The organism is Sulfitobacter sp. PR48, assembly GCF_028807335.1.
In the GTDB taxonomy this organism is placed as follows: Bacteria; Pseudomonadota; Alphaproteobacteria; order Rhodobacterales; family Rhodobacteraceae; genus Sulfitobacter.
Map to the genome: position 1 here is coordinate 1 of NZ_JARAMM010000021.1, position 57,671 is coordinate 57,671.

39 protein-coding genes and 1 tRNA gene (1 of these 40 running past the window's edge) are annotated in these 57,671 nt (G+C 62.9%); 11 read left to right on the forward strand and 29 right to left on the reverse strand.

What is annotated here, in order from left to right; all coding sequences use genetic code 11:
• Positions 1-242: 242 nt before the first annotated feature.
• From PVW51_RS20945 to PVW51_RS20960, 4 genes are all read right to left on the reverse strand, one after another.
• Positions 243-1,433 carry an HlyD family type I secretion periplasmic adaptor subunit gene (locus PVW51_RS20945; RefSeq protein WP_274577255.1) on the reverse strand — a complete coding sequence of 397 codons (1,191 nt, stop codon included), beginning with the start codon at positions 1,431-1,433 and terminating at the stop codon, positions 243-245.
• Complete coding sequence (locus tag PVW51_RS20950) at positions 1,430-3,661, reverse strand: ATP-binding cassette domain-containing protein (RefSeq protein WP_274577256.1); 2,232 nt, start codon at positions 3,659-3,661, stop codon at positions 1,430-1,432. Before PVW51_RS20950 ends, PVW51_RS20945 begins: the two co-directional genes overlap by 4 nt.
• Complete coding sequence (locus tag PVW51_RS20955) at positions 3,658-4,980, reverse strand: TolC family protein (RefSeq protein WP_274577257.1); 1,323 nt, start codon at positions 4,978-4,980, stop codon at positions 3,658-3,660. The genes PVW51_RS20950 and PVW51_RS20955 overlap by 4 nt, the downstream gene beginning before the upstream one ends.
• Before the next feature lie 76 nt (positions 4,981-5,056).
• Positions 5,057-8,863, reverse strand: a complete 3,807-nt coding sequence (locus tag PVW51_RS20960) for an Ig-like domain-containing protein (protein WP_274577258.1) — start codon at positions 8,861-8,863, stop codon at positions 5,057-5,059.
• Positions 8,864-9,170: 307 nt separating this feature from the next.
• Between PVW51_RS20960 and PVW51_RS20965 the strand changes: the two genes are divergently transcribed.
• The 5 genes from PVW51_RS20965 (at position 9,171) to PVW51_RS20985 (ending at position 16,435) form a co-directional block, all read left to right on the forward strand.
• Positions 9,171-11,165 (forward strand): CocE/NonD family hydrolase, encoded by a 1,995-nt coding sequence (locus tag PVW51_RS20965; RefSeq protein ID WP_274577260.1) that lies wholly within the window; start codon positions 9,171-9,173, stop codon positions 11,163-11,165.
• A gap of 121 nt (positions 11,166-11,286) precedes the next feature.
• A complete protein-coding gene (locus PVW51_RS20970; protein WP_269366721.1) occupies positions 11,287-12,885 on the forward strand; it encodes an ABC transporter substrate-binding protein in 1,599 nt (532 codons plus the stop codon).
• A gap of 16 nt (positions 12,886-12,901) precedes the next feature.
• Positions 12,902-13,858: an ABC transporter permease gene (locus tag PVW51_RS20975; protein WP_274577263.1), complete on the forward strand. Its 957-nt coding sequence runs from the start codon at positions 12,902-12,904 to the stop codon at positions 13,856-13,858.
• 127 nt (positions 13,859-13,985) lie between these two features.
• Positions 13,986-14,801, forward strand: coding sequence for an ABC transporter permease (locus PVW51_RS20980; RefSeq protein ID WP_269366725.1), 816 nt, complete (start codon positions 13,986-13,988; stop codon positions 14,799-14,801).
• Entirely contained in the window at positions 14,798-16,435 is a 1,638-nt protein-coding gene (locus tag PVW51_RS20985; protein WP_274577266.1) for an ABC transporter ATP-binding protein, read from the forward strand. The genes PVW51_RS20980 and PVW51_RS20985 overlap by 4 nt, the downstream gene beginning before the upstream one ends.
• A gap of 794 nt (positions 16,436-17,229) precedes the next feature.
• On the opposite strand, the gene PVW51_RS20990 is transcribed toward PVW51_RS20985, so the two are convergent.
• The gene (locus PVW51_RS20990) at positions 17,230-18,063 is read right to left on the reverse strand and encodes a hypothetical protein (RefSeq protein WP_274577268.1); all 834 of its coding nucleotides are present in this window, start codon (positions 18,061-18,063) and stop codon (positions 17,230-17,232) included.
• Between the two features lie 6 nt (positions 18,064-18,069).
• Positions 18,070-18,261: a hypothetical protein gene (locus tag PVW51_RS20995; RefSeq protein ID WP_114275911.1), complete on the reverse strand. Its 192-nt coding sequence runs from the start codon at positions 18,259-18,261 to the stop codon at positions 18,070-18,072.
• A gap of 193 nt (positions 18,262-18,454) precedes the next feature.
• Between PVW51_RS20995 and PVW51_RS21000 the strand changes: the two genes are divergently transcribed.
• Positions 18,455-19,291, forward strand: coding sequence for an alkaline phosphatase family protein (locus PVW51_RS21000; protein WP_269366731.1), 837 nt, complete (start codon positions 18,455-18,457; stop codon positions 19,289-19,291).
• A 146-nt stretch (positions 19,292-19,437) separates the two neighbouring features.
• Here the strand turns inward: PVW51_RS21000 and PVW51_RS21005 are convergent, their stop codons facing one another.
• The 15 genes from PVW51_RS21005 to PVW51_RS21075 form a co-directional block, all read right to left on the reverse strand.
• The gene (locus PVW51_RS21005) at positions 19,438-20,400 is read right to left on the reverse strand and encodes an alpha/beta hydrolase (protein WP_443288565.1); all 963 of its coding nucleotides are present in this window, start codon (positions 20,398-20,400) and stop codon (positions 19,438-19,440) included.
• A complete protein-coding gene (locus tag PVW51_RS21010) occupies positions 20,385-22,250 on the reverse strand; it encodes an acyl-CoA synthetase (RefSeq protein WP_269366735.1) in 1,866 nt (621 codons plus the stop codon). Before PVW51_RS21010 ends, PVW51_RS21005 begins: the two co-directional genes overlap by 16 nt.
• A gap of 146 nt (positions 22,251-22,396) precedes the next feature.
• Positions 22,397-24,199: an ABC transporter transmembrane domain-containing protein gene (locus PVW51_RS21015; protein WP_274577271.1), complete on the reverse strand. Its 1,803-nt coding sequence runs from the start codon at positions 24,197-24,199 to the stop codon at positions 22,397-22,399.
• Positions 24,200-24,288: 89 nt separating this feature from the next.
• Positions 24,289-24,362: transfer RNA gene (locus tag PVW51_RS21020), tRNA-Gly, on the reverse strand.
• Between the two features lie 105 nt (positions 24,363-24,467).
• Entirely contained in the window at positions 24,468-25,502 is a 1,035-nt protein-coding gene (locus PVW51_RS21025; RefSeq protein WP_274577273.1) for a pyridoxal-phosphate dependent enzyme, read from the reverse strand.
• 160 nt (positions 25,503-25,662) lie between these two features.
• Positions 25,663-26,229: a hypothetical protein gene (locus PVW51_RS21030; RefSeq protein ID WP_114275917.1), complete on the reverse strand. Its 567-nt coding sequence runs from the start codon at positions 26,227-26,229 to the stop codon at positions 25,663-25,665.
• Positions 26,229-28,469, reverse strand: coding sequence for a xanthine dehydrogenase family protein molybdopterin-binding subunit (locus PVW51_RS21035; RefSeq protein WP_274577274.1), 2,241 nt, complete (start codon positions 28,467-28,469; stop codon positions 26,229-26,231). The genes PVW51_RS21030 and PVW51_RS21035 overlap by 1 nt, the downstream gene beginning before the upstream one ends.
• Before the next feature lie 2 nt (positions 28,470-28,471).
• Positions 28,472-28,930, reverse strand: a complete 459-nt coding sequence (locus tag PVW51_RS21040; protein WP_274577277.1) for a (2Fe-2S)-binding protein — start codon at positions 28,928-28,930, stop codon at positions 28,472-28,474.
• Positions 28,931-29,048: 118 nt separating this feature from the next.
• Positions 29,049-30,329 carry a hypothetical protein gene (locus tag PVW51_RS21045; RefSeq protein ID WP_274577278.1) on the reverse strand — a complete coding sequence of 427 codons (1,281 nt, stop codon included), beginning with the start codon at positions 30,327-30,329 and terminating at the stop codon, positions 29,049-29,051.
• Positions 30,330-30,473: 144 nt separating this feature from the next.
• Positions 30,474-31,700 carry a hypothetical protein gene (locus PVW51_RS21050; protein ID WP_269366747.1) on the reverse strand — a complete coding sequence of 409 codons (1,227 nt, stop codon included), beginning with the start codon at positions 31,698-31,700 and terminating at the stop codon, positions 30,474-30,476.
• A 196-nt stretch (positions 31,701-31,896) separates the two neighbouring features.
• Positions 31,897-33,114, reverse strand: a complete 1,218-nt coding sequence (locus PVW51_RS21055) for a hypothetical protein (protein WP_274577279.1) — start codon at positions 33,112-33,114, stop codon at positions 31,897-31,899.
• 139 nt (positions 33,115-33,253) lie between these two features.
• Positions 33,254-34,507, reverse strand: a complete 1,254-nt coding sequence (locus tag PVW51_RS21060) for a hypothetical protein (protein ID WP_274577281.1) — start codon at positions 34,505-34,507, stop codon at positions 33,254-33,256.
• 544 nt (positions 34,508-35,051) lie between these two features.
• Entirely contained in the window at positions 35,052-36,260 is a 1,209-nt protein-coding gene (locus tag PVW51_RS21065; protein WP_274577283.1) for a hypothetical protein, read from the reverse strand.
• A 400-nt stretch (positions 36,261-36,660) separates the two neighbouring features.
• A complete protein-coding gene (locus tag PVW51_RS21070) occupies positions 36,661-37,773 on the reverse strand; it encodes an S-(hydroxymethyl)glutathione dehydrogenase/class III alcohol dehydrogenase (protein WP_114275969.1) in 1,113 nt (370 codons plus the stop codon).
• A gap of 106 nt (positions 37,774-37,879) precedes the next feature.
• On the reverse strand, positions 37,880-38,332 hold the full coding sequence (locus PVW51_RS21075) for an Lrp/AsnC family transcriptional regulator (RefSeq protein ID WP_114275926.1): 453 nt from the start codon (positions 38,330-38,332) through the stop codon (positions 37,880-37,882).
• A gap of 136 nt (positions 38,333-38,468) precedes the next feature.
• Between PVW51_RS21075 and PVW51_RS21080 the strand changes: the two genes are divergently transcribed.
• A complete protein-coding gene (locus PVW51_RS21080; RefSeq protein ID WP_274577284.1) occupies positions 38,469-41,867 on the forward strand; it encodes an indolepyruvate ferredoxin oxidoreductase family protein in 3,399 nt (1,132 codons plus the stop codon).
• A 473-nt stretch (positions 41,868-42,340) separates the two neighbouring features.
• On the opposite strand, the gene xylB is transcribed toward PVW51_RS21080, so the two are convergent.
• From xylB to xylF, 4 genes are all read right to left on the reverse strand, one after another.
• A complete protein-coding gene (xylB, locus tag PVW51_RS21085; protein WP_274577285.1) occupies positions 42,341-43,777 on the reverse strand; it encodes a xylulokinase in 1,437 nt (478 codons plus the stop codon).
• A complete protein-coding gene (locus PVW51_RS21090; RefSeq protein WP_269366761.1) occupies positions 43,777-44,526 on the reverse strand; it encodes an ATP-binding cassette domain-containing protein in 750 nt (249 codons plus the stop codon). Before PVW51_RS21090 ends, xylB begins: the two co-directional genes overlap by 1 nt.
• Positions 44,527-45,828, reverse strand: coding sequence for a sugar ABC transporter permease (locus tag PVW51_RS21095; RefSeq protein ID WP_269366763.1), 1,302 nt, complete (start codon positions 45,826-45,828; stop codon positions 44,527-44,529).
• Positions 45,829-45,967: 139 nt separating this feature from the next.
• A complete protein-coding gene (gene xylF, locus PVW51_RS21100; protein ID WP_114275931.1) occupies positions 45,968-46,999 on the reverse strand; it encodes a D-xylose ABC transporter substrate-binding protein in 1,032 nt (343 codons plus the stop codon).
• Between the two features lie 208 nt (positions 47,000-47,207).
• On the opposite strand from xylF, the gene PVW51_RS21105 reads away from it, so the two are divergent.
• On the forward strand, positions 47,208-48,473 hold the full coding sequence (locus tag PVW51_RS21105; protein WP_274577286.1) for an ROK family protein: 1,266 nt from the start codon (positions 47,208-47,210) through the stop codon (positions 48,471-48,473).
• Positions 48,470-49,954: a CRTAC1 family protein gene (locus PVW51_RS21110; RefSeq protein ID WP_274577287.1), complete on the forward strand. Its 1,485-nt coding sequence runs from the start codon at positions 48,470-48,472 to the stop codon at positions 49,952-49,954. Before PVW51_RS21105 ends, PVW51_RS21110 begins: the two co-directional genes overlap by 4 nt.
• Positions 49,955-50,068: 114 nt before the next feature.
• Here PVW51_RS21110 and PVW51_RS21115 read toward each other — a convergent pair whose 3' ends face one another.
• The 4 genes from PVW51_RS21115 to PVW51_RS21130 form a co-directional block, all read right to left on the reverse strand.
• The gene (locus tag PVW51_RS21115) at positions 50,069-51,400 is read right to left on the reverse strand and encodes a cytochrome-c peroxidase (RefSeq protein WP_443288572.1); all 1,332 of its coding nucleotides are present in this window, start codon (positions 51,398-51,400) and stop codon (positions 50,069-50,071) included.
• Positions 51,401-51,906: 506 nt separating this feature from the next.
• Positions 51,907-53,394, reverse strand: coding sequence for a glucosylglycerol-phosphate synthase (gene ggpS / locus PVW51_RS21120; protein ID WP_274577288.1), 1,488 nt, complete (start codon positions 53,392-53,394; stop codon positions 51,907-51,909).
• Complete coding sequence (locus PVW51_RS21125) at positions 53,384-54,148, reverse strand: HAD-IIB family hydrolase (RefSeq protein WP_269366772.1); 765 nt, start codon at positions 54,146-54,148, stop codon at positions 53,384-53,386. The genes ggpS and PVW51_RS21125 overlap by 11 nt, the downstream gene beginning before the upstream one ends.
• On the reverse strand, positions 54,148-55,278 hold the full coding sequence (locus PVW51_RS21130; RefSeq protein ID WP_274577289.1) for an NAD(P)H-dependent glycerol-3-phosphate dehydrogenase: 1,131 nt from the start codon (positions 55,276-55,278) through the stop codon (positions 54,148-54,150). The genes PVW51_RS21125 and PVW51_RS21130 overlap by 1 nt, the downstream gene beginning before the upstream one ends.
• 419 nt (positions 55,279-55,697) lie before the next feature.
• Here PVW51_RS21130 and PVW51_RS21135 point away from each other — a divergent pair, with 419 nt between their 5' ends.
• Both PVW51_RS21135 and PVW51_RS21140 read left to right on the forward strand, forming a co-directional pair.
• Positions 55,698-56,591 (forward strand): UTP--glucose-1-phosphate uridylyltransferase, encoded by an 894-nt coding sequence (locus PVW51_RS21135; protein ID WP_269366778.1) that lies wholly within the window; start codon positions 55,698-55,700, stop codon positions 56,589-56,591.
• A 34-nt stretch (positions 56,592-56,625) separates the two neighbouring features.
• A protein-coding gene (locus tag PVW51_RS21140) for an alpha-amylase family glycosyl hydrolase (protein ID WP_274577290.1) crosses the window boundary here: on the forward strand, positions 56,626-57,671 show its 5' portion. The gene runs 613 nt beyond the window's last position; only the first 1,046 of its 1,659 coding nucleotides appear in the window; the start codon lies at positions 56,626-56,628; the stop codon falls past the right edge of the window.

Below are 57,671 nucleotides of genomic sequence, written 5' to 3' on the forward strand. Positions count from 1 at the left end.
GCTCCGAATGCGCGTCTCAATGCGCCCTCCCAGGCTCGGGCGCGGCCCTTCGTTCGACAACGTAACGCAGAGCGCAGAAGAACGATTTACCTCCGGCGGCAGCCGCTTCCGGGTTTGTCAGCAATCTGACATGTCAAAAATGACATGTCATCATTTGTTGGCTGTGTCGAAACGGCAAAGCGAGGTGTCCCGCAATCCGCTGTCGCAGCACAGATCGTCTGCCGTACAGATGCGGCCCAATCCTACGGCTCGCGGAAAGCCTCGCGCGACTTGTACAAAGGTTTCAGCAGATATTGCAGCACGGTCTTTTCGCCGGTGTGCAATTCCACGCTGGCCTGCATCCCCGGCCTGATCTGCAAGGACGCCTGCCGTTCCGTCAGATGCGCGGTATCGACCTCGACCGTGACCTTGTAATGCGGGTTACCGTCGGGATCGCGGGAGCGTTCATCCTTGAAGGTATCGGCCGAAATCAGCTTCACCCGCCCCTTCAGCGTGCCGTAAATCGTGTAATCATAGGCGCTCAGCTTGACCGTCGCCTCCTGCCCCGGACGCACGCCAGCGATGTTCTCTGGCTTCACCCGCGCCTCGACAAACAATTCCTCATCCAGCGGGATGATCTGCAATATCTCCTCGCCGGGGCGCACCACGCCGCCGATGGTGGTCACGCTGAGGTTGTTGACGATCCCGCGCATCGGGCTGACCAGAATGGTGCGGTTCAACTGGTCCGTGCTGGCCTTGAGGTTCTGGCGCAGGGTGCTGAGTTCCTTGAGCACATCGGAATATTCCTGCGCCCGGTCCAGCTCCGATTGGGTCACGATCTCATCATATTTGATGCGGGCGTCCGCATGGACCTTGCGGGCACGGGTGGCCTCGATCATCGATACGATCTTGCGCTCCAGCAGATCATCCATCAACTGCCGTTCCTTGGTGGCTTCGGCCAGAACCCGCTTTGCCCCCTCGGTCCGGGAAACAAAGTCGGATTGCCGCGCCTGCAAGAGCGCGCGTTCAGAGGCCACGATATCCGGCGTGCGCGCGGCCAGTGCCTCCGGCACGGTGAAATCGAACTGGCCCGCCAGTTCCGCCTCCAGCCGCAGGCGGCGGATCTCGAAGGCCGAGATCTGGTCGCGCAGATCATCGACGGAGGATTTGAACTGTGTCCCATGCAGGCGCGCCAGCACATCGCCCTTTTCCACCACGTCCCCCTCTCCCACTGCCAGTTCGGCCAGGATGCCGCCCTCAAGGTTCTGGATGATCTGGGGGCGCGAAGAAGAAATCATCGACCCTTCCGCGCGCACGATCTCATCGACCCAGGCAAAGGCCGCCCAGATCACGAACAGCAGCACCGCCGCACCACACAGCCAGATCACCGCAGAAGGTCCGCGCATCTCGCGGCCCAGCTGCGCCTCAAGCTGGGTGGGGTTCACCAAGGTCATGCGGCATGCCCCTTACTCTTGCTGGCGATATGGTGCAGCACCTTGTCCTTGGGGCCGTCGATGGTCATCCGCCCCGCCTGAAGCACCATGGTGCGGTTGGTCAGCGCCAGGATCGGCGCGCGGTGTGTCGCGATGATGGCCGTGCGACCCGCCATCCAGCCCTGCAACCGGGCCACCAGCGTGGCCTCAAGGGTCTGGTCCAGGGCCGCGGTCGGCTCGTCCAGCAGGCATATTTTCGGATCCTGCAGCCACAGCCGCGCCCATCCGATGGACTGGCGCTGCCCGATGCTCAGCCCCGCGCCATTGTCCTTGATTTCAAGGTCCAGCCCCTTGGGATGCGCCTGCACGAAGGGGCCAAGCCCCGCAAATTCCAGCGCCTTCATCAGGCGGGTATCGTCACGTTCCAGCATGGTCAGGTTCAGGTTGTCGCGCAGGCTGCCTGCGAACAGCCGCACATCCTGCCCCAGATAGCCGATCAGACGCCGCAGATCGCGCGGTTCGATCTGGTTCATTTCCGTGCCGTCGATCATCACACGCCCGGTTGTCGGCGCATAAAGCCCGCTCATCAGTTTCAGCAAGGAGGACTTGCCGGAGCCATTGGCCCCCAGCACGGCCACCTTCTGCCCCGGCAGGATCGCCAGACCTTTTATGTCAACGATCGGCGCGCCGTCGTCCTCGTAGCGGAAGGTCACATCGCGAAATTCGAAATGCCCTTTCAGCGTCTCACGCCGCAGATAGCTGCGGGTCTCATCGGCATCCTGCGGCGCCTGGGCCACCGCCTCCAGCCCGTCGAGGGCGGATTTCACATTGCCCCAGCGCGCCATCGTTCCGGCAAGCTGGGTCAGCGGCGCCAGCGTGCGCCCGGTGAGGATGCCCACGGCAATGATCGAACCCACGGTGAATTCACCGGCAAAGACCAGATAGGTCCCCATGATCACCGCCGTGACATAGGTGGCCTGCTGCACCCCCTGGCTCCAGAAGGTCAGCATCGAGGCCAGCTTGCGCTGCTCGGAGGATTTCATCGCCGACAGCGTGTTCAGCTCGGACCACAGCCGCATCACACGATCCTCGCCGCGCTGGGTCTTGAGCGTATCCAGCTCGAATATCGTCTCATGCAGCAGGCGCGAGGATTTCGCCGATGCGCCCTGGGTTTCCTGGGTCAGCCGGATCATCCGCTTTTGCAGGAAGAACCCCGGCACCACCATCAGGATGCCCCCCAGCACCAGCACCCAGACGACATTGCCCGCGATGCTGGCCACGAGGAACAGGAACACAAAGATGAACGGCAGATCCGCCAGCGTGCCCACGGTCGAGGCGGTGAAGAATTCCCGCACCGATCCGAATTCGCGCATGGCCGAGAAGACCTGGTTCGGGGCCTGCCCCCGGTTGTCCGACCGCATGCCCAGGATGCGCCCCATCAGGATCTGCAGCACCCCCAGTTCGATCTGGCGTCCCGCCCCGTCCATCAGCCGGGCGCGGGCGATCTTGATGAAAGCCTCCATCAGCAGGGCAAGGCCCGCGCCTGCGGCCAGCACCCAGAGCGTCGCTTCGGATTGATGCGGGATCACCCGGTCATAGACCTGCAGGGAAAACAGGGCCACCGCCACCGCGAGCAGGTTCGCCACGAAGGAACCCACCGCGACCTCCGCCATCTGGCGGCGAAAGCGTTCGAACTGGCCCCAGAACCAATGGGCGGGTTTTGCATCCGTCCTGTGGGTCTCGGCCACTTTTTTCAGCGGCGCTTCGGCGCGCACGATCATGCCCGCAAAGAAGGGCTGGAATTCGGCAATGGGCACCTGTGCGCGGTTGTCCGTGCAGGTCTGGTCAAAGACGATCAGATCGCCGCGCGACTGCCCCAGCACCAGCAGAACCTGTCCCGATGTCATATAGGCCAGCGCGGGCCAGAGTGCGGGCGTCACGTTTTCCACCTTGGCGACCTGTGCCAGCAGGCCCAGAGATTTCAGCCCATGGCTGATCGCCGCGGCCTCTGCCGCCGGCCCCGCGCCTTCGCGTGTCACGCTGCCGATGCTCTCGAAGAGGTCCCGCGCAACGGCGTCGACCCCCAGCAATCCGGCATAGGTCGTGGCCAGCCGCGCACGGGCCGCGATACGGTCCTCGAACCGGTTGGCATTCTGGGCGCGGGCCACGGCAGCAACGGGATTTGCCGGGGCAATGCGACCCTGATTTCCATTGGTGATGGTCAGGGTAAAGGCGCGCTTGTCGGTCAAATCTGATCCCCGTCTGCCAGCACGCCCAGAAGTCTGGCCATATCCAGCCGCAGCCGCACCACCTCGTATTTCAGGCTGACCTCGGCCTGCTGCTGGCGGGCAAAGGTCTCGTAGACGCCCACCACATCCATGACCTGCCGCTGGCCCGCATCATATTGCTGTTGAAAGAGATCAAGGTTCCCCCTGGCCTGCGCCGTGAGGCGGGCAGCCTCCGTGGCCTGGCGCGATTTCGCGGCAATCTGGCTTTCCAGTTTTCGCAAGCTGCGGGCGGAATCCTCCTGCGCCTGGGCGACCCGGCGGGCGGCGGTTTCCTTGGCGGCCTCGATGGCCTTGAGCGTGGCACCGGTGCCAAAACCGATCAGGCTGTCGCTGGTCACCCGCAGGCCGACATTGGTGCTGTCCCCGACGGTGCCCCCGGCAGAAAGCCCCGGCAGCTGGCCCGCGCGTTCCACCTTGGCCCTTGCGATGCTGCGGGTTTTCTCCGCCTCGGCCAGCACCACAGGCAGCGGCTGGGCCGTACCGGCACTGACTGCAAGCTCCGGGACGCCGCGCAGGTCGGAAACCGGCTGGATCGCCATTGCGTTCAATTCCGCCAGGGATGTCCGCGCCAGTTCCGCATTGGCGGTCTGGGTGGCGCGGATCTCGGCCAGTTTCTGGCGCAGGATATTGAGGTCGGACATGTCCGATACGCCGCCGCGCACCCGCTCGCCCATCACATATTCGAAATGCCCCATATCGCGCAGCGCCGCCTCTGACAGCACCGCTTTCTCGCGCGCTTCGGCGGCGGTGACATAAAGCGTCAGCCCGGTGTGAACGCGGTCGTTGGTATCCACCGCAAGGCTCACGGCCGCAACCTCGACATCGGCAATGGCAAATTCGCGCTCGCCCTTCTTGCGGCCATTGTCGAACAGGACCTGATCCACCACCAGGTTGGCCACCACCGACCCCAGCGAGGTCAGGCTGATGTCGGGCCCGATGCGCGGCAGCCAGTTCTTGCTTGCCGCCTCGGAGCGCAGGCGCGCGGCGCGCAGCTCCGCTTCCGCCGTGCGGGAATTGGCGGCCAGAACCGCCTTTGCCACCTGGTCGAAACTGCTGCCCGGCGGCAGGGCAGAGCGGCGCGCGGCCAAGCCCTGAATGATCTGGCTTTCGGCGTTCACGTCCTCGCTGTGGGTCTTCCGGCCCGGCGCCAGCGGATCGGCGAACCTGGTGCGCGAAACGATGTTGTCCGCCACCCAGCCATTTCCCATGTCGGAAAGACAGCCCGACAGGGTGACTGCAATCGCGCAGGCCCCGAAAGCCCCTTTTACACCGTATGTCATGCCCTGCCCTCAATAGCCGGTTCGTTCCGGGGGCGCGGATCATTTGCCGCCCGCGCCTCCCTGGTCGTGTGTCGGCTCAGATCACCACTGTCACATCGTCGTCGATGTAAAGCGTGCCCTCCTCGCCCAAGGTATAGATGTCATAGCTCTGACCGTCGCGGATGGTGGACCCGGTACGCACCGCACCGGTGACCGTCACCGTATCATCGGCACCGCCGTCGATCTGCAACTCGTTGGTGTTGGAGGACAGGTCCAGCAGCGTCGCCTCGTTGATCGTCAGATTGCCTTCCTCGGCAAAGCTCAGATCAATGGTTTCGATGTTGTAATCGCCCAGCACATCCGAATTCAGCGCAACCTCGGAGTTCACGGATTCGTCGTCCAGCACCACGTAGGTGCCGGATGTATTGCCCGCATCATCGGTGGCGGTGATCACCAGATGCGACCCGTCCGGGACCTGGGTGCCGAACTGGAAGTTGGTCTCGTTGATCTGCGGGATATCCACGGATGTGGCGTCGACCTCGGTCACCGTGCCGTTGTTGTTGACCTGGTGGACCTCGATCATGTCGTCATTGATCTCCGTCGAAATGCCCCGGATGCCGTCGCCGTCGCGGGTGTAGGAGGCGATGACCGGACCTTCGGGCGCATCGGTGTCGATGGCCAGGGTGTCCGACAGGGTTGCCACGTTGCCGACAGCATCGGTCGCGGTGACCACGATAGCCGCGTCATAGGTGCCCGGACGGATCGCGCCCGGCGGAATGGTCAGGGACCAGTTGCCAGCCGCATCGACGGTTGCGCTGTGGTTCGCCCCGTCGAAGTTGACCACGACGGTTGAACCCGCCTCGACCTGACCACCCAGGTCAATGCCGGTGGCGGCCTCGGCGGCAGAGGCCACGTTGTCGGCCCCGCCCCCGGTTTCGGTCATGTTCAGCGGGACAACTTCGGTGTCGACGCGGATGCTGTCGGTCACGGTGGCGGTATTGCCCGCGGCATCCGTGGCCTGGACCGAGACATCGGCGTCATAGGTGCCCTGGGCGATCTGGCTGGCGGCATAATCGGCGATCCAGTTGCCATTGGCATCGACCACCGCGTTCACCGCCACGCCGTTCAGGGTGACCACAACAGAGGTGGAGCCGACCTCGGTCGTGCCGGTGATCTGCACACCGCCCCCGTCGGTGCGTTCCAGCCCGTTGATCACCCCGTCCCCTTCGACGATCTCGGCATTGATGCTCAGGTTGTCCACCCGGGTGTCGACGGCCACGCTGTCCACGGCCTCCAGCACATTGCCCGCGCTGTCGGTGGTGGTGGCGTGGATATCGGCGATATAGTCGCCGGGCGCGACTTCACCTGCGGCAAAGTTCGCGGTCCAGTTGCCTGCCGCATCGGTGGTCACGGTATGGCTGACACCTGCCATGGTCACGGTCACCAGCGCGCCGGGGTTCGAGGTGCCGTTCAGCACGACGCCGTCGCTGGCCTCTGCCGCGTTCACCACATCGTCGCCTTCGACAGGTGCGGAAGAGATCGTGAGGATGCCTGCATCCCGGTCGATCTCCACGTCCTGCGTGATGTTCTCCACATTGCCCGCCGCATCGGTGGCGACGGCAGTCATGACCGCGGTTTGCGCGCCACCCGGAATTTCGGAGGAAGCGAAGGTGACTGTCCAGGTCCCGTCCGCCGCAACCGTCGCGGCATGGGTGGCAGAGCCAAGCGTGACAAGAACGGTCGAGCCCGGCTCAGTGGTGCCGGTCATGACAAGATCCTGCAAGGCTTCTTCGATGTTGATCACGCCATCCGCGCCGCCGGTTGTCCCGGTAAAGCCAAAGTCGCGCACCAGCGTGTCGATCTCGACCTCGCCGCTGGCGGTGGAGGTATTGCCGAAGCTGTCCGTCGCCACGGCGGTCACGGTCGCGCTTACCTCGCCGGTGGGGATTTCACCCGCCGCGAAATCGCAGGTCCAGTTGCCATCCGCATCGACGGTCGCCTGATGGGTGCCGGTGCCGAAGGTGACCATGACGGTCGATCCGGGCTGCGCCGTGCCGGTCAGGGTCACACCGTCCTGGCGTTCCTCGGCGTTGACAGTGCCGTCGCCTTCGACATTTTCGGTGTCGATGGTGACATCCGTCACGGTATCGACCACCAGAACATCCGAAACGCTGGTGCTGTTGCCATAGGCGTCGGTTGTGACGATCTGAACATCCGTGCTGTATTCACCGGACTGCAGCGTGCCTGCCGCCCAGGTGACCGACCATGTGCCATCTGCAGAGACCGTGGTGCTTTGCGCGATGCCCGCGATTGTCACCACGACGGAGGCGCCCGCCTCCCCCGTGCCGGTCAACGTGACGCCATCGGCAAAGCTGGTGGCGTTGAAGAAATCGTCAACCGACTGGGTGCCGCTGGTGACCGTGATGCCGGGGGCGATCGTGTCGATCTGCACCTCGCCCGTGGCAGAAGTCGCATTGCCATAGGTATCTGTCGCCACCGCCGTGATGGTCGCCATCAGCTCGCCCGTGGGCACCTCGCCCGCGACAAAGACCGCGCTCCAGGTGCCTTCGGCGGTGGCGGTCACCGTCTGGGTGCCGGTGCCGAATGTGACCACCACAGTGGCCCCTGCATCTGCGGTGCCGGTGACAGTCACACCGACGTCATGCTCTTCGGCGTTCACCACGCCGTCACCACCGATGATATCGGTGTCGATGGTGACGTTGACGACAGTATCCACGACCAGCACATCGGTGATGGTATTGGTGTTGCCGAATGCGTCAGAGGTCCAGACGGTCACATCGGTGGTATATTCGCCCGCCTCCAGCGTGCCGCTTTCCCAGGTGACGGACCAGGTGCCATCCTCGGCCACGGTCGTCGCCTGCTCAATGCCTGCGATGGTCACGACCACGGCCGCGCCAGCCTCGCCGGTGCCGGTTATGGTCACACCGTCATCAAAGCCTTCGGCGTTGAAATAATCATCCACCGACTGGGTGCCCGATGTCACCTCGATCTGCGGCGGGGTTGTGTCGATCACATATTCCGGCCCGTCCAGGACCGTGCTTTCGCCCTCGGTGGTGACGGTAACCTCGGCTTCATAGGTGCCGTCGGGCGGAAAATTCTCGTCTTCGAAGACCGCTTCGAAAACGCCGTCTTCGTCGATGACCGTTTCGACCTGCTGGTCCCCCAGGGTGACGATGACGGTACTGCCCGGTTCACCCCCGCCGGTGATCACCACCTGATGCGGCGCTGAATCGTCGCCGCCAATGTCGCTGGAACTGTCCGCGTCATCCACATAGGGCGCCGCCGGACCGGTGCCGCCGCCGGTGCCGCCTGTGCCGTCCGTACCTTCGCCCGCAGTGTTACCCCCGTTGGAGCTGCCGCCGCCAAGACCGCCAAGCACTGCCGCGCCGCCGACGGCTGCTGCCGCAGCGCCCGCGCCACCGCCCAGCAATCCGCCGCCCAGAAGCGGTGCCGCGAACATCGACACTTCATCGTCGGCTGCTGCCGCATTGGCCGCCACTTCGGTGCGGCCCAGATAGATCAGATCGTCAGAGGGGCTCCACTTGCCCCATTCTTCCGTCGGCCCGTATTGCGCGTAAAGTTCACCGCTGCCCGCGTCGACCAGCGAGACTTCGTTCAGATAGCCGTCTGCCGAGATGAACAACCGGTTCGCGGCACCCGATGCGTTGAAGTAATTCTCGATCATGATGACCCGGCCATCGGCCAGCGTCAGCACCAGATCATTGCCTGCGCGTTGCTGCCCGGCCAGATCGGTCTGTCTGAGATTTAGGGAAATTTCCTGACCTGCTCCGGCCTGGATGACATGACTTTTCGCCTCTGAGGCGACAACACCACGTTGCAATCCGCCCGCGTTATCGCGGACGACGAAATCTATCGTCTTCATAGCACCACCACTCTACCTCAAAGTCCTCGTTCTATGCGGGACTTCTGTAATTGATTTTATGCGTGCCAGCCGTTCTATCGCCCGTGCACGTTTTTGATGTCCCCGGGATACTCCGAAAACCCTTTTGAAACTAGTGCCTTTTTCTCGCCTTAGTTCATTTTCAACCACAAGGTGAGAGGCTTGTGGCACAATTCCGGTCGGTCAGAGGCGCGATTGCCAATAAGTCATAGGACATATCGCAGGTGCGAAAAATGATGGCATTCTCGCAACAGTTGACAATTTCCCGGGCGCGGCAAATGTCTGACGCATGGAGATTCCTCAAAACAGCCTGCGCGACATCACCGAAGACCCCGACCTTGGCATCACACTTTCCGACGGCTGCCGCCTCTCCGCCCGGATGTTGCGACCCGCAGATGCCGATGCCGCCCCGGTGCCGGTCATCCTGGAATATCTGCCCTACCGTAAACGCGATGGCACCTGCGCGCGCGATGCGCTGACGCATCCGTGGTTTGCGCAGCGCGGATATGCCTGCCTGCGCGTGGACATGCGCGGCAATGGCGACAGCCAGGGCGTGATGGAGGATGAATATACCGCCCAGGAACAGGCCGACGCGGTCGAGGTCATCAACTGGGTCGCGGCACAGCCCTGGTGCAACGGCAATGTCGGCATGATGGGCATCAGCTGGGGCGGTTTCAACGGATTGCAGGTGGCCGCCCTTGGCCCCGATCCGCTCAAGGCCGTGATCACCCTGTGCTCCACCGTGGACCGCTTTGCCGACGACATTCATTACAAGGGCGGCTGCCTGCTGAACGAAAACCTCGGCTGGGGGGCGACCATGTGGTCCTATTCCTCCCGCGCGCCGGACCCGGCGCTGCGCGCGGACTGGCGCGAGATGTGGCTGGAACGGCTTGAGGCGGAACCCTTCCTGCCGTCGGTCTGGCTGCGCCACCAGCGGCGTGACGCCTATTGGCGCCATGGTTCGGTGATCGAGGATTACCCCGCGATCAAGGCGAAGGTGCTGGCCATCGGCGGCTGGGGCGACGGCTACAAGAACGCCGTGCCGCAACTGGTGGAGGCCTTGCCGGGGGCCAAGGGTATCGTCGGCCCCTGGGTCCACAAATATCCGCATTTCGCGATCCCCGAACCGCGCATCGGTTTTCTGCAAGAGGCGCTGCGCTGGTGGGATCGCTGGCTCAAGGACATCGACACCGGGGTGGAAGACGACCCCGATTACCGCGCCTATCTGATGGACGGGGTGCGCCCCGCCACCTGGTATGAACACCGCCCCGGCCGCTGGATCGCGGAACCAACGGGTGCCACGTCTCATCTGCCCGCCACCACCCTGCATCTGACCGACGGCGGGCTGACGGACGCCGCCGCGCCGCTGGCGGCCACCGTGTCCTCACCGCCCCATTGCGGGGCGGATGCAGGTGAATACTGCGCCATCTGGCTGGGCCCGGAACTGCCCGGCGACCAGCGCGGCGACGATGCGCTTTCCACCACCTTCGACAGCGCCCCGCTGGAGGCGGATATGGATATCGTCGGCGCGCCCCGTGTCAGACTGACCCTGGCCAGCGACCAGCCGCAGGCGCAGATCGCGGTGCGGCTGAACCACATCCACCCGGATGGCGCGGCAACCCGTATCACCTATGGGGTGCTGAACCTCAGCCACCGCGACGATGCAGAGGCGGTCACCCCGATGACCCCCGGCACGCCGGTGGAGATCACCCTGGACCTCGACCACATCGCCTACCGCGTGCCGGCAGGTCACCGGCTGCGGCTGTCGATATCGGATGCCTACTGGCCGCTGATCTGGCCCAGCCCCGCCCCCACCCGTCTGAGCCTGAGCGCAGGCCGGATCGACCTGCCCCAGCGCCCTACAAAGGGCGGGGACGAACATCTGTTCGAACCCCCGGCCGCCGCCGACCCCTGGCAAACCGAAGAACTGCGCCCCGAAGCCCACATCAGGCGGCGCGAGGTCGATATGACGACGGGCGACATCACCCTGTTCATCGAGGATGACTTCGGTGCGGTGCGTGACGCGGACCATGGCCTGATCAACGGATCGGTTGCGCGTGAGGCCTGGACCATCAACCCCGATGACCCCCTGTCAGCCCGCGGCCAATGCCACTGGACCGATGAACTGGTGCGCGGTGACATTTCGCTGCGGACGGAAGCCACCTGCATGATGACCAGCAGCGCAACGGCATTTCATCTCAATGCCCGCATCGAAGCCTATGAAAACGACGAACTGATCTATGCAAGAGACATCGAAGACAACATCCCGCGCGATCACATGTAGCAAAGGCGTCACGAAAACCGCGCTATTAATCCTTGCGACATGCTGAGAAATGCGCAAACTTGACTCATCAATCAATAAAACGGGCGGACAAGCGCCCGATTCCAAAGGGGAGTATCAAATTATGAACGAACAACTGAAACATATGACCGGTCAGGTCGCCAAGGGCCTGATGACGCGCCGCGAATTCATCGGCCGCGCCGCGGCTCTCGGCGTGACCGCGGCTGTTGCCAACACGATGCTGGCTGAGCGTGCCCAGGCCCAGGAAACTCCCAAGCGCGGCGGCATGATCCGCATCGGTTCCTCAGGTGGTGAATCGACCAACACCCAGGACCCGGCCCTGACCGCTTCGGAAGTGCCGCTGAACAACCTCTATGCCTGGGGCGAAACCCTTGTCGAAGTCAGCCCCGACGGTACGCTTGAGCCGCGCCTGTCCGAAAGTTTCGAGGCCTCTGCCGACGCCAAGACCTGGACCTTCAAGATCCGCAAGGGCATCCCCTTCTCCAACGGCAAGGACATGACCCCCGACGACGTGCTGAAGACACTTCAGCGCCATTCGAACGAAGACAGCCAGTCCGGTGCCCTGGGCATCGTCAAGGGCATCGCCGACATGAAGGTCGATGGCGACTACGTGGTGCTGGAGCTGGAGGAAGCCAACGCCGACCTGCCGTACCTGATGTCCGACTATCACCTGATCATCCAGCCGAACGGCGGCATGGACGATCCCGGTGCCGCCATCGGGACAGGTGCCTATACGCTTGAAATCGACGAGCCGGGCGTGCGCCACGCCTTCAAGCGCCGCGATGACTATTGGGACAGCGAGAACCGTGGCTTTGCGGACGAATTCGAACAGCTTGTGCTGAACGATGCAACCGCACGCACCGCGGCGCTGCAATCGGGGCAGGTGCATCTGATCAACCGCGTCGATCCAAAGGTTGCCGCCCTTCTGGCACGCGCACCGAACCTTGAGGTGCGCAACGTCTCCGGCCCCGGCCATTACGTTTTCATCGCCCATATCGACACCCCGCCTTTCGACAACAATGACCTGCGGCTGGCGCTGAAATATGCCATCAACCGCGAGGAAATGGTGGACAAGATCCTGCGCGGCTACGGCACCGTGGGTAATGATATGCCGATCAACAAGGCCTATCCGCTGTTCGACGAAAGCATTCCGCAGCGCGAACATTCCATCGAGAAGGCCAAGGAACATTATGCGGCCTCCGGCCACGACGGCAGCCCGATCATCCTGCGGGTATCCGACGGGGCCTTCCCCGGTGCGGTCGACGCCGCAGCCCTGTTCCAGCAGTCGGCGCAGGCCGCTGGCATTCCGCTGGAAATCAAGCGCGAACCCAATGACGGCTACTGGTCCGAAGTCTGGAACGTGCAGCCCTTTTGCGCCTCCTACTGGGGCGGACGTCCGGTGCAGGACCAGATGTATTCCACCGCATATCTGTCCACCGCAGACTGGAACGACACGCGCTGGAAACGGCCCGAGTTCGACGCCATGCTGAAAGAGGCCAAGGCCGAGCTGGACACCGCCAAGCGTAAGGAACTCTATTCCAAGATGGGCCGGATGCTGCGCGATGAAGGCGGGTTGATCCTGCCGATGTTCAACGACTTCATCAACGGCGTCAGCAATGATGTCGGTGGCTGGATCGACGATCCCTACGGTGAGATGATGTCGAACCAGGCCGCAATCAAATGCTGGTTGAAGAACGCCTGATCGGGGCGTAGCGGAGATGCACCCGATCCTGAAACTCATTGCCCAGCGCCTTGCGCTGGGCATCCTGCTGCTTTTTGCGGCCTCAATCCTGATCTTCGCCGGCACGTCGATCCTGCCCGGCGATGTCGCCCAATCCATTCTGGGGCAATCGGCCACCCCCCAGGCGCTGGCCAACCTGCGCGAACAACTGGGCATGAACGATCCCGCCCTGACCCGCTATTTCTCCTGGCTTGGAGGGTTCCTGCAAGGCGATCTCGGCACCGCGCTGACCAATGGCCGCGACATCGCGGAAAGCCTTGGCGGACGCCTCAAGAATACGCTGTTCCTCGCCTTCTGGGCCGCTGTCATCTCGGTGCCGCTGGCGATTTTCCTGGGGCTGCTTGCCGTCCGCTACAAGGACCGCTGGCCGGACAAGCTGATCTCGGCGGTGACGCTGACCACCATTTCCATCCCGGAATTCATGATCGGCTATGTCCTGATCTACTGGATTTCGATCCGGCTGGGCTGGTTTTCCTCTGTCGCGATCATCAACGACGGCATGACGCTGGGCCAGAAACTGAACGCCATTGCGATCCCCGTCATGGTGCTGACCCTGGTGGTGCTGGCCCATATGATGCGCATGACCCGCGCCGCGATCCTGAACGTGATGCAATCGGCCTACATCGAAACCGCCGAGTTGAAGGGCATGCGGATGCTGACGATCATCCGAAAACACGCCTTCCCCAATGCCGTTGCGCCGATCGTGAACGTGGTGATGCTGAACCTCGCCTACCTGGTGGTTGGCGTTGTGGTGGTGGAGGTCGTCTTTGCCTATCCGGGCATGGGGCAATACCTCGTGGATCACGTCTCCAAACGTGACGTGCCAGTGGTGCAGGCCTGCGGGCTGATCTTTGCGGCTGTCTATATCGGGCTGAACCTGATTGCCGATATCGTGTCGATCCTGGCCAATCCAAGGCTGAGGCATCCAAAGTGAAAACGGCGCATTTTTCCCCGAAAAAATGCGCCGCGCGCGACCACGCGTTTTCCCGAAGGGAAAGCGCCGGGAGACGCCCGGCGCAGAAGAAGCGCCTGACGGCGCACCAAGCTACGGAACAGGCTATATGAAAAATATTCCCATATCCGCCATGATCGGCCTGTTCTTCACCGGCCTCTATTTCCTCATGGCCATCTTCGCCCCGCTGATCGCCCCCTACGGCATGGCCGAAACCGTCGGCGACGTCTGGGAAGCGCCCTCTTCGCAGTTCCTGCTGGGCACCGACAGCATCGGGCGCGACCTGCTGACGCGCCTGATCTACGGCGGGCGCACCACGATCTTCATCGCCACGATGGCCACCATCCTCAGCTTTGTCACCGGATCGGTCCTGGGATTCTTCGCCGCCGTCTCGGGCGGCTGGATTGACCAGACGATCTCGCGCCTTGTGGACCTGATCATGTCGATCCCCTCGCTGATCTTCGCGCTGGTGGTACTCTCGGTCATGCCGACCACCACCACGATCCTCATCGTGTTGATGGGGCTGCTTGATTCCACCCGCGTCTACCGGCTGGCCCGCGCCGTGGCGGTGGACATCACGGTGATGGATTATGTCGAGGCCGCCCGCCTGCGCGGCGAAAAAATCGGCTGGATCATCTTCCGCGAGACGCTGCCGAATGCCCTGTCGCCACTGGTGGCTGAAATGGGCCTGCGCTTCATCTTTGCGGTGCTCTTCATCTCGACCCTCAGCTTCCTCGGCCTTGGCGTACAGCCGCCGCTGGCGGACTGGGGCGGCATCGTGAAGGAAAACAAGGAAGGCATCAACTATGGCATCCAGGCGGCCCTCTATCCGGCCTATGCCATCGCCACCCTGTGCATTTCCATCAACCTGGTGGCGGACTGGATCCTGAACCGTACCACATCACTGAAAGGGGGCAGAGGATGAGCGATCCCCTCCTCAAGGTATGCGGCCTTAAAATCGGCGCGACCATCTATCCGCCCGGCGAGCGGCCCCGCGACATCGAAATCGTGCATGGCGTGGATTTCGAACTGGAGGCCGGCAAGGTCCTCGGCCTGATCGGTGAATCCGGGGCCGGCAAATCCACCATCGGCCTGGCCGCCATGGCCTATGGCCGGGGCGGTGTGGAGCTGACCGGTGGCGAAGTCTGGGTCAATGGCCGCGACATCCTGCAGACCGGTGTCGGCGACGTGCGCCGCCTGCGCGGCGGCGAGGTCACCTATGTCTCACAATCCGCCGCCGCCTCCTTCAACCCGGCCAAAAAGATCATGGAACAGGTGACAGAGGCCGCGATCCGCCAGGGCAAGTTTTCCCGCAAGGAGGCCGAAAGCCGCGCGGTGGAACTGTTCGGCAAGCTGGGCCTGCCCGACCCCGAAACCATCGGCAACCGCTATCCGCATCAGGTGTCAGGCGGTCAGCTGCAACGCTGCATGACAGCGCTTGCGCTTTGCCCCGAACCCGACCTCGTGGTGTTTGACGAACCCACCACCGCGCTGGATGTGACCACCCAGATCGACGTGCTGGCCGCCATCAAGGAAGCGATCCGCGACACCGGCGTTGCCGCGCTCTATATCACCCACGACCTTGCCGTCGTGGCGCAGGTCAGCGACCACATCATGGTGCTGCAACAGGGCGCGATGGTCGAATATGGCACCACGGACCAGATCATCAACAACCCGCAGGAAGAATACACCCAGGCGCTGGTCTCTGTCCGGTCGATCCAGCACGAGGAAAAGCAACCCACCGACAATCCACTGCTGCGGGTGGAGAACATCACCGCGCGCTACAGGGGCACCGATTTCGACGTGCTCAAGAACGTGAACGTGGAGCTGCACCCCGGCCAGACCCTTGCCATCGTCGGCGAAAGCGGTTCGGGCAAATCGACGCTCGCACGGGTGATCACCGGCCTGCTGCCGCCCAATGAGGGGCAGATCGTGTTTGACGGGCGCAACCTGTCGCCCGCGCTGGCGCAACGCAGCTACGAGGACCTGCGCGAGCTGCAGATGATCTACCAGATGGCCGACACCGCGATGAACCCCCGCCAGACCGTGGGCACGATCATCGGACGGCCGCTGGAGTTCTATTTCGGCCTCAAGGGCAAAGCCAGGCAGGAGCGCATCCAGGAACTGCTGGACGAGATCGAACTTGGCGACGGCTTTCAGGATCGCTATCCGGCAGAGCTTTCTGGCGGGCAGAAACAACGCGTCTGCATCGCCCGCGCACTGGCGGCCAAGCCCAAGCTGATCATCTGCGACGAAGTAACCTCGGCGCTCGACCCGCTGGTGGCCGACGGCATCCTGAAACTGCTGCTCAAACTGCAAAAGATCGAAGACGTTTCCTATCTCTTCATCACCCACGATCTGGCTACGGTAAAAGCCATCGCCGACAGCATCGCGGTGATGTACCAGGGCGCTGTCGTGCGCTACGGCCCGAAATCGCAGGTATTGGCCCCGCCTTTCGATGCCTATACCGAACTCCTGCTCAGCTCGGTGCCCGAGATGAAACTGGGCTGGCTGGAGCAGGTCATTGAAACCCGCCGCATGGAAAGCGCCGGGAACTAGGTCGCGTTTTTCCCCGAAAAAACGCGACCAGTGCGACCAAGCGTCTTTTCAAAGAAAAGGCGCGGGGAGGCACCCGGTCAAGTTCAACCCCAGCGCGGCCAAGCGTTTTTCCCCGAAAAAACGCGACCAGTGCGACCAAGCGTCTTTTCAAGGAAAAGGCGCGGGGAGGCACCCGGTCAAGTTCAACCCCAGCGCGGCCAAGCGTTTTTCCCCGAAAAAACGCGACCAGTGCGACCAAGCGTCTTTTCAAGGAAAAGGCGCGGGGAGGCACCCGGCAGGCCCGGGCCGCCTTGCTCCGCTTTGCCCTGCCCCAACCTGTCGCATGCCATCCGAAAGCGACACAAACCTACGGATTTTCTGATTCCTGTCGGAAGGCCGTGCCCAGCAATCCCGCCTCGAATGCCAAGCATTTCCGACCCAACCGGACCTTAGGTGAAGCGCACGCGAGGGTTCGTTATGCGAACTTTGCTGACATTGCCATTGGCGCGGTGCCTGCCCCCCCAACACCCCGCCCGGCGCAAGCCGGGCATCGCCCGACCTCCCCCCGGAGGGCGATTTTGCAACCTTTGCCATCACATGACCCGGCGTGGGGGCTGAAACGCTTCCCACCATACTGAGGTTTGGAACGCCCTCCAGGTCGGGCGACACCCGGCCTGCGCCTCATGATAAATGGGACTCTTTCCCGCCGTTCGCTGCAATTTCCGCGGATGACCGCTTCGCCCCTGCGCCTGACGTAGCACAGCGATCCGGGTCAGCAATGTGACGCAAAAGTCGGTTTTACTTGGCAACTGACATTACCCCGCGCAGCGCGCAGCGTAGGTCTCGATCAGCCGCCGCGCCGCCCGGTCCTGCGCATCCTCTGCCGGGGTGCCGTCCAGCGTCCAGACCTCCAGCGCCTCGACCAGCGGGCCGATCCCTTCACAGGGCTGCTCATAATAGAGTTCCATTTGCACCCGGTACTGCAGGATCGTGCGCCGCTGGGCCTGCGCGCGGGAGGAGACGGCGACCTCATCCGTCATCGCATAGGCCGCGCCCAGCTGTTTCCGCGCTGCCGCGAGGTCGAAGGCATCGCCCTCCGCCCCCAGGATACGGCCCTTGAACAGCGCAAGTTCAACCCGGTCGGATGCGCTGCGCGCGCTGCTTTCCAGCGTCTCCGCAATTTGCAAGGCATCCCTTGTGCGGCCCTGAAGCAACAGTTGATCGGCAAGGATCTGCGCCTCCGAGGGTTGAAAGAACTCCGGCTGCTGCTGCCAATATGCGAAAGTCTGACTGCCCAGCCGCTGCCGCAACCCTGCATTCGCCGCCTCGAAACTGCCGGCCCCCGAAATTCCATCTGCCTCGTTCAGCGCATAGGCCTTTTCGTTCAGCTTCTGGATTTCACGCAGATTGCTTTCGATTGCGCTGATCGTGGCGCGGTCCTGCCCCTTAAAGCGCAGGTAGACATCGTCGTAAAACGTGTAGCAGGCCAGCACGAAGGCCAGCGGCAGGCCGGAGAGTTTGACCCAATCCTGCCAGCTGTTGTCACTGTACCACCGTTTGTCGCGGCGGGCCTCATCTGCGGAACGCTCGAACGCGCTGAGCCGGGCGCGCAGCCGGTCGTTTTCTGCGCGCAGGTCATGATCCGGCACTGGCGCTTACCAATGTTCTGATTTTGCATGCCCGCAACGGGCACAGTCAAATCCACCGGGAGGATCGACATAGCTGGGGCACCCGCAGCCCGATGCGGTGCATTTGCCGGTGCCCATTGTCGGTGCATCCTCGCCGGTGCCGCCTGTCCGTTTCAGCGGCAGTGTTTCGGCATCTGTCTCCAAGGTCCAATGTTTCATGAAAAACCCCCTGATTCCAATCCCGCGATGCTATCACAGGTTGGATTTTCGCCAAAGCGGGCAAGCAAGGCATGCCGGGTCAGCAAAGCACCCCTATGCCGGGCACCGCGATCACGCGGCTGTTTGACCACGGGTTAGCCGTTGCACCGCACCCGCGCCTGCGATCATATGACCGCAACCAGGGAGGCCCGACATGGACAAGAAACTGCTGCTGATCATCCTTGACGGGGTGCCATACCGGAACTGGCGCCGCCTGTTCGGCAACCTCGAAGGGTGGGTGCAATCCGGCGATGCCCGGGTCTGGAAAATCCGGGCGGTGCTGCCCTCGATCTCGGCCTCCTGCTATGCTTCGATCCACACCGGCGTGGCACCGGCCGCGCATGGTTGCACCGGGAACGGCAATGTCTTCCGGCTGGGGCATAAAGACGTGTTCAGCCAGGTCCGCGCAGGCGGCGGCGTGACGGGCGCTGTGGCGCATTCCTTCTGGTCGGAGTTCTTCAACCGCCACCCCTTCGACTATGTGCGAGACATCGAATACGACGAGCCCGACAGCGACACGATCAACCACGGGCGGTTCCACACGATGACCGGCTATGGGCAGGTCAACCAGATGACCCCTTCCGACGTGGATCTCTTTGCCACGCTCACCAATCTGTGCCTGCGGTTCGGGCTGAACTACGGCATGCTGCACACCTGTACCCTGGACAGCATGGGGCACCGGTTCTTCCACGATTGCCAGGAGATGGACCACGCCTGCGCCGTGATGGACGAGATGCTGGCCCCCTTCATCTCCAAATGGATGGCGGCAGGATATGAGATCATCGTGACCGCAGATCACGGTCAGGACGAGCGCGGCCACCACGGCGGGCGGGGCGAGCTGCAACAGGATGCGGCGCTTTACTACTTCGGCCCCGCCGAAGGCCCCCGCGCGGATACCGTGATCGACCAGTTGCAACTGGCCCCCACGATCCTGCACCGCCTCGGCGCGCCGGTCGCGGATACGATGAAGGCGGCATCCTTTCTGAAGTGACACGCCGGGTCCCGGCGTTTTCAGAAACGCCGGTCCGCTTTCTTCAAAGAAAGCGATGCCAAGGGCTCAACGCCACGCGCCTTGCCACCCCCGGAGTTTTCAAAACTCCGACCCGTTCTTTTCAAATGGGACGGAATCCGAACACCTCACATCTGCGCGTCTGAATAAGGCCAGTCGCCCCGTCCCAAAGCCGCGATCCCCTCCACCACCTTGTCAAAGAATGCCGCCGCACGGGAGGACATGGCCCGGGCGCGCAGGCAGCCATGTACCATGCCGGGCTCATTGAACCAGACCGCCTGCCCGCCGGCGCCGCGTATCGCGTCGCGATATGCCCCGCCGTCGCTGGCAAGCGGATCACATTCCGCCGTGATCAGCACGCTTGGCGGCAGGCCGGTGAAATCCGTGTCACTCAGCGGGGCAAATCGGGGATCATCTGTCGGCGGCTCCCCTTCCCCGACACGGACCTTGAGGTAGAACGCCAGATCCGCGGCCGTAAGCTGTGGCGCATTTGCATGCTCCACATAAGACCCCTGCCCCCGGTCACCGCCCAACCCGGGATAGATCAGCAGCTGACCCCTGATCCGGCCCGGCAGGTCGTGGCGCGCCTGATGCGTCACCGCAGCGGCAAGGTTGCCGCCCGCGCTGTCACCCGCCATGACCAAAGGACCGGGGTGAACCTTCGCGATGGCTTCGAAAGCGGCACAGGCATCGTTGAAACAGCCCGGAAAGACCACCTCGGGCGCCAGCCCGTAATCGACCGAGATCACCCGGTATCCCGTGCGGTCACAGATCGCGGCGCAGATGTCGTCGTGGCTGTCCAGCCCGCCCACAACGAAACCGCCACCGTGGTAATAGACCACCGTGACATCCGTCGCCGTCTTCTCGTAGATCCGGCAGGGCACCGCGCCATAGGGGATGTCCCGCACAACGATCCTTGCGGGCCGTCCCTGATCAAAGAGGCGGCACATCCGGTCATAGACCTGCCGCTGTTCCCTGATCGTCATCTCGACGGCGTCCGGCGGATAGGCGGCATCAAGCCGCGCGATATAAGCCCAGGTCTCGGTGTCGATCAGCTGGTCATAATCCGGGGCGTTCACGCCTCCTCCCATGGCCGGGTAAAGCTGTCGAGCACGGCCCCGACGTCCTGCGGCGCGGCACCGTTCATGGAAATCCTGGCGACCAGGCCGCGTTTCTTGTCGTCGACCACATGATCCACCCGCGCGGCACTGCCCGCCGCCGTCAGCGCGGCATCATAGACACGGGTGATCGCATCCTTGCGCAGATCGGGTTTGAAAATCTTGCCCACCGCCGTTTTCGGCAGTTCCTTCATGATGGTGACATGTTTGGGCTGGGCCGCACGTTCGTGGACCTTCTCGCTGCAATAGACCAGCAATTCCTCTTCCGTGACCTCTGCCCCTTCGACCAGTTCCACATAGGCGCAGGGGATTTCACCCGCATGGGCATCCGGCTGTCCGATGGCCCCTGCAAAGGCGACGGCATCATGTCCCAGAAGCGCCTCTTCGATCTCGGCCGGGTCGATGTTGTGCCCGCCGCGAATGATCAGGTCCTTGGACCGGCCGGTGATCCACAGGTAGCCGTCCGCATCCATCCGGCCCAGATCACCGGTGCGCAGGAACTTGTCCTTGTAGTACAGATCCTTGTTCTTGTCCGCTTCGGTATAGGTATTGCCGACATAGACACCGGGGTTCGACACGCAGATTTCCCCCACCTCATCGATGCCCAGTTCCTTGCCGTTGCTGACGATCTTGATCTCGGTATAGGGGAAGGGAATCCCGATCGAGCCCACCTTTTTCAGCCCGTCCACCGGGTTGCCCGAAATCAGGCAGGTTGCCTCGGTCATGCCGTAACCTTCGACAATCGTCATGCCGGTTGTCTTCTCGAACCGGCGGAACAATTCCAGCGGCAGCGGGGCAGAGCCGGAGAACGCCGTCTTCACGCTGGAAATATCCGCATTGACCGGGCGCTGCATGGTGGCGGCAAGGGCCGTCGGAACAGAGACCACAAAGGTGACCTTCCAGCGTTCCACCAGCTTCCACAGGTTGTCGAACACGCCTTCGCCGCGATAGCCCTGCGGCGTCGGGAAAACGATATGCGCGCCCGACGAAAGCGCCCCCAGCAGCATCACCTGGCAGGCCATGACATGGAACAGTGGCAGCGGGCAGAGCATCACGTCTTCTGCGGTCAGCAGCAGTTCGGAGCCGATCCAGCCATTGTAGATGGTGCCGGAATAGAGGTGCTGCGCAACCTTCGGCATGCCGGTGGTGCCGCCGGTGTGGAAATAGAAGGCCACGCGGTCTTCCTGCACGTCCTCAAAGGTCAGCTCCTTGGGTTGCTTGCTGATCTCGGCGTTGAAGTTCAGGTACTTCGCCTGATTTCCCACCAGCCCCTTGGGCCGGATCAGCGGCACGATCCAGGATTTCGGCGGCGTCAGGTAGCGCACAAGGTCCACCTCAAGCACCGTATGAACGCCGGGGGCAAGCTTGACGGCTTCGGCTGTCTTTTCGGCCACGTCGGTCTTGGGGAAAGGCCGCAGGGTGACCACCACCGATGCCCCGGTCTCGCGCAGGATCGAGCCGATCTGTTCGGCGTCCAGCAGCGGGTTGATGGGGTTGGCGATGCCGGCCACGCCGCCCCCCAGCAGCGTCAGAACGGTTTCATTGCAATTGGGCAGGACATAGGCCACGACATCCTTCGGGCCGATGCCCAGAGACCGGAACAGGTTGGCAGTCTGGCTGACCTTGTCCTTGAGCTGGGTCCAGGTAAAGGTCTCGGCCTTGTCCTTGGGGCCGGAAAAGATCTGGTAACTGATGGCCTTGTGGTTCGGAAACTTTGCCGTTGTCCGGCTGATCAGACCATAAAGCGTTTTTGGCAGATCGCGCTCTGCCCAGGGCATTTCGCCTTCGATCTTCTTGCGGTCTTCGATACCACTGTATCCCATGAACAATCCTCCCCAAATGCCGGTTTCCGGCTGAATTTTTCCTGGGTCAAAGGATGCGATGAAACCGGGTAATTCGCAAGGCAATGTCCACCCGCACCACGGTCAAATGACGCAGCGGCAGGATTCCGGGCCGGAATTTCGCGCCCCTATTCGGCAGCGATGCCATCGGTGAATTGCAACCGTGCCAGCCGGGCATAGAGGCCCCCCCTGGCCACCAGGGCATCATGGGTGCCTGTCGCCACCACGCGCCCCGCTTCCAGAACGACAATGCGGTCCGCCTTTTTCACGGTCGCCAGACGGTGCGCCACGATCAATGTGGTACGGTCCCGGCTCAGGTGGTCCACCGCCTGTTGTACCGCACGCTCGCTTTCGGCATCCAATGCGCTGGTTGCCTCGTCCAGCAGCAGCACCGGCGCGTCGCGCAGGATCGCGCGGGCGATGGCAATGCGCTGCTTCTGCCCGCCGGACAGCATGACGCCACGCTCGCCCAGATAGCTGTCATAGCCATCTGGCAGCGCCGCGATGAAATCATGGGCGGCAGCGGCCCTTGCGGCGGCCTCCACTTCCGCATCGCTGGCTTCGGGCCTGCCAAAGCGAATGTTTTCCGAGGCCGAGGCGGCAAAGATCACCGGGTCCTGCGGCACCAGCGCGATGGCCTGGCGGAAGGCATCCCGCGCCACCTCGCGCAGGTCCACCCCATCCAGCGTGATGCGGCCGGACGAAGGATCATAGAACCGCAGGATCAACTGGATGATCGTAGTCTTTCCCGCTCCGGAGGGCCCGACGAAAGCCACCGTTTCGCCCGGCTGAATGTCCAGCGTCACCCCATCCAGCGCCGCAGTGCCGGGTCGCGCGGGGTATGAGAAATGCACATCCTCGAACAGGATCCGCCCGCGTACCGGGTCCGGCAAAACACCCGCTTCGACCGGGTCCTGCACACTGTCCTCGGCTTGCAGCAGTTCGACAAGCCGCTCCGTCGCGCCCGCCGCGCGCTGTAACTCGCCCCAGATTTCCGACAGCGCCGCAACCCCGCCCGCAACCATCACCGCATAGATCACGAATTGCACCAGTGCGCCGGGGGTCATATTGCCCTCGCGCACATCATTGGCACCGATCCACAGCACCCCGACCACGCCGGAGAAAACCAGGAAAATCACGATCACCGTCATCGCGGCGCGGGTCTTGATCCGGCGGCGGGCGGCGTCGAACGATCCTTCGGTCATGCGGGCAAAGGCATCGCGCGTCACGGTTTCATGGGTAAAGGCCTGTACCGTCTGCACCGCACCCAGGCTTTCCGACGCATTGCCGGAAGACGCCGCGATCCAGTCCTGGTTCTCCCGGCTGATGACGCGCAACCGGCGGCCCAGCACCAGGATCGGGATGACCACCGCAGGCACGATCAGCAGCACCAGCCCGGTCAGCTTGGCCGAGGTCAGCAGCATCAGCGCAAGCCCCCCCGTGAAGATCAGGATGTTGCGCAGGGCGATGGAAACGGAGGAGCCGATGACGCTGAGGATCAGGGTGGTATCGGTGGTGATCCGGCTCAGCACCTCGCCGGTCATGATCCGTTCGTAAAACGCAGGGCTCATGGAAATGACCCTGTCAAAGACCGCGCGCCGGATATCGGCGACTACACGTTCGCCCAGCCGCGTCACCAGCGCATAGCGCAGCCCGGTGCCGACAGCCAAGAGCGCCGCAATCCCCAGGGCAGCCAGAAAGTAACGGTCCAGCAGTTCGGTTTCGGCAGACCGGAAGTTGTCCACCACCCGGCGCACGGCCAGCGGCAGGGTCAGCGACACCATCGCCGTCAGCATCAGCGCCAGCACCGCCAGGGCCATCAGCCCGCGATAGGGCAGCATGAAAGGCAAAAGCGCCCGAAGCGCGCCGATCCGCCGCGACTTTTCACGTTCTTCGGTCTGGGTCGGTGCGGGAACGGGTGCGCGTGCCATGGTTCGTCCTTTTTAGTCGTGACGTGTCATGGCGCGGCAGCACGCAGGGGTCAAGCGCCACCGATGTCGCAGTTGAACTTTGGAAGGGCTGGAGCGGGCGGCGGGAATCGAACCCGCATCATCAGCTTGGAAGGCTGAGGTCTTACCATTACACAACGCCCGCGCAGGGATTGAGTTAAGTCATCCGATCCGGAGCGTCAAGAAGGGCAATGCCGGCTTTCGACCCGCAGGCAGATATATCCGCCCCGCGCGGCGCACCCTGTCCCGGTCAGCTTTCCGGGCCCTCGCTGAGGATACACAGCACATTTGCCTTTGGCGTGATGCCCAGCGCGCGCTTGCCCTCCGCCCCAAGGGCCAGCAGGGCGGCAATGCCCGCAGCCCCCGAAGGGGTCGAGGCCAGACCGGCGACCATCGCGGTTCCCGCGCCTACCTGCGCCTCCTGCTCGGTGATCAGCGCAAAGGCGTCCGCATCGCGCGCCAGCCCCTTCAGGGCGATCAGCGAGGGGCTCTTGCAATCCAGCCTGCCCATGTTGCTGGCGGGCCCCGTGCTGGTGACCGCCCTGCCCGCCGCAACCGAGCCATAAAGCGCCGCGGCCACTGCCGGTTCAACCACGACGATCCGCGGGCCATCCCCCCAATGTGCCCGTGCGCAGGCGGCACAGGCCCCCGCCAGCCCGCCAACCCCGGCCTGCAGAAAGATATGGCTGGGCACCCGGGGCATCTGGCGCACCGCCTCGGCCATCAGCGCAAGGTAGCCTTCCATCACCGCCAGCGGATCTTCGGTATATCCCGCCCAGGCCGTATCCGACAAAAGATGCCAGCCTTTCGCCGCCGCCTCCTGTTCCGCTGCGGCCATGGCCTCCTCATAGGTCGCCCCCTCGCGGCGCACCTCGGCCCCTTGCGCTTTCAGCCGCCCGGCAAAGGCATCCGCCACCGTTTCGGCAATATAGATGACCGAAGATGCACCGAATGCCGCCGCACCCGCCGCCACCGACAATCCGTGGTTGCCCGCACTTGCGGTGACATAGGTCCGGCCGCGCGCAGCCTTGCCGTGGCGGGCGATGACATGGGCGGCCCCCAGCGCCTTGAAGCTGCCAAGCCCCATGCGCCCGCGTTCATCCTTGACCCAGACCTGCGCCACACCCGCCTCCACCGCGATAGCCTCGGCCTCCACCAGCGGGGTTTCGGCGGCAACCGGACAGCGCGCCAGCAGCGCCTCTACCCCGGCCGCATCAGCAACGGGGAATGGGATGTCATCCAGACCGGAAACAGCGACCGGGCGTGCAACGTTCAAAATATCCATAAAGCGTCCGACCTTATATCTGAATCATCCCGTGACACGCATGTCCCGGGAGCGCCGCAGGCGCGGCAGGGTATTCGTGTTTCAAGTTCAAGGTCGGGCGCCTGGGTTACCGGATACGGCGACGCAGGCCACGTCAGGTGCTGCCCGGCAACTGCATATGTCAATCGCAGGGCGCACCCGCGGCCCCCCAGATCTCCACATCGGCGGCGATATCCTCGGGCGTGCCGTCAGGGGCAGAGCGGCCCGCGCCGGGGGCATAGCCCCAGGCCACGAAAGGCGAGCTTCGCAGGTGTTCGGCAAGCTCGGCAATATCGTTGCCGTCATTGGTCTCCGGATCGCGCATCTGCGCGCAGATCTCGGCGCTGGACCTGCCCAGCCAGGCCAGCTCGACCGGGGGCAGACGCCAGGCATCACTGATATGGGGCGGCGCATGGGGCACGGTATTGGCCCTGCCCGTGGTCACATGACAGGTCCGGCAGGGCGTGCTCAGCGCGCCGATCCGGGTCTCATCCGCCAGAACCCCCATGCCGTGAACGGTATCCGCCCCATAGCCCAAACCGTTCCACATCGGTTGACCGCTTTCGCCCACATGGCAATTGGTGCAGCGCGGATGCGAGACCTTTTCAAAGATCCGGTCCCAGGCGGCAAGGCCCGCTTCCCGGCTCTCCGTGGTTTCCTGTGCGGCCAGCGGGGCTGCCAGCAACAGCGCTGCAATCACGAGGCGCATCAGACAAAATCCACATGTTTGGCAAAGGGCAATTCGCGGATCCGCTTGCCGGTCGCAGCAAAGATCGCATTGCCCAGCGCGGGTGCGGCGGGTGGCACGCCCGGTTCACCGATGCCGCGGATCCTGTCGCCGTTTTCCAGACCGCGCACCATGATCTGAGGTGTCTGGTGCAGGCGCATCCCCTCGAACACATGGAAATTGTCCTGCTGGGCCACGCCCCCAACATAGGTCAGCTCGCAGTTCATCGCATGGCCCAGCCCCCAGATCACCCCGCCCGAAAGCTGCGCCTCGAAGTTCACCGGGTCCAGCACCCGGCCCACATCGGCGGCGACAAAAACCTTGTCAATGCGGATGCCGCGATCCGTCTCGGTGACTTCCACCACCTCGGCCACCGGCACCCCGAAGGACAGGGTAAAGGCGACCCCGCGCCCCCGCCCCGGGCCAAGGTCGCTGCCCCAGCCCGACATCTCGGCCACCGCTTCAAGCACCTTGCGCGAGGTGTCGTGCCAGCACAGGCGCAGCCGTTCCTCCAGCGGGTCGGCCCCGGCGGCGTGGCACAGCTCATCCAGAAAGCTCTCATGCAGGAAGCCATTGCCGGAGGCGCCGACGGACCGCCAGGAGCTGACCGGCACCATCGGCGGCACCCGGTAGCCGGTGACCCGGTAATCCGGGATCGCATAGGGCTGGTCCCAGGCTCCGGCGACAATCGCCACATCCGGCCCGATGGCGGGCTGGCCCAGACGGCCCAGCGAGGACGCGGTCACGGAAGGCGCCGCAATGCCCAGATCATAGGCTGCCACCTGACCGCCCGACACCGCCCCCCGCGCGCGGCTGATCGCCAGCGGACGGGGAAAATCATGGGTCATGTCCTCTTCCCGGCTCCAGACCATCTTGATCGGGGTGTCGGGCATCTCCAGCGCAATTTCGACCGCCTGCCGGATGTAATCGTCTTCCAGCCGCCGCCCGAAGCTGCCGCCGGACATCAGCACATGCACATGGACGTTTTCAGCCTCAAGCCCGGCCACGGCAGCGGCCCCCTCCTGCACGAAACGCGGGATCTGGGTGCCGGTCCAGATGTCCAGCCGCCCCTCCGTCAGTTTCACGACCACGGACATCGGCTCCAGCGGGGCATGGGCCAGATAGGGGATGCGGTACTCGGCTTCTAGCACATCCGCCCCCTTGAGCGCCGCTTCCACATCGCCCTCGTCCTTGAACCGGCTGTCCTGCCGGTCCTCGATGAAAGAGGCGGCAACATCGGCAAACTGCGCGGCCGTATCGCCGATATAGGGCGCTTCGCCCCAGTCCGCCTTGACCGCATCCGCCGCCTGAAAGGCGCGCCAGGTGTTGTCCGCAACCACGGCAAAGCCCCCGGTGATCGGCATGATGGCCTGAACCCCCCGCATCACCTCTGCCTCGGTCGCATCATAGCCCAGAATGCCACCCCCAAGCGCCGGATTGGTGCGGGTGGTGGCATGCACCATGCCCTCCATCACCAGGTCGATGCCATAGATCTGCGTGCCGGTGGATTTGGCAATGATGTCGGTGCGCAGATGATCCCGCCCCAGCATCCGCCATTCCGACGGGTCGCGCAGGGTGACATCCTGAACCGGATCAATCTCTGCCGCCGTGGCGGCCAGATCGGCATAGGCCAGCCGCATCCCGTCAGGCAGCACCACCGCGCCGCTTTCGGTGCGCAGCTGATCGCGGTCGAGACCGGTTTGCTGCGCCGCCGCGGCCAGCAGCGTCGCCCGCGCGACAGCGCCGGCATGGCGCAGACGGTCGTACATGTCCGGCACCGTCGACGACCCACCGGTGAGCTGCAGCCCCAGAAGCTTGCCCACCACATCCGCAGCCCCGCGCCCGGTGCGCGCCATCATGCTGTCGGAAGTCGCGGCAATCGGCATGCCTTCCGCGGCCACAACCCCGTTGTAATAGGCGGCCGAGGGCATGCCCGGATCAATCCGCACATCCGCCAGCTCCACATCCAGCTCTTCCGCCAGCAGATGCGCCTGGATCGAATAGGCGCCCTGCCCCACATCGGCACGCGGGGTGATCAGTGTCACGCCCTGGGCATCCACCTTGACGTAGGGGTTGAAGGCCACCTCACCCGGTTTCAGCTCTGCCAGCAGCGGGTTCTTCACGTCCCGCTTGTACATGTAGGTGCCAAAGGCGACCCCGCCCAGCACCGCGACCGACCCCACCAGAAAGCTGCGGCGCGCGATGGTTTTCACCCGTCCCATGCTCAGACCCCCTGCAGCTTGGCGGCGGCGGTCTTCACGGCGGCGCGGATGCGCGGATAGGTCCCGCAGCGACAGAGGTTCCCGCTCAACGCGGCGTCGATCTGTTCGTCGGTCGGCTCCGGGTTGAGATCGAGAAAGGACGCCGCCTGCATGATCTGCCCCGACTGGCAGTAACCGCATTGGGCCACCTGATGGTCCACCCAGGCCTGCTGTACCGCATGCAGCGCCTGCGGGGTTCCAAGCCCCTCGATCGTGGTCACTTCGCCATCCACATCTGCCGCCGCCAGTTGACAGGACCGCACGGCGACCCCGTCCACATGCACGGTACAGGCCCCGCATTGCGCGATCCCGCAGCCGTACTTCGGGCCGGTGATGCCCAACTCGTCACGCAATACCCACAAAAGCGGCATGTCGTCTTCGACCTCCACCTCGTGATCGGTTCCGTTGACGCGCAGTCGCATGGTCAGCCTCCAACTGGTCTTGTGGGGGAAGCTTAGCGCCAAAAACCGGCAGGTAAAGCAGGAGAAGACCGCCGGGCCATTGACCCGGCGGCAGCTTCAGGCCGTCAGGAAATCCCCTTCAGCGCGTGGCTTCCAAAGCCTCAAGCGCAGCCAGTCTGCTCACCAATGTCCTGATCTCAGATTCCTGGCGCGCATTCTGCCGCGTCAGGGCCGCGATCTGGTCTTCCTGCTCCAGCGTGTACAGCGTCAGTTCCTCGATTTTCTTCAGATGCGCCATCTGCATCTCGGTCATGTCCACACCATTTGCCCTGATCTCAGCCTCCGAAGGGATGTCCGGCAAATGCCTGTTCGTGCCGATGAAATCCCTGACCTCGGCCAGCGACCGCAGGGGGTAATCCGCACCAAAGACGTAATCGGGTACGTTCAGCGTGGTGTTGTTCACCACCAGCCGTCCCGTCACCACAACCGCGTCAGGGGCAGAGTTGATGCCCAGTTTCAGCAGGTTGTTGTTGGCGGCATTGTCGATCTTCAGCGGCGTGTTGCCCCCCGCGATGCCGACGTTCAGACGACCTGAATCCTGCTGGTTGCGGAATTCCCAGGTGGTGGGGGTGGTGCCGTTCTGCTTGAGGCGGAACGCGGAATCGGAGCCGCTACCCGCCGCTTCGAAGAGCGCGAAGGCATCCGTATTGGACGCATTGGACCGGATGTGCAGCAATTCCTCGGGCGCATCGGTGCCAAGACCCACAAATCCGGTTTCGTCGAGATGGAAAGACCCGGTTGGCGCCGTCCGGTCAATGCGGAATGGGGTGGTCCCGGCGGTCAGATCGCTGACGCTGAAGGCGGTCTGTCCGACGATCCGCCAGGCCTGTGGCGGCAAAAGGCCATTGCCGGTCTGTTCCAGCCGCAAGCCGGGGCCGATGGCCCCGGAGGCATGCAGCCGGTCCTGCGGAAACATCGTGCCCAGCCCGATGCCGCCGCCATTGTCGATCCAAAACGCATTTTCCGGCGCGCCACCCTCAATGCTGAAGGGGATTGTGTCAGCACTCAGATCCTCGATCGAAAAGCGTTCGATCCCGCCATTGTAATCGTCGTTCGGCCTGATCCGCCAATCGCGCCCGGGGTAATGCCCAGTCCCCGCTACCGACTGGTTTACCATGTCAATCCAGGCCTGCTTTGGTGTGTCGATGGTAAGCGGCCTGTCATAACTGGTGGGCTCGTCCTCGCCGCATCTCAGCCCCAGACAAAGGTTGCCGATGCTGGCGCTGCCCGCAACCGTGAGGTCCGCTTTCTGCAGGTCTCCGTCAGCGATACGGACACCGTTGTTGAAGGTGTCCTGCGCCGAAGCGGTCAGTGCGGAGGTCATCGACAAAGCGACAATGATAAAAAGCCGGATCAACATGGGACAGTCTCCCGAAACGGAAATGGCGCAGGCAATGGCCGGGGTGCTGGCGCAAAATGACTTATGTTAAAATCCCGCCTCCCCTCAGACGGCTGGCAATAGTTAACAGGACGGGAGCCCGTCCTGTCAAACCTCATGGCGCGCCTATTGCGCCGCAAGCGCCTCCAGCGCCGCTTCCAACCGGGCGATACGGTCCTCCTGCATCGCAATGCGCGCGTCCTGGGTTGAAATGCGGTCCTCTTGTTCAAGCGTATAAAGCGTCAGCTCCTCGATCTTTTTCAGGTGGAGCATCTGCATCTGGGTCATGTCGACACCGGTCGCAGCAATCTCAGCAGCCGATGGCACATCCGGCAGGTGGCTGTTGGCGTCGATAAACGCCTGCACTTCGGCCAGTGGGCGCAGAGGATAATCGGCGTCGAATACGTAATCCGGCACGTTCAGTTGCGTGTTGTTCACGACCAGCGTACCGGTGATGTTCACCTCGCCCGGAAGGCCGTTGCGCCCCAGCCGCAACAGGTTGTTGTTGGCGGCACTGTCGATCTTCAGCGGCGTATTGCCGCCCGCAATGCCGACGTTCAGACGGCCGGAATCCTGCTGGTTGCGGAATTCCCATGTGGTTGGGGTCACCCCGTTCTGGCGCAGGCGGAAAGCCGCGTCAGAGCCTGCGCCATTGGCATCGAACAATGCAAAGGCGTCGGTGTTGATGGCGTTGGAACGGATGTGCAACCGTTCCTCGGGCGAACCTGTGCCGAGGCCGATATTGCCATCTCTGTCGACCACCAGCGAGCTGACCGGCGCGCCGGCCCTGACGTGAAACGGTATCGTGCCGCCGGTGGTATCGCTCAGGAAAAAGGACGTTTCGTTTCCGCCCAAATCCCAAACCCGGGGCGCAAGGATCACAGAACCTTGTTCAAAACGCTGGATCGCCGTGTTCTGACTGAAAATGTGCAGTTCCTGTTGCGGCAGAGCGGTCCCGAAACCGATCCTTGGCTCGCCACCTACCGATGAGACGTAAAGACTGTTGGGATGAGTGTTGGCTTCGATCCGGAACGGCGTTGTGTTGTTGGTCTGGTCGCGAACGACGAAATTGTTCGACCCGTCAACATTGGTCTGCAGACTCCAGTCGGCAAACCCACCGGAGACGCTGGTGTCATCGAACAGGATCTCCGGTTGGGTGCTTTTGATCTTGATGTCTTCATTGTTGAAAACCTCACCATCCACGCATGAGACAGCGCCGACGCATAGATTGCGTTGGACGATCAGATCGTCGGCAATCACCTGATCGGCGCTGGCCGGACAGGCCATGAAAGCGAGGCCCAGAAAGGCCCCAAGACACGAGACGGATTGTGGTACGAATATCTTGATTGGCATCTGTCAGTCTTCCTGTGAAAATACGAAAGGCGTGGAATAGGGTTGTCCCAATCATCGGCCGGGACATACAGCGACCATGCCAACAGGCAATGATCCTGCCAACATCTTATTTCAGAAGGCCCGCAGCGCCTCCGCGCCTTCGAAAGTCGTGTTTCGCATCCACGGGCCCCGCGCCGGTGCGGTGACCGCATGGACCTTATCTGAGGCTGTCGATCTGAGCCTGAAGGAGGGCGATCGAGCGCTCTTGCGCAGCCAGACGCATGTCCTGCCCCGCGCGGGCCTGTTCCAGTTCCAGGGTATAAAGCGTCAGTTCCTCGACCTTCTTCAGCAGCGTCATCTGCATCGCAGTCATATCGACACCTTTCGCAGCAATTTCCGCCGCCGATGGTACATCCGGCAGGTGGGAGTTTTCGTCAATGAACGCCTGCACCTCGGAGAGCGGGCGCAGCGCGTAATCATGTGCAAAGACGTAGTCGGGGACATTCAACTGGGTGTTGTTCACCACCAGCGTGCCAGTTATATTGACCTCTCCGGGTTTGCCGTTCCGACCGAGACGGATCAGGTTGTTGTTTGCGGCATTGTCGATTTTCAGCGGCGTGTTGCCACCGGCAATACCGACATTCAGGCGACCGGAATCCTGCTGATTGCGGAATTCCCATGTGGTGGGGATGAGGCCGTTCTGGCGCAGGCGGAAGGCGGCGTCCGATCCTGCCCCATTGGCATCGAATAGCGCGAATGCATCGGTGTTACTGGCGTTCGTGACAATATGTAGCTTTTCTTGGGGGGCGTCTGTGCCCAGCCCAATTTTTTCCCCGTTGATGACGAACGACAATTGGTTGTTTCCACCGGGAACGATCAGGAAAGGTGTGGAGTCTGCAGTCACATCGTAGATCTGAAAACCGGCATTTAGAGAAACCGGATCACCGATCTGCCAGGCTTGTCCGATTGAGGTGCTTTGCAGCCGAAGCGATGGCGAGGAACTGTCCGAAACAATGTGCATATCTGCCTGTGGGATGGAGGTGCCCAAACCGATATCGCCATCCGCTGCCACAAACAGGCTGCTGGTCGGCGCATCGCCCTCGACCACGAATGGCGTGGTGTTCGCCGTCAGGTTCCTGAGAATGAATCTTTCCAGCCCGGTCGATCCTGTTTCATTCGCTTCGAGCGCCCAGTCGGCTGTTGGGAATCCGGAGCTGGTGGAGTTATCTTCAAACACGACCCGCGTGTTGTTGCCTTTGATCACTACGCTATCATAAAGGCCTGCGAATGTTTCGTCAGTTGCGCAACCAAGACCCACGCAAAGGTTGTCGCGGATGGTTGGGCTCGTGCTGCTCAGCACTTCGGCGTGCAGCGGCGCGGCAACAATCAGCAGGTTGAAAAGAAAAGGTGTCAGCAGGAAGTTTCTGTTCAGCATGGTTTTTCCTTTGAAAAATTTTCGAACGTCTCGGTGCAAATCGCTTGACGGCAGTCTCTCGGGTGCCTGCTCCGCCGACTAAATAAAGGAGCAAATCCGGCGTTCTGTAAAACAACCACCAGTAGAGACACTAATCCATCTATTCCGACAGCAGCGCTTCGATCCTGGCCAGTCTTGTCGTCAACGCGGCGATCGTTGCTGTCTGTTCAGAGATCTCCCTCTGCTGCTCCAGCGTATAGAGCGTCAGTTCCTCGATCTTTTTCAGATGCACCATCTGCATAGCGGTCAGGTCCACGCCATTCGCCTTGATTTCGGCCTCTGAGGGGACATCCGGCAGGTGGGAGTTTTCGTCAATGAACGCCTGCACCTCGGAGAGCGGGCGCAGCGCGTAATCATGTGCAAAGACGTAGTCGGGGACATTCAACTGGGTGTTGTTGACCACCAGCGTGCCGGTGATGTTCACCTCTCCGGGCAGGCCGTTGCGCCCCAGCCGCAACAGGTTGTTGTTGGCGGCACTGTCGATCTTCAGCGGCGTGTTGCCGCCAGCGATGCCGACGTTCAAGCGGCCCGAGTCCTGCTGGTTGCGGAATTCCCATGTGGTGGGGGTCACGCCGTTCTGGCGCAGCCGGAATGCCGCGTCAGAGCCTGCGCCATTGGCATCGAACAATGCGAAAGCGTCGGTGTTGGTGGCGTCGGAACGGATGTGCAGCAGTTCCCCGGGCGTATCGGTGCCAAGCCCGACAAAGCCATCGGTGTCAATGTAGAGCCGACTGGAATTGTCCGTCAGGTCGCGGATTTCGAAGGTGTCGGCGGCGGTCAGTTCCCAGGAATGCGCGCTGCCGCCACTCCTGGTCATGCGGATCGCGGCTTCGTTTCCTGTATCGACAAGATGCACCTTGGCCTGCGGGATCGAGGTGCCGAGACCCAGATTGCCCGACGTGGCAAGCCAGAAGGCATCGTTCGGCACTGCGCCGGCAATGGTAAAGGGCGTGGTGGCTGCCGAGTTATCCTCGACCGAGAAACGGTCAATCCCGCCGCTGTTGGGATCGTTGACGCGCAAGGTCCAGTCGCGGTTGGGCACGGATGCACCCGACGTATCGACAAACTCGATGGAAGTGTTGGTATATCTTAACCGCAGCGCGGTCTCATTGGGAATAACCTCGCCGGGGCTGCAGCTGTTGCCCATGCAGACCTTGCCGTCAAGGACGGTCAGGTCTTCGACATAGAGGCTGCCTTCGGACGGGTTTCCAACCTGCCCGACGGCGAGCGGCACCTGGATCACCAGATCGCCTTCGATGTTGACATCATTGGGGTGGGTGGTCTGAGCCAGGACAGGTCCCGCCAGCAGGCAGAACATGGTGCAGAGGGACGGGGCAGGTAATTTAATCGGCATCATAGCCTCCTGGGCACCTGGTGGCCCCGGCCCGGCCAGGGAACATGGTGCAAAAAATTTTATCAAAATGAGGACACAGCAAGGCGCCCGATGCAGCAAGTTAGCGCCCGGCTTTGCCTTGCGTCAATTGTTTCGGTGGCGCGGGTCAAACCGCGCTGTTGCACCCGGGCCGTCTGGATCCGGCCAGGCCGGGCCTGAAGGACTTCCATCTGGGCCGGTTTGCCCTCTTGCAGGCGGCGCGTTTGCAGGCGGCTCTTGCGTTCTGCCGGGGCTTGCAGAGCGTCCGTTCTCAAGCTTCTTCAGCAGCGTCATCTGCATCGCGGCCTGGGCGATGCCCCTGGGTGCGGTCCCGCCTTCGGACATCTGTTCCGGCGACTGGCTGTTGGCGTCGACAGGGACCGCAGGCATGCCCGGGGGCGCAGGCGCAATCCTAAACGCAAGAAGCGGCACCCATTTTCATTTCTGGCCCCGGATCATGGGCCGAAATTCAAATGGATGCCGCATGGGTCCTTTCACAGGACCGTTTGGCTGTCAGCCGTCGTCCTTATTCGGTCAGCAGCGCCTCGACCCGGGCCAGACGATCACGCAGATCGCTGTTCTCCTGTTTCTGCGCCGTGATCGCATCTTCCTGCTGCAGGGTGTAGAGGGTCAGTTCCTCGACCTTTTTCAGCAGGGCCATCTGCATGCCAGTCATGTCCACGCCGCCAGCCGCGATGTCCTTTTCAGAGGGCACTTCCGGCAGGTGGCTGTTCTGATCAATGAATGCCTTCACCTCTGACAGGGGCCGCAGCACGTAGTCATCCTTGAACACATAGTCCGGCACCGAAAGCGCAACATCGTTTACCAGCAGACGCCCGGTAATCCGGACCACATCGGTTTCAGTGTTCGAGCCAAGACGCAGCAGATTGTTGTCGGCCTGATCGTCGATCTTGAACGGTGTGTTCCCGCCCGCAATGCCGACATTCAGACGGCCCGAGTCCTGCTGGTTGCGGAATTCCCAGGTTGTCGGGATCAGGCCGTTCTGGCGCAGCCGGAAGGCCGCATCGGAGCCGCTGCCATTGGCATCGAACAGGGCAAATGCATCAGTATCCGGCGCGTTCGAGCGGATATGAAGCTGCTCCTCCGGTGCCGCAACACCGAAACCGACCCTGCCAGTTTCCGTGATGATCAGGCTGTCATTGGGCGCATCCGCTTCAATGACATAGGGAATCTTGGTGTGGGTCACATCCACAATCAGAAAGTTGCTTTCATTGGCAACCACATCCCAGATCTGGGCTCCCGGCCCACCGGCGGTCTGCTCAAGCCGGATGCCGGGGCTGTCGGTGGCCGTCAGGTGCAGATCCCGCATCGGGAATTGCGTGCCCAGACCGACATGGCCGGTGTCATCAAGGATAAAGCCGTTGCCCGGCGCCCCCGCCATGATGCGGAAGGGTTGCTGGCCCCCGGTGACATCCGTGATGGCAAAATAGCTGTCGCCGGTCGGATCATTGTCGTTGATATTGATGCGCCAGTCGTTCAGGGGCGCGGGCGACACCGAGGTATCGTTGAACAGAATACTGACATCTGTGCCTGCCAGTGTCAGTTCGTCATCGGGCGATTCAAAATCGTCGTCACATCCCCCCCCGATACAAAGGCCGACACCCAGAAGGTCACCCAGGTCAAGGTCGATATCAATGATCTGAGCCTGTGCCGGAACACTTGTCATCGTAATGGGCAGAATCGCCGCGATCAGGGATTTTCTAAAATTGGTCATTTCACTTCTCCAAACCAGTACCCCTATGGTTGTAGGCGGAGAATCCGAATAAATTTTGACGAGATTTCTCAATATTACGGATTGGACCCGTTCTATTAACTGAATCTTAATTAAATTTACATAGCCCGCAAAATCAGGCACTTCCGGGGGCCAAACCTCGGAAATGCCGCGGAACCGGTGGGAAAAGCGCCCAAAATGTGCCGCTCGCCTGCAAGTTGTAGGCGTAAGGATTAACATTATTGAATTTTCGCAGGCCGCATACAGCGCCACACTCGCACCGGAACACAAGGCCGTTCAGACCTTGGAGTCGTTCAGACCCTGTTTTGCTTCGCGCTACGGGTTGCGAAACAAAACAGGTCTTTCGGCAGCATTATAGCATATGTGACGATAAAGTCATCCGTTAAAATTCAACTACCGCGCGAATGGACTTTCCTTCATGCATCAACTCGAAGCCGTAGTTGATCTCATCCAGGGTCAATTTATGCGTAATCATCGGGTCGATCTCGATTTTTCCGGACATGTACCAATCGACGATCTGCGGCACATCGGTCCGGCCCTTTGCACCGCCAAAGGCCGTGCCGCGCCAGACCCGCCCGGTCACCAGCTGGAAGGGACGGGTGGAAATTTCGGCCCCGGCAGCGGCCACACCGATGATGATGCTTTCGCCCCATCCCTTATGTGCAGCTTCCAGCGCGGTACGCATCACCTTGGTGTTGCCCGTCGCATCAAAGGAGTAATCCGCCCCGCCGCCGGTCAGTTCGACCAGATGCGCAACCATGTCACCCTCTACATTGTTGGGATTGACGAAGTCGGTCATGCCGAAATACTTCGCGATCTCGGCCTTGTCATCGTTCAGGTCAACGCCGACGATCTGGTCCGCACCCGCCAGCCGCAGCCCCTGGATCACGTTCAGCCCGATGCCGCCAAGGCCAAAGACCACGCAGCGCGCCCCGATCTCGACCTTGGCGGTGTTGATGACCGCCCCGATCCCCGTTGTCACGCCGCAGCCGATATAGCAGATCTTGTCAAAAGGCGCATCCTTGCGCACCTTGGCCAATGCGATTTCCGGCACCACAGTGTGATTGGCAAAGGTGGAACAGCCCATGTAGTGATGGATGGGCGTGCCATCCAGCATGGAGAACCGCGTGGTCCCGTCCGGCAAAAGCCCCTGCCCCTGCGTCACGCGGATCGCCTGGCAGAGGTTGGTCTTGCCTGACAGGCAATATTCGCACTGCCGGCACTCCGGCGTATAAAGCGGGATCACATGATCGCCCGGTTCCAGCGTCGTCACGCCTTCGCCGACCTCCAGCACGATACCGGCACCTTCATGGCCCAGGATCGCGGGAAAGATGCCTTCGGGATCGTCGCCCGAACGGGTGAATTCATCGGTGTGGCAAAGCCCGGTCGCCTTGATCTCGACCAAGACCTCGCCCTTCTTAGGCCCTTCGAGGTTCACTTCCATGATCTCTAACGGTTTACCTGCCTCAACGGCGACGGCTGCACGGGTCTTCATCATGGGGAGTCCTCCGGTTTTGAATTTCTGGCAAAAGGCCCAAGCTGGGCCGCGATGTCAAGCGGCGCGCGCCTGTCGGGCAAGAAATACCAGCCGGTGACAGGGCTCAGCCGCCCAGCGGCGCATTCGACTTGATCCGCCGCAGCACGACATTGGTCTGCGCCGAGTTGACGGCGGGCTGCACAAACAGGAAATCTTCGAGGAAGGTATTGTAGGCGTCGATGTCCCGGCACAGCACCCGCAGGTGATAATCCGCCTGCCCCGTGGTGGCAAAACACTCCGTCACTTCCTCGCGCAGCTGCACCGCCGCGATGAAGCGCGCCAGCGCCTGGGTGTCGTGGCGGGTCAGATGCACATGCACGATCGCCTCGAACCCAAGGCCCATCGCAGCCGGATTCACCATCGCGCCATAGCGTTCGATCACCCCCGCCTCTTCCAGCGCCCTGACCCGCCGCCAGCAGGCCGATGCAGAGATATTCAACTTTTCCGCCAGCTGTGCGTTGGACTGACGGGCGTCCTGCTGCAGCAGGCGCACAAGTTTGCGATCAATGGCTTCCATCTGCCTTCCTGAATTATCTGTTCACCAGAGGGCGTACTGATGAATTATTCACCCGGATATCACAAGGGAAGAAGCGAGAATAGACAACAAATACCGGCAAAACTGCGCTAAACTGACCTTTCAGGAGGCATTTCACATGACCAAGCAGGACCAGAATTTTTCCACCTATGCGCTGGACGACCGCTACGCGCTGCCGCGCGGGCGCGTCTTCATGACCGGCACGCAGGCACTGGTGCGCATCATGCTGGACCAGGCACGGCGCGATCAGGCGGCGGGGCTGAACACCGCCGGCTTCGTCTCGGGCTATCGCGGCTCCCCACTGGGTGGTCTGGATCAGGAGATGTGGCGCAACAAGTCGCGCCTCGACGCGGGCCGCATCAAATTCCTGCCCGCCGTGAACGAAGACCTTGGCGCCACCGCCGTTCTGGGCGCGCAGCAGGCCCATCTGGACCCCCATGCGGAGGTCGAGGGCGTCTTTTCCATGTGGTACGGCAAGGGACCGGGCGTGGACCGCTCGGGCGATGCGCTGAAACACGGCAACGCCTATGGCTCCGCCCCCAAGGGTGGCGTGCTGGTGGTGGCGGGTGACGATCACGGCTGCGTCTCTTCCTCCATGCCGCATCAATCCGACGTGGCCTTCATGGCCTGGTTCATGCCCACGCTGAACCCGGCCAGCGTTGCCGAATATCAGACCTTCGGCGAATACGGCTTTGCCCTGTCGCGTTTCACCGGCACCTGGGTCGGGTTCAAGGCGATTTCCGAAACGGTGGAATCCGGTGCCTCCGTCGATCTGGCCCCGGACCGCGAATTCGTCCAGCCCGATTATACCGCGCCAAAGGGCGGGCTGCATGTACGGCTGGGCGATCTGCCCTCGCCGCTGATCGAAACCCGCCTGCACGACAAACTTGAGGCAGTCGAAGCCTTTGTCGAGGCCAACCCCATCGACCGGCGCATCTACGACCTGCCCGACGCCTCCTTCGGCATCGTGACCACCGGCAAGGGGCATCTCGACCTGATGGAGGCGCTGCGCCTGCTGGGCCTGACCGAGGACCGCTGCCGCGCGCTTGGCATCGACATCTACAAGGTCGGCATGGTCTGGCCGCTGGCCCGGCGCGATGCGCTGGCCTTTGTCCGCTCCAAGCGCGAAGTGCTGGTGATCGAGGAAAAGCGCGGCATCATCGAAAGCCAGTTCAAGGAGGCCTTCTATGACTGGCCCGGCTCCAAGCCTGCGCGCATGGTCGGCAAGCACGACGAGAACCTGGAGGAACTGGTACCCTGGACCGGCGAGCTGTCGCCGCTGAAACTGGTGCCGATCCTCGCCGCGCGGCTGCATGCCTTCTTCCCCGACGAGGGGCTGCAGGACAAGGCCCGCGCGCTGACCGACACGCCGCCCACCCTGCTCAACGTGCCCGGTGCCACCCGCACGCCCTATTTCTGCTCGGGCTGCCCGCATAACACCTCGACCAGGTTGCCCGAAGGCTCCACCGCCAATTCCGGCATCGGCTGCCACGTCATGGCCTCCTGGATGGACCGCGACACCGCCGGTTTTGCCCAGATGGGCGGCGAAGGCGTGCCCTGGATCGCCACCTCGATGTTCAACGGCGGCAAGCATGTCTTCCAGAACCTTGGTGAAGGCACCTGGTATCACTCCGGGTCGCTGGCGATCCGGCAGGCCGTGGCCGCCAAGACCAATATCACCTACAAGATCCTCTATAACGACGCCGTCGCCATGACCGGCGGCCAGCCGGTGGACGGCCCGGTCTCTGTCAGCGGCATTGCGCAGGCGGCGCGGGCCGAGGGGGTCACCCGCATCGCCATTGTCTCTGACATGCCGGAAAAGTTCACGCAGCGCGACTTTCCCAGGGGGACCACCTTTGACCACCGGCGCGATCTGGACACGGTACAGCGCGAGCTGCGCGAGATCCCGGGCGTCACCGTCCTGATCTACGAACAGATGTGCGCCACCGAGAAACGCCGCAAGCGCAAGCGCGGCACGCTTGAGGATCCGCCGAAGTTCGTGATGATCAACGATCTGGTCTGCGAAGGCTGCGGCGATTGTTCGCTGGAATCCAACTGCCTGAGCGTGGAACCGAAAAAGACCGAATTCGGCACCAAGCGCCAGATCAACCTGAGCACCTGCAACAAGGATTATTCCTGCCTCAATGGCTTCTGCCCCTCTTTCGTGACCATCGAAGGCGCCACCCGCCGCCGCAAGTCCGGTGCCGGTTTCGACGTGGCCGAAATGGCTGCCGCCCTGCCCGACCCCGAGATGCCGCGCCTTGACGAACCCTATGACCTGCTGGTCACCGGTGTCGGTGGCACCGGCGTGGTGACCGTGGGCGCGCTGATCTCCATGGCGGCGCATCTGGAGGGCAAGGGCGCCTCCGTGCTCGACTTCACCGGTTTCGCGCAGAAATTCGGCACCGTGCTGGGCTATGTGCGGCTCGCCAACCGGCCCGATGATGTGCATCAGGTCCGGATCGAGGAAGGCCACGCCGACGCGGTGATCGGCTGCGACATGGTGGTCAGCTCCGCACCCAAGGCCTCGGCCCATTACCGCAGGGGCACGCGGATCGTGCTGAACCGGGCGGAAATGCCCACCGGCGACCTGGTGCTGAACCGCGATGCCGATCTGGCAATGGACAGGCGCGAGGCGGTCATCGCGGGCGTTGTCGGTGCCGGGAACCTCTCTGCCTTCGATGCCAATGCCATGGCCGAACGGCTGATGGGCGACGCCGTCTTTGCCAATGTGATGATGCTGGGCTTTGCCTGGCAGAAGGGTCTGGTGCCGGTCTCGCTCACCGCGCTTTATCAGGCGATCGAGCTGAACGGAGTGGCCCCCGACCGCAACAAGGACGCCTTTGCCTATGGCCGCGTCATGGCGGCGGACCCGGACAAGCTGGCCCTGCCCCAACCGACCCCGCCAGATGAGACGGTTCAGGGCCTGATCGACCGGCGCATGGAATTCCTGACCGATTACCAGGACGCCGCCTATGCCCGCCGCTACGCTGAGACATTGGCCCGTTTCGCCGACACCGGCGCGACCGATGCCATGCAGCGCGCGGCAGCGAAATCGCTGTTCAAGCTGATGGCCTACAAGGACGAATACGAGGTCGCCCGCCTGCACAGTCAGACCGGATTTGCCGCGCGCATCGCCGAGGAATTCGAGGGCGATTACAAGGTCAGATACCACCTCGCCCCGCCGATCTGGCCCACCGGCCGCGACACCCGTGGCCGCCCCTTCAAGAAGAGCTTCGGCCCCTGGATGGGGTCTGCCTTCCGCCTGCTGGCCCAGATGAAACGCCTGCGCGGCAGCTGGGCGGATGTGTTTTCCTACGGGGCGGACCGGCGGCTGGAAATGGCGCTGATCGGCTGGTACGCGGATCTGCTGGACCAGGTGGCCCGCAGCGCATTGCCCGAGGAGGACAAACTGGCCCTGCTCGCCGCACCGATGGAAATCCGCGGCTACGGCCCGGTCAAGGAAAAGGCGGCTGAAAAGATCCGCGCCGAGGTGAAGGCGCGGCTGTTGGCGTAACGTTTTCTTCAAAGAAAACGGCCCGGAGTTTTCAAAAACTCCGGCGCGCAGCAGGGCCCGGTCAGGGAAACGACAGCCGAAAGTGCCGGACCCAGGCACAAGTGCTGCCGCCAGCCTTACGTTTTCTTCAAAGAAAACGGACCGGAGTTTTCAAAAACTCCGGCGCGCGGCGAGGCACGGTCAGGAAAACGACAGCCGAAAGCGCCGGACCCAGGCGCAAGTGCTGCCGCCAGCCTTACGTTTTCTTGAAAGAAAACGGCCCGGAGTTTTCAAAAACTCCGGCACGCGGCAAGGCACGGTCAGGGAAACGACAGCCGAAAGCGCCGGACCCAGGCACAAGCGCTGCCGCCAGCCTTACGTTTTCTTCAAAGAAAACGGACCGGAGTTTTCAAAAACTCCGGCGCGCAGCAAGGCCCGGCAAGCGCTCAAAGGGTCATCACCCCCGGCGCGCAGGCCGGATCAGGCCGCAGCCCTCAGTCCAGATCCCGGATCACCGCATAGGCCGCCCGGTAACGCGCATGGCCATCGGCCATCGCGTCGCTCAGGGCCGGGTCAGGTGCCATGCTGCGCGCGATCGGGGGTTTGGCGGCAATCTCCGCCCCGGCTCCGGTCGCGGCCATCTGACCCAGCCGCGCCGCACCCAGGGCCGCACCGAAATCGCCCGCCTGCGGCACCTCCAGCGGAAAGCCCAGGGTGCTGGCCAGCATCGACAGCCAATGATCCGACCGTGCCCCGCCCCCCAGCGCCAGCGCGCTTTCGATCCGCGTGCCGGTTGCCCCCAGGGCGAGGTTGCAATCGGCAAAGGCATAGCTGACCCCCTGCAATACCGCACGGGCCGCCGCGCGGGCATCGGTGGCGTGATCCAGATGCAGGAACTGACCCCGGATCGCCGCATCATTATGCGGTGTGCGCTCGCCGCCCAGATAGGGCAGGAACAGCGTCCGGCCCGGAGCCTGCACATTTCCCAGATCGCGGGTCAGATCGGCCGCCGGTTGCCCGGTCAGCCGCGCCAGCCATTCCAGGGCATCGGTGGCCGCAAGGATCACCCCCATCTGGTGCCAGGTATCCGGCACCGCATGGCAGAAGGTATGCACCGCCGTCTCCGGGTCGGGGCGATAGCCGTCATTGGCGGCAAAGAGCACGCCCGAGGTGCCCAGCGACAAAAAGGCGGTGCCATCACGCACCACCCCTGCCCCGATGGCCGCTGCCGCATTGTCCCCGGCACCGCCCGCCACCACCGCGCGCGGCAGGCCCAGCTCTGCCGCCAGATCGGCACGCAGCCGGCCCGAAACCTCCGACCCTTCGACCAGCGCCGGCATCTGCGCGCGGCCAAGATGGCACGCCGCCAGCAGTTCATCGGACCAGTCCCGCGTGCCGGTGTTCAGCCAGGCGGTTCCGGCGGCGTCGGACATTTCCGACACATGTTCGCCGGTCAGGAACAGGCGCAGGTAATCCTTGGGCAGCAGCACTTTGGCGATCCTGTCAAAAACCGACCGCTCGTTCTCGCGCACCCATTCAACCTTGGGCGCGGTAAAGCCGGGAAAGACGATGTTGCCGGTGATCTCGCGGAACTGCGGCCGGGCATCCATCGCGGCGGCCTGCACATGGCTGCGGGTGTCGTTCCACAGCATGCAGGGCCGCAGCGGCGCGTCATCGGCACCGATCAGCGTGGCCCCATGCATATGCCCCGACAGGCCGATGCCGGCGACGCCCGAACAATCATGCGCCGCCGCCAGTGCGCCCAGCGCCTGCACCGCCGCGTCGCACCAGCTTTGCGGGTCCTGCTCGGACCAGCCTGTGCCGGGGCGCTGCACGCTCAGCGGCACCGCATGTTCCGCCAGCACCTCATGCGCGTCGTTTATCAGGATCGCCTTCAGCGAGGATGTTCCCAGATCAAGGCCGATGAACATCAGGCGGCCTCGCGCGGGTTCTTGCCCAGGATGATCATCGACAGGATGTCATCCTCCGTCACATCCTCGACCCTTTCGGTGCCGACCATCTGGCCGTTCTTCATCACCGCCACGCGGTCGCACAGCTCCATCATCTCGCGGGTGTCATGGCTGATCAGGAAAATGCCCAGCCCCTGTTTCTTCAGCTCCTGGATCAGCTCGGCCACCATCGCGGTCTCATGCACCCCCAGCGCCGCCGTGGGCTCATCCATGATCAGGATCCTGGCGTTGAAATAAACCGCGCGGGCAATCGCCACCGACTGGCGCTGCCCGCCCGACAGGGCCGAGACCGGCTCTTTCAGCTTCTTGAAGTTGGGGTTGAGCCGCGCCATGATCTTGCGCGTCTCCGCCTCCATCCGGTCGTCATCGACAAAGCCGAGCCCGGTGATCAACTCGCGTCCCAGAAACAGGTTGCTGGCGGCATCCAGATTATCGGCCAGCGCAAGCGTCTGGTAGATCGTCTCGATGTTGTAGTCGCGGGCGTCGCGGGGCGAATGGATCGTGGCACGTTTGCCCTCGATCCAGATCTCGCCGGAATCCATCTTGTAGGCCCCCGACAGCATCTTGATCAGGGTCGATTTGCCGGCCCCGTTATGGCCCAGCAGGCCCACCACCTCGCCTGCGTGCAGGTTGATGCTGACATTGTCCACCGCCTGCACCCCGCCAAAGGCGATGGAGACGTTCTTCATTTCGACCAAAGGTGTCGTCATTTACTTGGCCCCCATTCTCTTGCGATACTGAATGTCGATAAAGACCGCAAAGACCAGCACCGCACCCACCACGATGTTCTGCAAGGGCGCGTCGACCCCGACCATCGCCATGCCCGATTGCAGCGACTGCATGATCAGCGCGCCCAGGATCGCGCCATAGATCGTGCCGATCCCCCCCGACAGTGCGGTGCCGCCGATAACTGCCGCCGCGATCACGCGCAATTCGTCCAGCGTGCCAAGGTCGTTGGAATGGTTTGCCAGCCGCGAGGACGCGACGATGGCGGAAATGGCGCAGAGCACGCCCATCAGGGCAAAGATCTTGACCGTGAGGAACCGCGTATTGATCCCCGACAGCTCCGCCGCATCCGGGTTGCCGCCGGTGGCAAAGATATAGCGGCCAAAGCGGGTGCGCCGCGCAATCACGGTCATCACAACCGCAATGCCCAGCAGCAGCAGCACCGAAATCGGCAGCCCGTAGACAGGGTTGCAGCCCTCGGCCACCTCGCAACCGTATTTTGCCGGGTCGCGCGCCACCACCCGCTCCGGCACGCCGTAATTGGTCAGGATCGCGATGAACCCCGCAATGGCAGCGGTGGCGATCACCGCCAGCGTCACCTCGGCCCAAAGCGGCTTGACCGGAAAGTCATGCGCCACCTTCACCCGGCGGGCGTTGAAGATCAGGATCACGGTGGCCGCGATGGCGATGACACCCAGCCCCCAGCTCAGCGGTCCGCCAAGGGTTCCGTTGATACCGCCGAAGGTCATGAAGGTACTGTCCAGCGGCCCGATGGTCTGGCCCGCCGTCTGATACCAGCCCACGTTGCGCCAGATCAGGAAACCGCCCAGCGTCACGATAAAGGCGGGAATGCCCTGGTATCCGATCAGCCAGCCATTGAAGGCCCCGATCATCCCGCCAAAGATCACACCCACGGTGATGGCGATCCACGGGATTGCCCAATGGCCGATCTCCAGCCCGAGGCCCGGCAACCAGCGCACCTGAGTCATCGCCATCAGCGCCGAGCAAGCCGCGAGGATCGCGCCGACACTCAGGTCGATGTGGCGTGTGACGATGACAAAGACCATCCCCGTCGCCATGATCGCGACCGAAGCCGTCTGGATCGTCAGGTTGAAGATGTTGCGCGGCGTCAGGAAACGCCCGTCAGTCAATACGTTGAATACCAGCGCCACCAGAATGAAAGCCCCGATCATGCCCAGCAAACGGGTGTCGATCTCAAGCGAGTTCAGAAAGCTGCGTTTGGGGGCTGTCGGGCTTGGCCGGGTGTCGGTCGTGGAATCGGTCATGTCTATGGCCTTCGCATATGGCGCGACGGGCCCCTGCAGGGCCGTGCGGCGCGGTGCGGAATCAGGGGGTGTGCATCAGCTGCGCGGCGCGCTGCCGAATGATATCTCGGGGGCGGCGAGGGCCGCCCCCGGATCGCGGTCAGTTACAGGGTGCCGGACCGTCGGTCACGCCCTGGCAGAGGGCCTCCTGGGTGATCCAGCCCGCGTCGGTCACGACGGTCAGGTTGTCGGCGGTCACCGGCACCGGGGCCAGGAACTTTGCCGTCAGCACGGTGCCGCCCGGCGATGTCCATTCCTGCGCGCCCTCGACGGCAGACATTTCGGTGCCGCCCGCCAGGGCCACAGCGATTTCACCCGCTGCCTTGCCCAGCTCGCGCGCGTCCTTCCAGACGGAAACGGTCTGCGTCCCCTTGGCGACACGGTTCAGCGCGGCGTGGTCGCCGTCCTGACCGGAAACCGGGATGCCTTCCATGCCCTGCGCGGTCAGCGCTGCGACAACGCCACCGGCGGTGCCGTCGTTGGAGGCGACAACCGCATCGACGTTGTTGTCGTTCGCCGTCAGGATCTGCTCCATGTTGCGCTGCGCGTTGGCAGGCAGCCAGCCGTCCGTATAGGCTTCATCGACGATGGTGATCTTGCCCGCGTCGATGGCCTCCTGCAGCACTTCCTGCTGGCCGCCACGCAGGAAATCCGCGTTCGGATCGGTGGGCGAGCCCTTGATCATCACGTAGTTGCCTTCCGGCTGCGCCTCGAACACGGCACGGGCCTGCATCCGGCCCACTTCCACGTTGTCGAAGGTCAGATAGAAGGCGCGGCTGTCTTCGATCAGCCGGTCATAACCGACAACCGGAATCCCCTCGGCCGCGGCGGCATCCACGGCGGGGCCGATCGCGGCACTGTCCTGCGCCAGAATGATCAGCGCATCGACGCCCTGGGCGATCAGGCTTTCCACGTCCGACAATTGCTTGGCCGAGGATGATTGCGCATCGGCAGAGACATAGGTCGCGCCGGCAGCTTCCAGAGCGCCCTTGATTGCGGCCTCATCGGTTTTCCAGCGCTCTTCCTGGAAATTCGACCAGCTCACGCCGACCGTCATGCTGTGACTATCCGCCCAGGCGAATGATGTGAAACCTGCGACCGCAACGCCAGCCGCGAGCATTTTTTTGAACATGTCGTCCTCCCTTATGATTCCCCCTGTCGCGCAGGAGGCGAGTCAGTTGACCCTGAGAATAAGGTCGCTCAATTTATTTTAGCTGTCAAAATAATAATTCTCAAAACGCTCTTATATTCACAGATTTTCCTTCCCAAACGCCAAAGTCTTCGCCAAAATCATAAGAAGCGGCCCATTGACGGGTTATTTATGTTTAGAGACTGAATTTATGGACGGCCATAGTACTGATCTCGCAGAGAGCCCGCTGCAAGGATGCGGGCCGCAACTGAGCAAAGGGCGGGCAGCTAACACCCCGCTGCGTGTCCAGATTTTCGATTATGTACGCGCATCCGGTTCCGCTGCAAGGGCCGACATCACCCGCGCGCTTGATATCAGCGCAGGCTCCGCCACCACCCTCACGGCAGACCTGATTGCGGCGGGATTGCTGCGCGAGGTCACCGGCATGACGCGGGAGGCCGGGCGCGGCCGCCCCCCTGTCGCGCTGCAGGTCGTGCCCGACGCGGCTCATGTCATCGGGATCAAGCTGTCCTACAACCGGCACACCGCGGTGCTGACCGATTTTGCGGGCAATATCCTGGCAGATACCGCGCTGCCCACCACCCAGGCCGTTCACTCCATGTCGCAGCTGATGGAAGAGATCGGCGCGCTGATCGACCGGATACTTGCCGAGAGCGGCAAGGCCCTTGCCGACATCCGCGCCGTCGGCATCGGCATGCCCGGCATCGTCGAATTCGATACCGGCACCATCGCATGGTCGGCCCTGCTGTCGGAACGCGACCAGAACCTGCGCGCGGCTTTTGCAACGCGCTTCGACATGCCGGTCTATATCGACAATGACGCCAATATGCTGACCCTTGCGGAACTCTGGTTCGGCGAAGGACGGCAGAAAAGCGATTTCGCGGTGGTGACCATCGAAAACGGCGTCGGCATGGGGCTGGTGCTGAACAACCGCCTCTATCGCGGCGCGCGGGGCATGGGCCTGGAACTGGGTCACACCAAGGTGCAGCTAGACGGCGCGCTCTGCCGCTGCGGCCAGCGCGGCTGTCTTGAGGCTTATCTGGCCGATTATGCGCTGGCGCGCGAGGCCGCAACCGCCCTCGGCCCCGGCACCGACACACCGCAAAGCAGCCAGATGCTGCTTGAAACCCTGTTCCAGAATGCCAAGGCCGGGAACCGCGCAGCGCGCACCATCTTTGAACGCGCCGGGCGGTATTTGTCTGTCGGCCTGTCAAATGTCGTGCAATTGTTCGATCCTGAGCTGATCATCCTCTCGGGGGAGCGGATGCAATACGACTACCTTTATGCCAGCGAAGTGCTGACGGAGATGCAGGAGCTGACCCTGTCAGAGGGCCGCGCCCCCTGCGAAGTGGCGATCCACGCCTGGGGCGATCTGGTCTGGGCGCGGGGCGCCACCGCGCTGGCGCTGGCGGCACTGACCGACACGCTGATCGGCGGAGAAGGGGAGACAACATGAAACGCGCGCTCCTGCTCGCCTGCCTCATCGGCACCACGACCCAGGCCGGCCCGCTGTACGAGGACATGTCCGGCGCCCTGCCCGCGCACAGCTATACCGGCGGTTGGGAACATTTTGTCGGCGGCGGCGTCGCCGTTTTCGATTGCGACGATGACAACCTGCCCGACATCTTTGCCGCGGGCGGAGAGGCCCCTGCCACCCTGATCCGCAACCGGGGTGATTTCCGGTTTGAAGCCGCCCCCCTGCCCCCGCTGACCGGCGTCACCGGGGCCTATCCCATCGACATGGATGCCGACGGGCGGATGGACCTTTTCGTTCTGCGCGCCGGCCAGAACATCGCCCTGCGCGGCGGTGCCGATTGCAACTTTGCGGATGCCACCACGCAATGGGGCATCCCAGCCGATACACGGTGGAGCACGGCTTTCACCGCATGGTGGGAGGACGGTGACAGCCGCCCGACCCTGGCCATCGGCAACTATGTGGACCGCAACGACCCCGATGGCCCTTTCGAGGCCTGCGATGAAAACACCATTCTGCGCCCCGTCGCGGGCGGATATGAAGCGGCGCCGCTCACGCCGGGCTTCTGCCCCCTGTCGATGCTGGCAGCACGGGATGCACGGGGCCGCCAGACGCTGCGCATCTCAAACGACCGGCACTATTACGTCAAGGGCGGCCATGAACAGATGTGGGACATCGCGGAGCGCCGTTTCCTGGGGCCGGAGGACGGCTGGCAGAACGTGGCGCTCTGGGGCATGGGGATCGCCTCGCGCGATCTTACCGGGGATGGCGCGGACGAGGTGATGCTGACCTCCATGGGCGACCAGCTGTTGCAGATCGCCCAGCCTGACGGCACATATGCCGCCGCCCCCTATGCCATCGGCACCTATGCCCAGCGGCCCCATACCGGCGGTGACGGACGCCCCTCCACCGGATGGCACGCCGAATTCGGCGATGTGGACAATGACGGCCGCGCCGACCTGTTCATTGCCAAGGGCAACGTGGACCAGATGCCGGGGCTGGCCACCCGCGACCCCAACAACCTGCTGATGCAACAAGCCGACGGCACTTTCACCGAAAGCGCGGCAGAGGCCGGGGTGGCCACCGTCAAACGGTCACGCGGCGCGGCACTGGCGGATTTCGATGGCGACGGGCGGCTTGACCTGCTGGTGCTGAACCGCCGCGCCCCGCTTGAGATCTATCGCAACGTGACCCCCGAGACGGGCCATTGGCTTGGCATTACGCTGAAGCAAAAAGATGGCAACCGCGATGCCATAGGCGCCGTGATCGACCTGCGCAGCGGCCCACTGCGGCAATCCCTGCAACAGGTGATCGGCGGCGGTCACGCGGGCGGTCAGTTGCTACCGCGCCATTTCGGATTGGGCACGGCGGAGAGTGCGAAAGTCACGGTCACCTGGCCCGATGGCAGCAGCACGGCACATGACCTCAGCGCGGGCATGACCCACCTCATCGAAAAGCCCTAGCGAGGCACCCCACCCCCCGCACGCGGCGTTAACCAAACAAAATGTTTGCTAACAATGTGTTGGCTTCCCTGCGAGGAACCCTCCGGCCACTTGTTACCCTGGTGCCAGGTCCCGCTACTTCTGCACCGGCAATCCGCTGGGCACGGTTTCGGGGATGCCCAGCCGCCCGTCGATTGCCACCGGGTCGGTCAGCGTATCCAGAAAGGCGACAATTGCAGCGATATCTTCCGGGGAAAGCTGCACCGATGGCACCCGGACCGCCGCCAGAATCGCGGCAAGCTGATCAGGGTCATGCATCACGGTGAAATCCTCGGCCTCGAAACGCGGCAGCACGGCCTGCCCTTCGTCATACCCCGCCAGCCCCGCCGCCGGGTCCGCATGGGCGGCGACAAAGGCCCGCAGATCACCATGCCCGCCCGCGTGACCATAGGGCGCCGTCAGCGCCACATTGCGCAGCGATGGCGTGCGAAAGGCATAAAGGTCCGCCGGATCCCCCGTCACCCGAAAGCGGCCCTCGTCGCGGTCATTGTCCTCGAAACTGGCGGATTTGCCGGGGCCGATCTGCGGCGCGCCCATGGCGTGAAAATCATGATCGGTTAGGAAGGGGCCGCTGTGGCAACCGGCACATCCCGCTGCGCCATAGAACAGCTCCATCCCGGCTCGTGCCGCGCCCTCAAGCACCGCCTCACCGCGCAGGACCGCATCGAAGGGCGCGCTATCGGACCGCCACTCATGCTCCATGAATGCGGCAAGCGCGTTGGAAATATCCGTGAAGGCGATGTCATCCGGGCCCTTCACATGCGGATAGACCGCCGCGAAACGCCCGGCATAGGCGGGCAGTGCCGCGACCCGGCGCGCGATCAGGTCCCAGGCGCCGCCGGGCCCGGTGATCACCCCCTGCCGCACCGCACGTGCGACGTCGTTCTCGCGATGCGATCCGGCCATTTCGTCCCGGCTGAGGACCGGAAACATCGTCTGCGCCGACAGGGCAGAGTTGAAGCCGGTCACCATGTCGGCGTCCATCGGCGTGCGCAGCCCGCCGGGCCAGTCCGGATCGGCCTCAAGCCTGCCGTCGTGAAACAGGGAGGTGAACTGGTAAGCGCCGAGGTTGAACAGCCCCGGCGCGTTGCGCGGAATACGCTCTTCCGGCAGGTTGTCCGGGTCGGCCCTGCGCTCGGGCCCCATCCCGATACCGCCATCCCCCAGAGACAGGGACACCCCGTCACTGGTGCCGAAATCCGGGTGGTGGCAGCTTGCGCAGGAAACACTGCGGTTCCCCGAGAGGACCGGATCGTAGAACAGCAACTGCCCCAGCCGCGCCTCTTCCAGGTCGACGGGGCGGTAATCGCTGTCGGTCACCGGATCAGGCAGACCCTGCGCCATCACGATGGCAGGCCAGCAGGCCAGCCCGACAAGGATCTTTCGCAATGACATTATCCGTTTCATGCCCGCCACCATAGCCGATGCATGGACATAGAAAAGGGGTCAGGCGGATTTGGCGTCATGTCAGATGCCGGGAAAACCCGGTTTTTGGTCACGGCAGTTACCCGGCGCGCGGCGCTAGCGCCCAAGGTGGGAGGCAGGGACGAGGCGGACATTCGTGCAAGATGCCGCGAAGGGCAGATCTAAGCCCTCTTGAGCCTCGGAGGCGAAGCGCAAGCCGGGCCAGCGCCTGCCCGGGGTGGGCGATGCTGACCTATGTTCATGCCACTTAATTTCTCAACCATGATGAATCCCGTCAGTGGAACACCTGGCCTCTCCAAATCGCCTACCCGGGGCACGGGCAGGCGATGGCCCGGCGCCTTCGGCTTGTTCCGGGCCCGGGTGCCAGTGATCGACGGCAACAAAGTCCGCTCACCTGACCTCGCCCCATACCGCGCCAAAGGTCCGGTCTGGGGCGGAATTGCCTGACACGCCCCCCTGACATGACCCGGAAAATTCGACACGAAGTGTCAAGAATTCACGGCATGCGACAGGTCGAACTGGTGCTTGTGCTCCTCCGCCCAGGCATCCAGCGTATAGCGGAACACCGCCTTGCGCAGTTCGACCATCCGCGCGCGGCGTTCCTCCTCGGGCATCTCCAGCGCGGTAAGGATCGCATTGTCCATGGACCGGTGCGAAAACGGATTGGTGATCACCGCCGAATGCAGTTCCACCGCCGCACCGGCAAATTCCGACAGGACAAGAACCCCGTCCCCGTCACTGCGCGCCGCGACAAATTCCTTGCAGACCAGGTTCATCCCGTCCACCAGCGGCGTGATCCAGGCCACATCCGCCGCCATGTAGTAGGACAACAGCTGCTCGAACGGAATCGCCCGCGAGATCAGCGCGATGGGTTGCCATTCCAGCGTGCCGAAGCGGCCGTTGATCCGGCCTGCGGTTTCCTCGATCCCGGTCTGGGTGCGCGCATAGGCCGACATTTTCCGGTCGGCGCTGACCGAGACATGCATCAGCCTGATCTTGCCGCGCAGGTCCGGGTTGTCTTCCAGCACCCGCTCGAAACTTTCCAGCTGGTCCACGCCACCCTTGGTGTAATCGGTGCGCCCGACCGAAAGGATCAGCCGCTCATCCCCCATGCCCTCGCGAATCTCACGGGCTTTCTGCTTCAGTTCCGGCTCCTCCGACCGCCCCGAGATATAGGCGGCGCTGACCCCGACAGAGGCGGAGCTGATCGCGATCTTGCGCCCGTCCTGGGTGATCGAGGTCGGCACCCGCCGCTCGCTCAGCGCGGTGCCGTCCGACACCAGCTCGGGGGCGACATAGCCGATGGTGATATCGTCCAGATCGAAGAGCGAATTGGCAACCGCCACGAAGTTCGAGGCATAGCGCGGGATGTGAAAGCCGATGATGTCGCATTTCAGCAGGCTGTCCACGATCTCGCGCCGCCAGGGCAGCACGTTGAACATATCCGCCGCCGGAAACGGCGTGTGGTGAAAAAAGCTGATCGTCACATCCGACCGCAACTGGCGCAGATAGCCCGGCACAAGCCAGAGGTTGTAATCATGCACCCAGACCCGCGCGCCCTTGCCCGCCTCGCGCGCGGCGGCTTCGGCAAAGGCCCAGTTCACCTCGCGGAAGGTGGGCCAGTCGACGGGATCGTAATTGAACTTTTCCTTGAAGCTGTGAAGGATCGGCCAGAAGGCCTCCTTCGAGGAGACATGGTAAAAGCTTTTGACCTGGGCCTCTGTCAGCGGCAGGCGGGACACATTGTAGGTGCCGTGATTGTCGTTGATCTCCACCACTTTCTCGAAACCGGGGTTGGCCGGGTCTTCTGCCAGTTTCCAGGCGATCCAGGTGGCATGTTCGGCGGTGCCGAAAAAGCTTTTGAGCGTGGGCACAATGCCATTCGGGCTCTTGTTCTCGCGCAGGACCGTCTTGCCGTTTTCCTCGACTTCTTCGTAGGGCTGGCGGTGGTACACGATGACCAGATCAGATGACATCAGTCAGTATTTCCTTTGCATCGGGATGAAGATCAAAAGCGATCATGGCCTCGACGATCCCGGCTGCGCCGATGCCCTTGGCGTGGTGTATCCGGGGCAGATCCGGCAGCGCCTCGATCAGCCGTGCCTCTGACCCGCCGACAGCGACGGCGGGTGTGCCCGCCACCAGCATCGACAGATCGTTCAGCGTATCACCGGCGGCCAGAACCCGTTCGGGCGGCAGCGACAGGTGCTCCAGCAGCCGCAACAGCGACGGCCCCTTGCTGACCCCGCGCGGCAACACGTCCAGATAGCGGTTGTCCGAAATCAGGACATCATGGCCCATACCGTCAATCACCTCCGCCGCGCGCGGATCGTAGCTTTCGGGATCATAATCGAAACTGACCCGGTAGCGAAAGGCGGTCTTCTGCTCGGTCAGCCCGGGGAAGGATTTCAGCGCCGCGCGCACCGCATCGCCGCTGTCGTTCCATTGCGCGGCGATTTCGCGTTCCAGCGTGTCGATCGGCGTGATCCCCTTTTGCGGATGCACCCGGGCGATGCTGGTGCCCACGTCGCAGACCGCATATTCGGGCCAGGGCAGCTCATTGGAGGAACACATCTTGTGGATGAATTCCGGGTCCCGGCCGCTGACGAAGACCAGACCAACCGTGTCCCGGTTGTCTTCGATCCAGCGATAGAGCGCGCGGCGGTCGGCCTGGGTGCCACCCAGAAAGGTGCCGTCCAGATCGGTGGCCAGTACAAATGGCTTGTCCATCAGGCCACCCCCCCGTCGAGACGGGTCATGGATTTATGCGCCGGGTTGTTCAGGGTCAGGTCCATCGCCCGCGGCTCTGCCGAGATCGGCTGGGTCCAGAGCTCTGCAAATGCCGCGTTCAGATCGCGCCCCTCGTGCAGGATGCCGAACACTGTCTCGCAGATCGGCATTGCCACCCGGACCCGTTTCGCCAGATCAATGACGGAGCGGGCATTGGCCTCGCCCTCGACCACCACCGGCGCGCCGTCGAAACACTGATCGCGCGGGATGCCCTGACCCAACTGCACCCCCAGCGACATGTTGCGCGAGGTCTGGCTGGAACAGGTCAGGGTCAGATCGCCGGTCCCGGCCAGGCCGGTGACAGTCTCGCGCCTGCCGCCCAGCGCCTCCGCCAGCACCTTCATCTCGTCAAGGCCCCGCGTGATCAGCGCGGCGCGGGTGTTCTCGGCAAAGCCCGCACCCGTCATCATGCCGCAGCCGATGGCGACCACGTTCTTCACCGCGCCGCCGATTTCGACCCCGACCAGATCGTCGGAGATATAGGTCTTGAAAAAGCCCGTGCTCATCGACAGGGCCAGCCGCGCGGCGGGGCTGTGCGAGGGCTCAAGCCGGTCCTTGTGGCTGAATTCAAAGGCGACGGTGGCCGCCGTCGGATGGCCCAGCGCTGTTTCGCGCGCAAAGGTGGGGCCGGAAATGGTGCCCACGGGCACATGCGGCATCTCTTCCGAGACGACCTGGGACATCAGATAGCCTGTCGTGGGTTCGATCCCCTTGGTGCAGATCGCCACCGGCGTGCCATGTTTGACCAGACCGGAAATGCGCGATGCCATGGCACGCACCGCGCCGGAGGGCACCACCAACAGCACCGCATCCGCGCCGTTCAGCGCAACCTCAAGATCGTCCGTGGCGGTCAGGGACGGGGGCAATGCGATTTCGGGCAGATACTTTGCATTCACATGAGAGCTGTTGATCGACCGGACGGTCGCCCGGTCGCGCGCATAAAGCTGCACGGACCTGCCCGCCTTTGCCGCAACGCTGGCCAGCGCCGTCCCCCATGCGCCACCACCGATCACCGCAATCCGGGCATAGGGTTGTTCCTGGGTCGGCAGCATCTTGATTTCTGCTGTCATATCTTGAACTCCTCTTGTGCCAGTACATCGACACGGCCCCTGGCCAGGACCGATCCATGCATCCGCTCTTCATGCTCAGCTACTGACCTAACGGGATGTTGTGTCAGTTCAATGCGCGACGCCGAGAAAGCCGGAATTCGCCCTGATCCCGTCCGAATTTCGCACATTTTTTAGGCAATCCGCGGAATGACGCGCAATCCTTGCTCATCCCCTGCGCGGGTGCCGCAGCGCAACACCGCAGGTTTAATATATTGAAATATTGTGATTTTCCGACCCGGAAAGCCGATATCCGCCATCCCCGAGCCGCGACGCTCGGCGGTTCTGCGCATTTATCAAGCAGGCGCGCGGCCCGGTTTTTTTGACTTTCTGCACCTGCAGCCTTACCTCTTTCCGAGTGTTGGAAACAGGAGTGAAACGAAATGACAAAGACAGTGCGCACAGCGATTTTTCCGGTTGCCGGCATGGGCACCCGTTTTCTGCCTGCAACAAAGGCGGTTCCGAAAGAGCTGTTGCCTGTTCTCGACACGCCATTGATCCAATATGTGATCGACGAAGCCCGCGATGCCGGGATCGAACGGATGATCTTTGTCAATCACCCCTCCAAATCCGCCATCGAACATTACGTGATGCATGACATCGCCCTGGGCGAGACCTTGTGCCAGCGCGGAAAGAACAAACTGGCCCAGCAGCTGCATGATGCCGCCCTGGACGAAAGCAAGCATGACATCGTCTTTGTCCACCAGCACCAGCCCCTCGGCCTTGGCCATGCAATCCTTTGTGCCGCCGAACACGCGCTGCCGGGGGCTGTCGCCGTGCTGCTGCCGGACGATCTGATCCTCAGCGGCAAGGGCTGCCTGAGCCAGATGATCGAGGCCTACAAGACCGCGCCGGTCGACCATATGCTTGCCACCCTCGAAGTGCCGCGCGAAACGGTTTCGAGCTATGGCGTGCTGTCGATTGCCAAGCATGACAATGCGCTGGCCTATTGCGACGGGCTGGTCGAAAAGCCGGATGCCGATCTGGCCCCCTCCACCACCGCCGTGGTCGGCCGCTACATCCTTGACGGCGGCATCTTTGACACCCTGCGCCGCCAGAAACCGGGTGCGGGCGGGGAAATCCAGCTGACCGATGCGATTGCCGCCGATATCGGCAGCAAAAGCGTGGCGGGCTATCGCTTTATCGGCAAACGGTTCGATTGCGGGTCAAAGGACGGCATGCTGAGCGCGCAATTGTTCCTGGCCCAGCAGGACGCCCAGTTCGCCCATGTGATCGGCGATTTCCTGAGCGCGAACCAGCAGATGAGCGTCGCCTGACCGCAAGCGCCAGGAAAGGCCTGTAACAGCAGACATGACAGAACCAGAATCCCCCGATCCCGACTGGTGGCGCGGCAGCGTCATCTACCAGATCTATCCGCGCAGCTTTCAGGACAGCAATGCGGATGGCATCGGCGATCTTCAGGGGATCGTGCAGCGCATCGGCTATGTGGCGAGCCTGGGCGTGGATGCGATCTGGATCTCGCCCTTCTACCGCTCGCCGATGAAGGATTTCGGCTATGACGTCAGCGATTACTGCGACGTCGATCCGATCTTTGGCAGCCTGGCGGATTTCGATGATGTGATCGCGGCGGCGCATGATGCCGGGATCAGGGTGATCATCGACCTGGTGCTGTCTCATACCTCTGAACAACACGCCTGGTTTGCCAACAGCCGCGCCTCGCGGGATGGGTCGCTGGCGGATTGGTACGTCTGGTCAGACCCGAAACCGGATGGCACCGCCCCGAACAACTGGCTGTCGATATTTGGCGGCTCGGCCTGGCACTGGGACCCACGGCGCGAACAATATTACCTGCACAACTTTCTGGCCTCGCAGCCCGATCTCAACCTGCACAATCCGCATGTGCAATCGGCCCTGCTGGAGGTCATGCGCTTCTGGCTCAACCGCGGGGTGGACGGGTTCCGCTTTGACACCGTGAACTTCCTCTTCGCCGACAAGGACCTGCGCGACAATCCCGCGCTGGAGAAGGAGCAGCGCAGCGACATCCTGACGCCTTCCGTGAACCCCTATAATTACCAGGATCACGTCAATTCGAAGAACCGGCCCGAGACGCTGGATTTCATTGCGCGCATCCGGGCATTGCTGGACGAATACGACGCGGTCACATCGCTTGGCGAAATCGGGGATGCCACCAAGGGCCTGCAACTGCTGGGAGAATACACCAGAGGCGCGGACCGGCTGCACATGTGCTATGCCTTTGAATTCCTCGCGGCGGAACCGCTGAACGCCTCGCGCGTGGCGGAGGTGCTCTATGCGGTCAACCAGGTCGCCCGCGACGGCTGGCCTGCCTGGGCGTTTTCCAACCATGACGTGATGCGCCATGCCAGCCGCTGGGGCCT

Excerpts from the sequence above, each read along its gene's own strand:
- PVW51_RS21000 (WP_269366731.1), top strand. The coding sequence starts at position 18,455 with ATGGACAAGAAACTGCTGCTGATCATCCTTGACGGGGTGCCATACCGG.
- PVW51_RS21090 (WP_269366761.1), bottom strand. The coding sequence starts at position 44,526 with ATGACGACACCTTTGGTCGAAATGAAGAACGTCTCCATCGCCTTTGGC.
- xylF (WP_114275931.1), bottom strand. The coding sequence starts at position 46,999 with ATGTTCAAAAAAATGCTCGCGGCTGGCGTTGCGGTCGCAGGTTTCACA.
- PVW51_RS20980 (WP_269366725.1), top strand. The coding sequence starts at position 13,986 with ATGAAAAATATTCCCATATCCGCCATGATCGGCCTGTTCTTCACCGGC.
- PVW51_RS21125 (WP_269366772.1), bottom strand. The coding sequence starts at position 54,148 with ATGGACAAGCCATTTGTACTGGCCACCGATCTGGACGGCACCTTTCTG.
- ggpS (WP_274577288.1), bottom strand. The coding sequence starts at position 53,394 with ATGTCATCTGATCTGGTCATCGTGTACCACCGCCAGCCCTACGAAGAA.
- PVW51_RS20945 (WP_274577255.1), bottom strand. The coding sequence starts at position 1,433 with ATGACCTTGGTGAACCCCACCCAGCTTGAGGCGCAGCTGGGCCGCGAG.
- PVW51_RS21035 (WP_274577274.1), bottom strand. The coding sequence starts at position 28,469 with ATGGGACGGGTGAAAACCATCGCGCGCCGCAGCTTTCTGGTGGGGTCG.
- PVW51_RS21030 (WP_114275917.1), bottom strand. The coding sequence starts at position 26,229 with ATGCGCCTCGTGATTGCAGCGCTGTTGCTGGCAGCCCCGCTGGCCGCA.
- PVW51_RS21130 (WP_274577289.1), bottom strand. The coding sequence starts at position 55,278 with ATGACAGCAGAAATCAAGATGCTGCCGACCCAGGAACAACCCTATGCC.
- PVW51_RS20995 (WP_114275911.1), bottom strand. The coding sequence starts at position 18,261 with ATGAAACATTGGACCTTGGAGACAGATGCCGAAACACTGCCGCTGAAA.
- PVW51_RS20985 (WP_274577266.1), top strand. The coding sequence starts at position 14,798 with ATGAGCGATCCCCTCCTCAAGGTATGCGGCCTTAAAATCGGCGCGACC.
- xylB (WP_274577285.1), bottom strand. The coding sequence starts at position 43,777 with ATGTTCATCGGCCTTGATCTGGGAACATCCTCGCTGAAGGCGATCCTG.
- PVW51_RS21015 (WP_274577271.1), bottom strand. The coding sequence starts at position 24,199 with ATGGCACGCGCACCCGTTCCCGCACCGACCCAGACCGAAGAACGTGAA.
- PVW51_RS21105 (WP_274577286.1), top strand. The coding sequence starts at position 47,208 with ATGGACGGCCATAGTACTGATCTCGCAGAGAGCCCGCTGCAAGGATGC.
- PVW51_RS20960 (WP_274577258.1), bottom strand. The coding sequence starts at position 8,863 with ATGAAGACGATAGATTTCGTCGTCCGCGATAACGCGGGCGGATTGCAA.
- PVW51_RS21045 (WP_274577278.1), bottom strand. The coding sequence starts at position 30,329 with ATGTTGATCCGGCTTTTTATCATTGTCGCTTTGTCGATGACCTCCGCA.
- PVW51_RS21135 (WP_269366778.1), top strand. The coding sequence starts at position 55,698 with ATGACAAAGACAGTGCGCACAGCGATTTTTCCGGTTGCCGGCATGGGC.
- PVW51_RS21055 (WP_274577279.1), bottom strand. The coding sequence starts at position 33,114 with ATGCTGAACAGAAACTTCCTGCTGACACCTTTTCTTTTCAACCTGCTG.
- PVW51_RS21080 (WP_274577284.1), top strand. The coding sequence starts at position 38,469 with ATGACCAAGCAGGACCAGAATTTTTCCACCTATGCGCTGGACGACCGC.
- PVW51_RS20970 (WP_269366721.1), top strand. The coding sequence starts at position 11,287 with ATGAACGAACAACTGAAACATATGACCGGTCAGGTCGCCAAGGGCCTG.
- PVW51_RS21065 (WP_274577283.1), bottom strand. The coding sequence starts at position 36,260 with ATGACCAATTTTAGAAAATCCCTGATCGCGGCGATTCTGCCCATTACG.
- PVW51_RS21040 (WP_274577277.1), bottom strand. The coding sequence starts at position 28,930 with ATGCGACTGCGCGTCAACGGAACCGATCACGAGGTGGAGGTCGAAGAC.
- PVW51_RS21010 (WP_269366735.1), bottom strand. The coding sequence starts at position 22,250 with ATGGGATACAGTGGTATCGAAGACCGCAAGAAGATCGAAGGCGAAATG.
- PVW51_RS21115 (WP_443288572.1), bottom strand. The coding sequence starts at position 51,400 with ATGAAACGGATAATGTCATTGCGAAAGATCCTTGTCGGGCTGGCCTGC.
- PVW51_RS20955 (WP_274577257.1), bottom strand. The coding sequence starts at position 4,980 with ATGACATACGGTGTAAAAGGGGCTTTCGGGGCCTGCGCGATTGCAGTC.
- PVW51_RS21060 (WP_274577281.1), bottom strand. The coding sequence starts at position 34,507 with ATGCCGATTAAATTACCTGCCCCGTCCCTCTGCACCATGTTCTGCCTG.
- PVW51_RS21110 (WP_274577287.1), top strand. The coding sequence starts at position 48,470 with ATGAAACGCGCGCTCCTGCTCGCCTGCCTCATCGGCACCACGACCCAG.
- PVW51_RS21050 (WP_269366747.1), bottom strand. The coding sequence starts at position 31,700 with ATGCCAATCAAGATATTCGTACCACAATCCGTCTCGTGTCTTGGGGCC.
- PVW51_RS21075 (WP_114275926.1), bottom strand. The coding sequence starts at position 38,332 with ATGGAAGCCATTGATCGCAAACTTGTGCGCCTGCTGCAGCAGGACGCC.
- PVW51_RS21005 (WP_443288565.1), bottom strand. The coding sequence starts at position 20,400 with ATGGGAGGAGGCGTGAACGCCCCGGATTATGACCAGCTGATCGACACC.
- PVW51_RS21070 (WP_114275969.1), bottom strand. The coding sequence starts at position 37,773 with ATGAAGACCCGTGCAGCCGTCGCCGTTGAGGCAGGTAAACCGTTAGAG.
- PVW51_RS21025 (WP_274577273.1), bottom strand. The coding sequence starts at position 25,502 with ATGGATATTTTGAACGTTGCACGCCCGGTCGCTGTTTCCGGTCTGGAT.
- PVW51_RS20965 (WP_274577260.1), top strand. The coding sequence starts at position 9,171 with ATGGAGATTCCTCAAAACAGCCTGCGCGACATCACCGAAGACCCCGAC.
- PVW51_RS21095 (WP_269366763.1), bottom strand. The coding sequence starts at position 45,828 with ATGACCGATTCCACGACCGACACCCGGCCAAGCCCGACAGCCCCCAAA.
- PVW51_RS20975 (WP_274577263.1), top strand. The coding sequence starts at position 12,902 with ATGCACCCGATCCTGAAACTCATTGCCCAGCGCCTTGCGCTGGGCATC.